Annotated in this window: 54 protein-coding genes; 43 read left to right on the plus strand and 11 right to left on the minus strand. The window is 34.7% G+C overall.

The window, feature by feature from the left end:
- Nucleotides 1-116 precede the first annotated feature (116 nt).
- From Q1A60_RS11055 to Q1A60_RS11070, 4 genes are all read left to right on the plus strand, one after another.
- Nucleotides 117-2972: a glycoside hydrolase family 2 TIM barrel-domain containing protein gene (locus Q1A60_RS11055; protein ID WP_299765555.1), complete on the plus strand. Its 2856-nt coding sequence runs from the start codon at nt 117-119 to the stop codon at nt 2970-2972.
- Nucleotides 2973-3049: 77 nt separating this feature from the next.
- Nucleotides 3050-3208, plus strand: a complete 159-nt coding sequence (locus Q1A60_RS11060) for a hypothetical protein (RefSeq protein WP_300007708.1) — start codon at nt 3050-3052, stop codon at nt 3206-3208.
- 93 nt (nt 3209-3301) lie between these two features.
- The gene (locus Q1A60_RS11065; RefSeq protein ID WP_299765558.1) at nt 3302-3478 is read left to right on the plus strand and encodes a hypothetical protein; all 177 of its coding nucleotides are present in this window, start codon (nt 3302-3304) and stop codon (nt 3476-3478) included.
- A gap of 275 nt (nt 3479-3753) precedes the next feature.
- A complete protein-coding gene (locus Q1A60_RS11070; RefSeq protein ID WP_299765559.1) occupies nt 3754-4389 on the plus strand; it encodes a CPBP family intramembrane glutamic endopeptidase in 636 nt (211 codons plus the stop codon).
- 91 nt (nt 4390-4480) lie between these two features.
- Here Q1A60_RS11070 and Q1A60_RS11075 read toward each other — a convergent pair whose 3' ends face one another.
- The gene (locus Q1A60_RS11075) at nt 4481-5152 is read right to left on the minus strand and encodes a class I SAM-dependent methyltransferase (RefSeq protein ID WP_299765560.1); all 672 of its coding nucleotides are present in this window, start codon (nt 5150-5152) and stop codon (nt 4481-4483) included.
- Nucleotides 5153-5269: 117 nt separating this feature from the next.
- On the opposite strand from Q1A60_RS11075, the gene Q1A60_RS11080 reads away from it, so the two are divergent.
- The 15 genes from Q1A60_RS11080 (at nt 5270) to Q1A60_RS11150 (ending at nt 17781) form a co-directional block, all read left to right on the plus strand.
- Nucleotides 5270-5725, plus strand: a complete 456-nt coding sequence (locus tag Q1A60_RS11080; protein WP_299765561.1) for a GNAT family N-acetyltransferase — start codon at nt 5270-5272, stop codon at nt 5723-5725.
- 44 nt (nt 5726-5769) lie between these two features.
- Entirely contained in the window at nt 5770-6357 is a 588-nt protein-coding gene (locus tag Q1A60_RS11085; protein ID WP_299765562.1) for a Crp/Fnr family transcriptional regulator, read from the plus strand.
- 97 nt (nt 6358-6454) lie between these two features.
- Nucleotides 6455-6808: a nuclear transport factor 2 family protein gene (locus Q1A60_RS11090; RefSeq protein WP_299684390.1), complete on the plus strand. Its 354-nt coding sequence runs from the start codon at nt 6455-6457 to the stop codon at nt 6806-6808.
- A gap of 69 nt (nt 6809-6877) precedes the next feature.
- Nucleotides 6878-7456 carry a YceI family protein gene (locus Q1A60_RS11095; RefSeq protein WP_299765563.1) on the plus strand — a complete coding sequence of 193 codons (579 nt, stop codon included), beginning with the start codon at nt 6878-6880 and terminating at the stop codon, nt 7454-7456.
- An 86-nt stretch (nt 7457-7542) separates the two neighbouring features.
- Complete coding sequence (locus tag Q1A60_RS11100) at nt 7543-8604, plus strand: 1,4-beta-xylanase (protein WP_299765564.1); 1062 nt, start codon at nt 7543-7545, stop codon at nt 8602-8604.
- Between the two features lie 16 nt (nt 8605-8620).
- Nucleotides 8621-9346 carry a hypothetical protein gene (locus tag Q1A60_RS11105; RefSeq protein ID WP_299765566.1) on the plus strand — a complete coding sequence of 242 codons (726 nt, stop codon included), beginning with the start codon at nt 8621-8623 and terminating at the stop codon, nt 9344-9346.
- 122 nt (nt 9347-9468) lie between these two features.
- Nucleotides 9469-9846, plus strand: a complete 378-nt coding sequence (locus Q1A60_RS11110) for an ester cyclase (protein ID WP_299765567.1) — start codon at nt 9469-9471, stop codon at nt 9844-9846.
- Nucleotides 9847-9884: 38 nt separating this feature from the next.
- Nucleotides 9885-10778, plus strand: a complete 894-nt coding sequence (locus tag Q1A60_RS11115; RefSeq protein ID WP_299765568.1) for a TIM barrel protein — start codon at nt 9885-9887, stop codon at nt 10776-10778.
- A gap of 360 nt (nt 10779-11138) precedes the next feature.
- Nucleotides 11139-13577 carry a bifunctional aspartate kinase/homoserine dehydrogenase I gene (gene thrA / locus Q1A60_RS11120; RefSeq protein ID WP_299765569.1) on the plus strand — a complete coding sequence of 813 codons (2439 nt, stop codon included), beginning with the start codon at nt 11139-11141 and terminating at the stop codon, nt 13575-13577.
- Between the two features lie 8 nt (nt 13578-13585).
- The gene (locus Q1A60_RS11125) at nt 13586-14542 is read left to right on the plus strand and encodes a homoserine kinase (RefSeq protein ID WP_299765571.1); all 957 of its coding nucleotides are present in this window, start codon (nt 13586-13588) and stop codon (nt 14540-14542) included.
- 5 nt (nt 14543-14547) lie between these two features.
- Nucleotides 14548-15903, plus strand: a complete 1356-nt coding sequence (gene thrC / locus Q1A60_RS11130) for a threonine synthase (RefSeq protein WP_299765572.1) — start codon at nt 14548-14550, stop codon at nt 15901-15903.
- A gap of 194 nt (nt 15904-16097) precedes the next feature.
- Nucleotides 16098-16427, plus strand: coding sequence for a hypothetical protein (locus tag Q1A60_RS11135; protein ID WP_299765574.1), 330 nt, complete (start codon nt 16098-16100; stop codon nt 16425-16427).
- A gap of 195 nt (nt 16428-16622) precedes the next feature.
- Nucleotides 16623-17060 carry an RDD family protein gene (locus Q1A60_RS11140; RefSeq protein ID WP_299765575.1) on the plus strand — a complete coding sequence of 146 codons (438 nt, stop codon included), beginning with the start codon at nt 16623-16625 and terminating at the stop codon, nt 17058-17060.
- 55 nt (nt 17061-17115) lie between these two features.
- Nucleotides 17116-17352 carry a DUF1059 domain-containing protein gene (locus Q1A60_RS11145; RefSeq protein ID WP_299765576.1) on the plus strand — a complete coding sequence of 79 codons (237 nt, stop codon included), beginning with the start codon at nt 17116-17118 and terminating at the stop codon, nt 17350-17352.
- A gap of 6 nt (nt 17353-17358) precedes the next feature.
- On the plus strand, nt 17359-17781 hold the full coding sequence (locus tag Q1A60_RS11150; protein WP_299765577.1) for a hypothetical protein: 423 nt from the start codon (nt 17359-17361) through the stop codon (nt 17779-17781).
- A 95-nt stretch (nt 17782-17876) separates the two neighbouring features.
- Here the strand turns inward: Q1A60_RS11150 and Q1A60_RS11155 are convergent, their stop codons facing one another.
- Both Q1A60_RS11155 and Q1A60_RS11160 read right to left on the minus strand, forming a co-directional pair.
- On the minus strand, nt 17877-18797 hold the full coding sequence (locus tag Q1A60_RS11155; RefSeq protein WP_299765578.1) for a DUF6624 domain-containing protein: 921 nt from the start codon (nt 18795-18797) through the stop codon (nt 17877-17879).
- Nucleotides 18798-18804: 7 nt separating this feature from the next.
- On the minus strand, nt 18805-19176 hold the full coding sequence (locus Q1A60_RS11160; protein WP_299765579.1) for a hypothetical protein: 372 nt from the start codon (nt 19174-19176) through the stop codon (nt 18805-18807).
- A gap of 259 nt (nt 19177-19435) precedes the next feature.
- On the opposite strand from Q1A60_RS11160, the gene Q1A60_RS11165 reads away from it, so the two are divergent.
- The 8 genes from Q1A60_RS11165 (at nt 19436) to Q1A60_RS11200 (ending at nt 28370) form a co-directional block, all read left to right on the plus strand.
- Nucleotides 19436-20392 (plus strand): ion channel, encoded by a 957-nt coding sequence (locus Q1A60_RS11165; protein WP_299765580.1) that lies wholly within the window; start codon nt 19436-19438, stop codon nt 20390-20392.
- Nucleotides 20393-20405: 13 nt separating this feature from the next.
- A complete protein-coding gene (locus Q1A60_RS11170) occupies nt 20406-20708 on the plus strand; it encodes a peptidyl-tRNA hydrolase (RefSeq protein WP_299765582.1) in 303 nt (100 codons plus the stop codon).
- A 602-nt stretch (nt 20709-21310) separates the two neighbouring features.
- Nucleotides 21311-23143 carry a Xaa-Pro dipeptidyl-peptidase gene (locus tag Q1A60_RS11175; protein WP_299765583.1) on the plus strand — a complete coding sequence of 611 codons (1833 nt, stop codon included), beginning with the start codon at nt 21311-21313 and terminating at the stop codon, nt 23141-23143.
- A 133-nt stretch (nt 23144-23276) separates the two neighbouring features.
- Nucleotides 23277-24800: an alpha/beta hydrolase gene (locus Q1A60_RS11180; RefSeq protein ID WP_299765584.1), complete on the plus strand. Its 1524-nt coding sequence runs from the start codon at nt 23277-23279 to the stop codon at nt 24798-24800.
- A 99-nt stretch (nt 24801-24899) separates the two neighbouring features.
- Nucleotides 24900-25547 (plus strand): DinB family protein, encoded by a 648-nt coding sequence (locus Q1A60_RS11185; RefSeq protein ID WP_299765585.1) that lies wholly within the window; start codon nt 24900-24902, stop codon nt 25545-25547.
- A 75-nt stretch (nt 25548-25622) separates the two neighbouring features.
- The gene (locus tag Q1A60_RS11190) at nt 25623-25961 is read left to right on the plus strand and encodes a nuclear transport factor 2 family protein (RefSeq protein WP_299765586.1); all 339 of its coding nucleotides are present in this window, start codon (nt 25623-25625) and stop codon (nt 25959-25961) included.
- A 110-nt stretch (nt 25962-26071) separates the two neighbouring features.
- A complete protein-coding gene (locus Q1A60_RS11195; protein ID WP_299765587.1) occupies nt 26072-27160 on the plus strand; it encodes a tetratricopeptide repeat protein in 1089 nt (362 codons plus the stop codon).
- 109 nt (nt 27161-27269) lie between these two features.
- A complete protein-coding gene (locus Q1A60_RS11200; RefSeq protein WP_299765589.1) occupies nt 27270-28370 on the plus strand; it encodes a tetratricopeptide repeat protein in 1101 nt (366 codons plus the stop codon).
- On the opposite strand, the gene Q1A60_RS11205 is transcribed toward Q1A60_RS11200, so the two are convergent.
- Both Q1A60_RS11205 and Q1A60_RS11210 read right to left on the minus strand, forming a co-directional pair.
- On the minus strand, nt 28367-29233 hold the full coding sequence (locus Q1A60_RS11205) for a hydroxymethylglutaryl-CoA lyase (RefSeq protein WP_299765591.1): 867 nt from the start codon (nt 29231-29233) through the stop codon (nt 28367-28369). The genes Q1A60_RS11200 and Q1A60_RS11205 overlap by 4 nt on opposite strands.
- 36 nt (nt 29234-29269) lie before the next feature.
- Nucleotides 29270-29881 carry a LysE family translocator gene (locus tag Q1A60_RS11210; protein ID WP_299765593.1) on the minus strand — a complete coding sequence of 204 codons (612 nt, stop codon included), beginning with the start codon at nt 29879-29881 and terminating at the stop codon, nt 29270-29272.
- A 59-nt stretch (nt 29882-29940) separates the two neighbouring features.
- Between Q1A60_RS11210 and Q1A60_RS11215 the strand changes: the two genes are divergently transcribed.
- The gene (locus Q1A60_RS11215; RefSeq protein WP_299765595.1) at nt 29941-30891 is read left to right on the plus strand and encodes a spondin domain-containing protein; all 951 of its coding nucleotides are present in this window, start codon (nt 29941-29943) and stop codon (nt 30889-30891) included.
- Nucleotides 30892-31170: 279 nt separating this feature from the next.
- On the opposite strand, the gene Q1A60_RS11220 is transcribed toward Q1A60_RS11215, so the two are convergent.
- Complete coding sequence (locus Q1A60_RS11220) at nt 31171-32202, minus strand: quinone-dependent dihydroorotate dehydrogenase (protein WP_299765853.1); 1032 nt, start codon at nt 32200-32202, stop codon at nt 31171-31173.
- Between the two features lie 86 nt (nt 32203-32288).
- Here Q1A60_RS11220 and Q1A60_RS11225 point away from each other — a divergent pair, with 86 nt between their 5' ends.
- The 3 genes from Q1A60_RS11225 (at nt 32289) to Q1A60_RS11235 (ending at nt 35566) form a co-directional block, all read left to right on the plus strand.
- Nucleotides 32289-33134: an alpha/beta hydrolase-fold protein gene (locus Q1A60_RS11225; protein ID WP_299765597.1), complete on the plus strand. Its 846-nt coding sequence runs from the start codon at nt 32289-32291 to the stop codon at nt 33132-33134.
- 226 nt (nt 33135-33360) lie between these two features.
- Nucleotides 33361-34605 (plus strand): peptidase T, encoded by a 1245-nt coding sequence (gene pepT / locus Q1A60_RS11230; RefSeq protein ID WP_299765599.1) that lies wholly within the window; start codon nt 33361-33363, stop codon nt 34603-34605.
- A 385-nt stretch (nt 34606-34990) separates the two neighbouring features.
- Nucleotides 34991-35566 (plus strand): DUF3575 domain-containing protein, encoded by a 576-nt coding sequence (locus Q1A60_RS11235; protein WP_299765602.1) that lies wholly within the window; start codon nt 34991-34993, stop codon nt 35564-35566.
- Between the two features lie 62 nt (nt 35567-35628).
- Here Q1A60_RS11235 and Q1A60_RS11240 read toward each other — a convergent pair whose 3' ends face one another.
- Nucleotides 35629-36030 (minus strand): heme-binding protein, encoded by a 402-nt coding sequence (locus tag Q1A60_RS11240; RefSeq protein ID WP_299765604.1) that lies wholly within the window; start codon nt 36028-36030, stop codon nt 35629-35631.
- Between the two features lie 348 nt (nt 36031-36378).
- Here Q1A60_RS11240 and Q1A60_RS11245 point away from each other — a divergent pair, with 348 nt between their 5' ends.
- Nucleotides 36379-37137 (plus strand): Two component regulator three Y domain protein, encoded by a 759-nt coding sequence (locus Q1A60_RS11245; RefSeq protein WP_299765606.1) that lies wholly within the window; start codon nt 36379-36381, stop codon nt 37135-37137.
- A 107-nt stretch (nt 37138-37244) separates the two neighbouring features.
- On the opposite strand, the gene Q1A60_RS11250 is transcribed toward Q1A60_RS11245, so the two are convergent.
- The gene (locus Q1A60_RS11250; protein WP_299765608.1) at nt 37245-37862 is read right to left on the minus strand and encodes an L-threonylcarbamoyladenylate synthase; all 618 of its coding nucleotides are present in this window, start codon (nt 37860-37862) and stop codon (nt 37245-37247) included.
- A gap of 183 nt (nt 37863-38045) precedes the next feature.
- Between Q1A60_RS11250 and Q1A60_RS11255 the strand changes: the two genes are divergently transcribed.
- The gene (locus Q1A60_RS11255) at nt 38046-38951 is read left to right on the plus strand and encodes an alpha/beta hydrolase (RefSeq protein WP_299765610.1); all 906 of its coding nucleotides are present in this window, start codon (nt 38046-38048) and stop codon (nt 38949-38951) included.
- On the opposite strand, the gene Q1A60_RS11260 is transcribed toward Q1A60_RS11255, so the two are convergent.
- Entirely contained in the window at nt 38941-41280 is a 2340-nt protein-coding gene (locus Q1A60_RS11260; protein WP_299765612.1) for a UvrD-helicase domain-containing protein, read from the minus strand. The two genes, Q1A60_RS11255 and Q1A60_RS11260, sit on opposite strands and share 11 nt — an antisense overlap.
- A gap of 360 nt (nt 41281-41640) precedes the next feature.
- On the opposite strand from Q1A60_RS11260, the gene Q1A60_RS11265 reads away from it, so the two are divergent.
- The 10 genes from Q1A60_RS11265 (at nt 41641) to Q1A60_RS11310 (ending at nt 53612) form a co-directional block, all read left to right on the plus strand.
- Complete coding sequence (locus tag Q1A60_RS11265) at nt 41641-42180, plus strand: DsrE family protein (RefSeq protein ID WP_299765614.1); 540 nt, start codon at nt 41641-41643, stop codon at nt 42178-42180.
- Between the two features lie 55 nt (nt 42181-42235).
- Entirely contained in the window at nt 42236-42646 is a 411-nt protein-coding gene (locus Q1A60_RS11270) for a hypothetical protein (RefSeq protein WP_299765617.1), read from the plus strand.
- 70 nt (nt 42647-42716) lie between these two features.
- Entirely contained in the window at nt 42717-43991 is a 1275-nt protein-coding gene (locus Q1A60_RS11275; protein ID WP_299765619.1) for an amidohydrolase, read from the plus strand.
- A gap of 523 nt (nt 43992-44514) precedes the next feature.
- Nucleotides 44515-45057 carry a DUF4287 domain-containing protein gene (locus tag Q1A60_RS11280; protein ID WP_299765621.1) on the plus strand — a complete coding sequence of 181 codons (543 nt, stop codon included), beginning with the start codon at nt 44515-44517 and terminating at the stop codon, nt 45055-45057.
- Between the two features lie 81 nt (nt 45058-45138).
- Nucleotides 45139-46413, plus strand: a complete 1275-nt coding sequence (locus tag Q1A60_RS11285) for an amidohydrolase (RefSeq protein ID WP_299765623.1) — start codon at nt 45139-45141, stop codon at nt 46411-46413.
- A 786-nt stretch (nt 46414-47199) separates the two neighbouring features.
- Nucleotides 47200-47895, plus strand: a complete 696-nt coding sequence (locus tag Q1A60_RS11290) for a hypothetical protein (protein WP_299765625.1) — start codon at nt 47200-47202, stop codon at nt 47893-47895.
- A 48-nt stretch (nt 47896-47943) separates the two neighbouring features.
- Nucleotides 47944-50343, plus strand: coding sequence for a DUF2339 domain-containing protein (locus Q1A60_RS11295; RefSeq protein WP_299765627.1), 2400 nt, complete (start codon nt 47944-47946; stop codon nt 50341-50343).
- Nucleotides 50327-51559 carry a DUF3999 family protein gene (locus tag Q1A60_RS11300; protein WP_299765629.1) on the plus strand — a complete coding sequence of 411 codons (1233 nt, stop codon included), beginning with the start codon at nt 50327-50329 and terminating at the stop codon, nt 51557-51559. The genes Q1A60_RS11295 and Q1A60_RS11300 overlap by 17 nt, the downstream gene beginning before the upstream one ends.
- Entirely contained in the window at nt 51560-51946 is a 387-nt protein-coding gene (locus Q1A60_RS11305; protein ID WP_299765631.1) for a ribosomal protein L7/L12, read from the plus strand.
- Nucleotides 51947-52031: 85 nt separating this feature from the next.
- Complete coding sequence (locus Q1A60_RS11310) at nt 52032-53612, plus strand: FMN-binding glutamate synthase family protein (RefSeq protein ID WP_299765633.1); 1581 nt, start codon at nt 52032-52034, stop codon at nt 53610-53612.
- Between the two features lie 194 nt (nt 53613-53806).
- On the opposite strand, the gene Q1A60_RS11315 is transcribed toward Q1A60_RS11310, so the two are convergent.
- On the minus strand, nt 53807-55621 hold the full coding sequence (locus tag Q1A60_RS11315) for a hypothetical protein (RefSeq protein ID WP_299765635.1): 1815 nt from the start codon (nt 55619-55621) through the stop codon (nt 53807-53809).
- Nucleotides 55622-55885: 264 nt separating this feature from the next.
- Nucleotides 55886-57670, minus strand: coding sequence for a hypothetical protein (locus Q1A60_RS11320; protein ID WP_299765637.1), 1785 nt, complete (start codon nt 57668-57670; stop codon nt 55886-55888).
- Nucleotide 57671: the final 1 nt, after the last annotated feature.

Here is a 57671-nt window from a genome sequence, read left to right on the forward strand (position 1 = left end):
ATATTATAGGCACTTTTCTAGTATACTTATAAATACATTTCTTCTTTTCTTAGGTTGGGCATTTTATTTAGTGTACTTTCAAAATCCTTTAAAAAAAACCATCCTAAAAATCCTTTATGTCAAATTCTATTATACGAGTTCAACCCAAAATAGGTCAGCCACAACTTTTAAATTCTGAAATTATACCTTGGCAACTCGTAAAAGATATCATTACTTCTTCTGAAACAGAAAAAGCAGTAGCAATCAAAAAACAAGGGATTGCATATTCATTACATGGAATTGATTCCGAAAAAAGTATGCCTGCTACTGTCCCTGGCACTGTCTTAAACGCTGTATTAAGGGATAAAAAATGGCTAAAAACCAATATACTAAACCAAGAACAGCTAGTAAAAGAAGGTAAAACTGTACATACTGATTTCTTCGATCCTTTTTTTGACACCAATCAGCAATTTATACCCGATGTATTTGACAAAGGAATTGAATTTTACACCTATTGGTATTACGCAGAATTTTCTTTAAAAAATGTAGCGTCAAATCAACGTCTTTGGTTGAATTTTAGAGGTCTTAATTATACTGCAGATGTATTTGTAAATGGAGTTCAAAAAGGAACCCACTTACAAGGTATGTTTTTACGAAATTCATTTGATATTACTGATTGTCCAAGTAAAGACGGTGTATATAGAATTGCCGTTCGAGTTGAACCACCATCTACGCCTGGAAAACCAACTTTAGCAAATAATGGAGGTGTTCTTAGTGTACCAAATATTGGAGAATGTGTCACCATGCGCCATACGGTAGGTTGGGATTGGACCATTTCTATTCCAGATAGAAGTACAGGAATTTGGGATCAGGTATCACTTACTACCACCAAAACATTAGTGATCAAACATCCTAAAGTAACAACAAAAATTAAAGGAACGACAGCTATAGTCACTATTCAGACACAAGTATATAATCCAACTAACGAGCAACAAACAGGATTTATAAGCTATGAATTGGATGGGAAAACACATCAGAAATCAGTAACGGTTAGTGCTGGAAAAACACTACTAGTTGACTTTCCTCCTCTTGAAATACCCAATGCCCGTTTGTGGTGGCCACATGGAACTGACCCCATAAACCCAGAAAACAAGCCTGAGTTATACGAGCTTAATATATATGCTAGTACAGCAAAAGAAATGAATGATACATCGCTTTCAGATCAACATACCATGAACATCGGAATGCGAGAGTTTTCAAACGAATTGGTCAAAGTTGCAGTTCCAAATGATACAACTGGCGAGAAGACAAGAAATAGTCGTCAGTTTCTTGTAAATGGATTACCTGTCATGATTCGTGGTGGAAATTGGATGGGAATGGATACCTTATTTAGAAATAATGCAACGCGTTATAAAAATGAAGTCCGTATGCACAAAGAAATGAATTTAAACTTAATTCGCGTTTGGGGAGGTGGACATATTGAGCGTCCAGAATTTTATGAAGCTTGTGATGAATTAGGAATTATGGTGATGCAAGAATTCTGGTTTTCTAGTGAATTTATATATGAAGATCCTGAAATACCAGAAAACTATAAAACTACATTTACCCAATGCGCTATAGATACCATACAGATGTTAAGAAATCATACAAGCTTACTGTTTTGGTGTGCCGCTAATGAATCAAAACCTCCTACATCTTTACTTACAGAATTAGAAAGCTATATAGGAGAAAAAGAAGAGGCTTTATATGATACTACCCGACTGTTAGTTCATAATTCTTTAGATATAAATGGAAATGGATACCCTGGTACAGACGGACCATATGGGATTTTAGAACTGAACAATTATTTTAAATGGTTGCCTGACGGATATACCAATTCGTTCAATCCAGAAATAGGGTCTTTAGGAATCCCTACGGTAGAAAGTATTCAAAGAATGATTCGAGCAGAAAATTTAACCTCCGTTCCTGAAGAATATGCAGTCTTTAAGAACACAGGCAAAAACCATCCCATCGTAAATGAAAGTTGGAAACAATTAAAATATAGTCAGTATATGATTGATCATAATGTGCAAAAGCCTAGTGATCAAATCTACACATATGGAACCCCAAAAGATATCGAGGCTTATTGTGAACGCGCACAACTTGCTAATCACCTACATTATAAAGAACTATGGGAAGGTTATTTATTGCATATGAAGGAATGGTATACTGGATTAATTATTTGGAAATCTCAAGGTTGTTGGACAGGTGTAAGAGCGAAGTTATACGATTGGTTTTTAGAACAAAACGGAGGTTTTTGGGGAGTAAAAACCGCTTGCGAACCAATACACGTACAACTAAATCTAGAAAATTATCCTACAGCAACTAGTTATGACGTGCATGTTGTAAACCAAACAATCCATGAGTATAAAAACCTCAATCTTCACTGGGAAATTTATGATGTAAAAGGTAGCATTGCATCAAAAACAATTCCTGTAAAAACGGAAGATGGCACCAATACCGTGTGTAAAACTAGTACTACTAAAATTGCAACTTTAGCCATTAACGATCTACTTACTTCATTAGACCCTGATCTATACTTTGTTATTTTAAAATTAGTAAACGGACAGAAAACAATGTCTCGGAATTTTTATTGGTTGAGTAAAAGTGGAGACTATCAACCGTTGGATTCCTACAGTACAGCATCACTAACTTATACTGCAAAAGGTCAAAAAACAACCCAAGGCAATTATACACTGCAAACAACATTTAAAAACAATAATAATCAACTCTCTTTTTGGAATCGTTTGCAAGTAAGGAAACCAAGTAAAACAGGTGAAGACACAAGGATATTACCTGTGTTTTATGAAAAAAATTATTTCTCATTAGCAAGCCAAGAGCAGCTATCTATCACTATAGAATTCCAGCACGATCGAAAAGAAGGAATCCCTGAACTATGGATCAGAGAATGGAATCAAAAATGGGTGCAAATACCTATCAATTGGGGGAAATAATAATTTCTTAGACAGATAATGATATCCATCTACAGCGTATCAAGATCAAAAAGGTGTACTAACCGGCACTTATAATTTTGATAAAATCGCTCACAAATGGGGGAGAAATGCCTATAAAGAAAAGAGTGCATTATGCACGAGAAAATGCTAAGAAATTTAACGAGAAGTTTGGAGAGGGATTACATGATGGTATAGCAATTGCTTGGCAAAATATGCCATACATTAAAGGAGGTTAGACCTATTGGCAAGCAATAGGAAAATCTGAGTATACTGCAAAACAATATAATGCTATTTCTCAAGGAACGGGTATTTATGATGAAAAGAGCGGAATGCATAGTATCTCATGTTTCTTTATTGTAGGAGATCAAATCTCATCCTTACTAGGTTGGCAAGAAGGTGCTATTGCAGCAGCTATCAAAGTAATAAGTCGTATGGCAAAACCAGATTTGGAAATTACGTCTCTAAAACGTTTACCAGATACACGTTTAATGGTTGAAGGTGTTTAATAGCAAACAGACTATATGTATAGACAAGTAAATAGTAAACTATCTCGGAGCAAGCCCACGAGGTAGTTATACGAAACTGAATTTTAATTTCGAGGCAAGCCTCGGAGTAGTAAACCCTTTGGCAGCACCAATAAAGATGCGGTATAGAAACAATCTACATCGCATCTTTCATCATTTTATTTATCTCTTGAAAATAGTAACATATATCATAAATCAAAGACATATAACACATTATACTGTATAAAGTTATGTATAGTATTAAAATCTAGCGGTCAATGATATCAAGAAAAACATTAGAAATTATAGCAGTCTTTCTAACAGCTATTGGAAAGTTTGCTTTCATGGATTATTTAGAGTGGAGATTTCCCTATGTTACTGGAGCTTCTCTTTTTTGGATACTCTATATCTTATATCGATGGAGAGTCACTCCAGACATTTTTAAAGATTGGGGATTTAGAAAAGACAACTTTAAAGAGGTTTTAAAAATAGTATTGCCGTTTGGAATTATTGGAATACTTGTTATGGTTATTATTGGCAGTATTCAGGGAACCATCAACTTGACATGGCACATCATTCCTATTTTGATAAGCTACCCTATTTGGGGTACAATTCAACAATTTTTACTCATCGCACTTTTAGCAGGTAATTTGAGTGACTTAAAAATCCCTAAGCTTAGTAAACCAATTATCATTTTAATTGCAGCGTTTATGTTTGCTGGAGTACATTATCCATTTTGGTGGCTTATTATAGCTACGTTTATTCTTGCTATATTTTATGGTTATGTGTATTTAAAAAAACGTAATGTATATGTATTAGGGCTTTTCCACGGGTGGTTAGGCGGTATTTTTTACTATACTGTGATGAATACTGATCCCTTTTTAGATACGTTTGGAAAACTTATATATGGTTAAAATGCTGTATTCGCTTTCGCGAAAGCGAACTTGAGAGACCTCTTGCCGGTAGGCAGGTTCACGACCAAAAGGGAGAGCGTAGCGTTAAAGCTTAAAAAAGGGTATATAAATTTGTGACAATAATCCCATTACAATCAGGCAAAACAACAGTGACTAACTCTTTTACATCTTTTACTTTAAAATGAAATGGTGATGCTAGCACATCTACTCCACTTTGCTTTTTTAATCGGGTACCTTGCCCAGAAATAATATCTTTATTTGGAGTAAAATCTCCTTCAGGAAGATGTTCTGTAAAGAGTACATATTTATAAACCTTCAGTTTATCAAGAATACATTGTACCTCAGCATTGGATAGATGTTGTACTACTTGCCGCACAATAGCGCAATCTCCTGCAGGTAAATCATCCTGAGCAATATCCAAACAATGAAATTCTAAATTCGCTGCGCTATACGTTTTTTTATTCCGCGCAATAAGATTGGGTACAATATCTACTGCAATATATTTCTTAGTATAGGGTACTAACTCTTTTCCAATATTAAAATCACCACAGCCTAAATCACATACCGTAAGAGGCCTTTCAAAAGAGGTAAGAAAAGAAATAACGGCGTGTATATAAGGCTGTACAATATCTGGATGATGTGATCCTTCTCCAGAGTAATACGCTACTTCCCCACCCCACAAATTCATATCATAGATTTGTTCCATAGCATCTTTTGTAGGCCATGGTTTCTTTATTTTTCTTTTAGTTTGCTCTTCACTCATATACACCTACAGCCTTTTTCTATTTTTATACCTTTATACACATCTAATCATTCTAAAATAATATATTTATTCTTTTGTATGTGAAGATAGCATCGCATTACATATTCAATATAAAAAATGAATATAGAATTAATTACTAAGGATTGTATTTTTTTAGAAAAAGGCATTGTCTATTTCTGGAAACAATGGGGAAGTAAATCCAACTTTGACTTCTACAAAAACTGTATTGAAAATTCGCTATCTATTGATAATGCATTACCCAAGTTTTATCTTATGATAGAAAATAACACCATCATAGGTTCTTATGCTTTATTAACTAATGACCTCATCAGTAGGCAGGATCTCATGCCTTGGTTTGCATGTTTATATGTAGATAAAAAGTATAGAAATCAAGGAATTGCCAAAAAACTATTAGCACACGGCCTCAATGAATCCTATAAAAAAGGATATGATATGTTATACCTTTGTACTGATCTAATTGATTTTTATGAAAAATACGGGTGGAATTATTTTGACATTGGATACCATCTAAATGGTGATAAAACAAACATCTATTCTAAAGCAACCTCTTAAAATGGTAGTTTACTTTAAAAAACTAATGATCATAAACTAAACCTATGACAAATCCTCAACCAATTTTAGAGTATATCAAAAAGCACGTTGACTTAACTGCTGAGGAAGAGGAGATACTACTTTCAAAAATTACTGATAGAAGGTATCTCAAAAATCAATACATCGTACAACAGGGTGATATTTGTAAGACGATTAATTTTATTATTTCTGGATGTACAAAAATGTTTTATGTGGATGAAGAAGGACAAGAACATATCATTATGTTTTCTGTAGAAGATTGGTGGAGTTCTGATTTAGGAAGTTTTATCACACAAACGCCTGCCGACTTTAATATTCAATGTTTAGAGAATACACAACTTATTCAATTTTCGTATGATCATCTGGAAATATTATATAAAGAAATTCCTAAATTAGAACGTCTTTTCAGAAAAATTACAGAACGTGCTTTTGTGGCTTCACAAAAAAGGGTTGTTAGAAATTTTAGCCTTTCGGCGAAAGAACAATATCTCACTTTTAAGAATACCTACCCTAAAATAGAACAACGGGTTCCTCAATACATGATCGCTTCGTATTTAGGGATTACCAAAGAGTTTTTAAGTAAAATTAAAAGCCAATTGATTCAAGATCAATAAATGTTAATCTAGTTTAACATCATTTCATAATCTACTTCATTTTACACGTTTTGAATGTTTTGGACATTTGTACCATAATCATTTAAAACTAAAAAAGATGAACACATTATTAGAAAAAATCAGCACTATTAACGACATGATCTTAGAAGGAAAAGCTTTAGAAGCTTTTGACCAATTCTACCACGAAGATGTTGTAATGCAAGAAAATGACAATCCTATCATTGAAGGAAAAGCAGCTAACAGACAACGTGAAGAAGATTTCTTTGGAGCTATTACAGAGTTTAGAGGAGCAACGCCTCTAAAAGTTACTATTGGAGAAAATACCACCATGGTAGAATGGCACTTTGATTACACTCATAAAGATTGGGGGGTAAAAAACTATACGCAAGTAGCCGTTCAGGATTGGCAAGATGGAAAAATAATCAAAGAAAAATTCTACTACGGATCATAACACAACGATCCCAAAATACAATATACAATACACAATACACAATACACAATACACTAAAAATAAAACATCATGAAAAATTCAATTAAAAATATAGCAAGCATCGTACTTGTAGCATTGTTTACATTATCATTTACGACACCAGAAGAAACTAAAAAAGAAGTAAAAGCAGCAGAAAGCAGTGTTGTTTGGAAAGGATATAAAGTAACAGGATCGCATGAGGGGACCATTGCTATAAAAAATGGAAGTTTAATATTCAATGATTCCAAATTAACTGGAGGATCATTTATGATAGACATGCGTTCTATTGCTAATACCGATTTGGAAGGGGAATATAAAGGGAAACTAGAAGGTCACTTAAAATCGGATGATTTCTTCGGCGTTGAGAAATTCCCAACAGCATCGTTAGTTTTCACGAAAGTGAACGCTACTGGAAAAAACTCTTATGAAGTGACAGGAAACATCACTATTAAAGGACATACTGAAGTTATCACACTAGACCTATCTGTCTACGGAAATAAAGCTACAGCTTCCTTAAAAATAGATCGCACAAAATTTGATGTACGATACGGATCTACAAGTTTTTTTGACGGACTAAAAGACAAAGCCATCTATGACGAGTTTGACTTAGTCGTTGATTTAGTATTCTAAGGTCACACGATACATAGCAATCTAGCTCATTTTTAAAAAAGCGCACATCCCTAAGATGATGCGCTTTTTTAATATATTTATAACGAATGAATCATATATGTCTATACTCAAGCATTTTCTTTCTCATCTCTGTGATAGGCTATACACAAACACCTGCCAAATTTGAACCTGCAGATGGAAGCTGTTTGGTTTTTATTGGACAAGATCTGGAAGCTACTGGCGGTCTAGACACCTACACAAATGGCTATACCGATTTTTTTGATACTCCAGCAGGAATTACAGTCTATACGAATATCTCCCCTAGCGATGAATCTTTTGGTTATTATAACAGAGGTCTGGATGGTTTACAAACTAAAGCTAACTGGGGTGCTGGAGATTGTTGTGCACAATGCTACTTGGATGATCCTACGTATAAAAATACCATGATTTCTATAGGACTTTCTATTGTAAATCACGAAAAGAAAATTGGCAAAGGACAACATGATGCATATATAAAAGAATTAGGTAACTGGATTAAAGCGAGCAAACGTCCTGTCTTTTTACGAATAGGGTATGAGTTTGATGGGCATGATTGGAATCATTATAACCGAAAGCAGTATCTAAAAGCCTGGCAACGTATTCATACCTTATTTTCAGAAATGAAAGTAACCAATGTTGCTTTTGTTTGGCAATCTAAAGGGACGGGATCTGACCAAGAAACATTAAAAGACTGGTATCCAGGTGATGATCTGGTAGATTGGTGTGCCTACTCCTACTTTGGAAATCCCGATACCGAAATGCTCACGTTTGCTAGAAAACATAACAAACCTGTATTTATTGCAGAAGCCAGTCCTACTCTACAAACAGACAACTTGTTTTTTGACACCGATCTTAAAAAAGACATTATCGCTAAACGAGCGTGGCAACAATGGTTTGTGCCGTTTTTCAAAACCATTAATGATAACAAAGATGTGATTAAAGCCTTTAGTTATATCAATACCAATTGGTCAGAACAAGCCATGTGGAGAATCAATCCGACCTTTCAAAAAGTAGATTCTCGTTTACAGGTAAATCCCTATATTTCTAAAAAGTGGAAAGAAGAAATGGCTAGATCTAGATATTTAAAAGCAAGTGATTCGTTATCCAGAAAATTAAAATCAAATGACTAACAAGATGTTAGCCACTATGAAGAAAATAGTAACACTACTACTGTGTGTAATTACCACAACGATCTATGCACAATCCTTTGAAGGCACATTAACCTATAAAATTGAGTATGAGATTAAAACAGATACTTCATTTCCTGTGTCTAAAGAACAACTCTTAGAAACATTAAAAAAGTCTGAAGATTACTTTGATACACTTGTAGTACATATTAAAAATGGGAACTATGAGAAGGTTATTAATTCAGAAGAGAAAAAGAGAATTGTCTATACTTCTAATCAACAGAAAATTCATACCATCGATGATGGAGTTGATTATGTATTGATTCAAGATGCCAAAAAATATGCAGCAACAAAAATAGAATTTGAAAAACCAACCTTCACTAAAAATGATACAATTACCATGATCGCTGGAAAAGAATGTACATCTATTGTACTAGATTGGGACGGTACAGCACAAGAAACCTATTTCTATAATAACACGTTTCTAAATATTGACCCTGAATTATTTAAGGATCATCAGTTTGAATATTTCTATGATATTTTAAAACATACAAACTCCTACCCTACTCAAATTAATAAATCTTTAAATGGGCTTATGGAAATACGAATGATTTTAGTAGATCATGTTGCTGAAGAAATACCCGATTTATCATTTGCTATTCCTCCATTAGAACCTGCAGAAAAGGAATTCACTGAAATTATTAAAGGAACAACGGGACAAGATGTGATGCGAATTAAAAATTAGTATTTCTTTATTTGTTCTGTTTTTTTGGTTGTATACGCTCCTGCCTGCCGGTAGGCAAGTTCGCGAAAGCGAATACAACATATATCTTTATATTTAATATTAAAAAATAAATAGTACCGCAGATGAACCTCGAACAAAACAAACAAAACGCTATTGCCTTTTATAAAATGGCCTATGAAGGCAAACCAAAAGAAGCGGTAGATCGATATATTGGAAAAGAATACATCCAACACAATCCTGATGTAGCTGATGGTACACAAGGTTTTATAGACTATTTTGAACGCATGCAACAAGAGTATCCTGATAAGTCTATTGCGTTTGTTCGTTGTATCGCAGAAGGTGATCTTGTTGCCTTACATACACACCAAACATGGCCTGACAATGATCAATATGTGACCATGGATTTTTTTCGATTTGATACATACGGAAAAATCTGTGAACACTGGGATGCTATTCAGCAAATCCCTAAACAATCAGCCAATCCAAATACAATGTATTAAAACAATATATTTAATCACATATTCCTATCTTCATACCCATGAACAGAAGAACCTTTATTGAGTCTATGGGAATCCTAGGAGCAGCTTCCCTACTTCCTATCTCTTGTCTAGATATGCAACCCACTTCCAACTACAAATTAGGGTACCAGTTATACTCTATTAGAGATGAAATGGCAAAAGATCCTATCGATACCTTAAAACTTCTTAAGAAGCTAGGGTATCAAGATTTTGAAATCTATGGTTTTGATGCTAAAAAAGGCATGTATTACGGATATACAGCCACAGATTTTAAAATGATCATAGATGATTTAGGACTCACCATATCTAGTGGTCATTATGGGTTTTCAGAATTTCTAAATGCTCCCGAAGATGTTTTAATTCGTTTTGTAGATCAATGTATTCAAGGAGCCAAGACATTAAACAGTGCCTATATCACATGGCCTTGGATTGCTCCAGAGCAACGTACACTAGACAACTTTAAAATCATGTCTAAAAAACTAAACATCATTGGAGAACAAGTAAAAGCGGCAGGTCTTGGATTTGCCTATCATAATCACGGTTATGAATTTGACGATCATAATGGTCAAAATGGCTATGATATTATTCTTTCCGAAACAGATGCCTCTTTAGTGAAGTTACAAATGGATATGTATTGGGTGATGCATTCATCAAAATATACGCCAAAAGAACTCGTTGAAAAACAACCTGGACGATACACCATGTGGCATATTAAAGATATGGATACCAAAACCAGAGACTATACAGAATTAGGAAATGGCTCCATAGATTATACAAAACTCCTTCCCGATCCAGTTGCTTCTGGGTTAGAATATTATTATATAGAACAAGGCGGTAATTTTGCACAAAACTCTATTCAGAGCGCCACCGATAGTGCTACCTATTTTAAAGAACATCTACAGAAGTATTTGTAAACATCATACACCTTAGTAGCCTAACAATATTTTAAAAAGTGTAATAAAACCTGTCTTCATTTACACATCTCATAAAATAAAGAGCTATAATTTTTAATTCCATAAAAATCAGTAGTTACACTTGTGCTATAACCTAAAAAGAGTACTTTTAAACTATTGTACTGTATATGAAGACAACAAATTACATCCTTATTTCTTCGATTACCATTTCTACATTTGGTACAATTACCCCTTTGGGGTTATAGTCATTCATATCATCCATTGCTATATCCGTTTATCGGAATCACACTCATAAAATTAATAATACACTATACTATCAAATAATATTGATACAAAACCACCCATCATGTGGGCATTATCATGAGAATACTCAAATTTGGAGGCACTTCCGTCGGAAGTCCTGAAAACATACAAAAAGTCATTGCCGTTGTAAAAGAACGTGCTCAAAAAGAAAAGGTCGCTGTAGTCGTTTCGGCAGTAGGTGGCATCACCAATAAGTTACTCGAAGCAGGACACCTTGCAGCACAAAATGATACAACCTACACTATATTATTTCAGGAAATAAAAGACACCCATCTTAGCTATACGAAAGTACTAACACAAGATAAAGAAACCTTTGCACATGTAGAGACACTCATGAATGACCTAGAAGCCTTATTAAAAGGTATTTTCTTAATTCATGAATTATCTCCTAAAACCATTGATAAGCTTACGTCTTTTGGTGAACGTACTTCTTCTATGTTGATTACAGCAGCATTTCAAGAACAAAACATCCCTGCTCAGCATAAAGATACCCGTGATCTTATCATTACAGATACAGCACATACAAAAGCGGCTGTTCATTACGAGCAAACACATACTGCTATACAAGCGTATTTTAAAGACTCAAAAGCAACGATTACCATCTTACCCGGTTTTATTGCACGATCAGAAACTGGAGAAACTAGTACTTTAGGGCGTGGCGGATCCGATTTTACAGCAGCGATTATTGCCGCTGCCTTAAACGTAACGGCTGTCGAAATATGGACGGATGTAAGTGGGATGTATAGTGCCAATCCAAAGCTTGTAAAACAAGCGCAACCTATTGCGCATATTTCTTATCATGAAGCTATGGAACTATCACATTTTGGTGCCAAAGTACTCTACCCACCCACTATTGCTCCTGTGATGCAAAAAAATATTCCGCTGTACATCAAAAATACATTTGACCCTGAAGCCGAAGGCACCTGTATTTCTAATGAAACTAATGGAAAAAACAATCCAATAAAAGGGATTAGTCATATCAATGATATTGCTTTACTAACGCTGGAAGGTGCAGGTATGGTAGGTATTTCAGGGACATCAAAACGTCTTTTTGAAACCTTATCAACTGCAGATATCAATGTGATTTTGATCACTCAAGCTTCGAGTGAGCATAGTATTTGTATAGGGGTAGCACAAGAAGATGCACACCAAGCAAAAGTAGCTATAGAAACGACCTTTGCCTATGAGATAGCAATACATAAAATAGATCCTGTGATCGTCGAAGAAGGTCTAGCTATTATTGCGTTGGTAGGTGAAAAGATGAAAAGCCATCAGGGAATCTCTGGTAAAATGTTTCGCACGCTTGGAAAGAACAATGTCAATATCAGAGCGATCGCACAAGGCGCTAGTGAAAAAAATATTTCGGCGGTAATTGCAGACAAAGATGTAAAGAAAGCCCTTAATAGTTTACACGAACGTTTCTTTGAAGATCAACGCCAGCAACTCAACCTATTTATTATGGGGGTAGGAAATGTAGGCGGACGACTCATGGCACAAATCAAGCAACAGCAGCAATATCTTTTAGAGAATCTCAAACTGAATCTCCGTGTGATCGGGATTTCAAATAGCAGAACCATGATTTTCCATGAAGAAGGCATTGACCTTTCTACGTGGGAATCACAACTTGCAGCTGGTGAAAAAGCTGACGGTATACGCTTTCGCGAAAGCGTACAAAACCTCAACATACGCAACTCCGTATTTGTAGATATCACCGCCAATGAAGAAGTTGCCATGAGTTATGCGCATTATCTCCGTAAAAGTATTGCAGTTGTAGCCTGTAATAAAATTGCCTGTGCGAGCGAAATGGAAAACTACCGTTTATTAAAACGTTTAAGTAAAAAATACAATGCCTCATTTATGTTTGAAACCAATGTAGGTGCAGGACTTCCAATTATAGATACGCTTAAAAATCTTATCGCATCAGGTGATCGAATCACTAAGATTCAGGCAGTACTTTCTGGGAGTCTTAATTTTGTATTTAATAATTTTAAGTCGGGCGATAGTTTTCACGATGTCGTACAACAAGCAAAAGCAGAAGGATATACAGAACCCGACCCGCGTATTGATTTAAGTGGTGTCGATGTGGCTCGTAAAATATTAATTCTTGCCCGAGAAGCTGGATTAGAATTGGAGCTTGAAGACATTACTAACACACCTTTCTTAACACAGAATAATCTAGAAAGTACCGATGTTCCTCACTTTTTTGAAACCTTAAAAGAAGATGCATCTCATTTTGAAAAATTAGTAAGCGATGCGACTTCAAAAGGACATCGATTAAAATACGTAGCCCAATTAGAAGGGAATAAGGCGAGTGTAGGCTTGCAGTCGGTTTCGGCAGAAAGTCCGTTCTATCAATTGGAAGGAAAAGATAATATTGTACTTTTCTACACAGAACGATATCCAGATCAGCCATTAATAATTAAAGGTGCTGGAGCTGGCGGTGATGTCACCGCAAGTGGACTTTTCTCTGATATTATAAGATTGAGACAACAATAAGGGTTATTATGAAAGAAAATGAAAAAGAACTCCACCTTCACAGAGATGAAGTTAGGATATTTTGTCCAGCCACCGTCGCAAATGTCAACTGTGGTTTTGACACCTTAGGTTTTGCATTAGAAGGTATTGGAGATGAAATGGTATTTCGTAAAGTAACCACTCCTGGCGTTACGATTACCCTGATTACAGGCGAAGAACTTCCGATGGAAGCACATAATAATGTAGCTGGCGTTGCAGGCAATGCCATGTTGGAAGGTATTGAAGCAGATTTTGGCGTCGAAATAGAAATTCATAAAAAAATACGTTCTGGCAGTGGAATTGGTAGTAGTGCAGCCAGTGCAGCGGGTGCTGTTTATGGTATTAATCAATTACTAGATACTCCATTATCTAACCTAGAGCTGACTCGATATGCCATGAAGGGAGAAGCGCTTGCTAGTGGAAATGAACATGCAGATAATGTAGCACCTTGTATTTATGGCGGTACTACCCTTATTACTGGATATGATCCGTTACGTGTGATTTCGCTCCCTCCTATGGAAACGGTATATGTAGGAATTTTGCATCCGCATATTAAGATTGCTACGAAAGATGCACGAGCCATTCTCCCAAAAGAAGTGCCTTTAAAAGATGCCATTACACAAGCACAACGCCTAGCGGGTTTTGTAGCGAGTTTATACGAATGGGATAAGCAGTTATTTGTGGAAAGCGTTCAAGATGTTTTGGTAGAACCTCATCGCAAACAATTGATTCCGCATTTTGACGCGATTAAAACAGTGTCTAAAGAACATGGATGTATGGCATTTGGAATTTCTGGAAGTGGTCCTAGTCTTTTTGCGTTCGCTTTCGCGAAAGCGAATATAGAAAGCTACCTACATGCGAGTAAAACCTATTATAAACAACAACATTTAAACGTAGATACCTACTCCAGCCAGATAAGTGGCACAGGATGTCAAGTGATACAATAATAACTATGAACTACTACAGTTTAAACAAACAGGCACCTATCGTTACTTTTGACGAAGCCGTGATACGAGGCATTGCACCCGATAAAGGATTGTATTTTCCAGAAGAGATTCCGCGATTACCCGCATCCTTTTGGGATACTATCGAACATTTATCTATAGAAGAAATTGCGTGTATCGCTATGAAACCTTTTGTGGGTGATACCATAGATGATGCTTCTTTACGAGAGATCGTTACAGATGTATTGTCTTTTGATTTCCCTATTGTAGCCATTGAAAACCAAGTGGCTACTTTAGAACTTTTTCACGGTCCGACGATGGCATTTAAAGATGTAGGTGCGCGATTTATGGCACGTTGTCTTGGCCATTTTTTAAAACAACGTAATCAAACAGAAGAGGTTACAGTATTAGTTGCCACAAGTGGAGATACGGGTGGTGCTGTAGCTCGCGGATTTTACAAAGTGCCTGGTATTAAAGTTGTGATTCTTTACCCTTCTGGAAAAGTAAGTGCTATTCAAGAAAAGCAATTAACAACGCTAGGAGAAAATATTACGGCTTTTGAAGTGGAGGGTACTTTTGACGATTGTCAAGCCATGGTAAAGCGTGCGTTTCTCGATCAAGAAATTACAGATCACCGCCAACTCACATCTGCCAATAGTATCAATGTAGCTAGGTGGTTACCACAGTTACTCTATTATCTCTTTGCGTATAAAGAACTCAAAAAGAAAAGGAAACCTTTAGTTTTTTCAGTGCCTAGCGGTAATTTTGGAAATATCTGTGCAGGTATGATGGCTCATCATATGGGAATGCCCGTTCAGCAATTTGTTGCCGCAGTAAATAGCAATACGACGATACCGCGTTTTATGGAATCGGGAGTATATGCGCCTTCAACTACGGTTCCTACGATAAGCAATGCCATGGATGTAAGTGATCCCAGTAATTTTGTACGCGTGTTACAATTATTTGAAAATGATCTGAGTACGCTTTCGCGAAAGCTGACCTCATATTCATACTGTGATAACGTCACGCGAGCTGCTGTACGAGACGTATATGAAAAACATCAATACATATTAGACCCACATGGAGCTGTAGGGTATTTAGGATTAAAAGCCTACTTAAAAGAGCATCCCAAAGCCTTTGGGGTATTTTTAGAAACAGCACATCCTGTAAAGTTTTTACCCGCTATAGAACCTATTGTCGGGAAGTATAAGGAATTACCAGATCAGGTTAAGAATCTTGTCAATAAAGACGGTACAACTATAAGCATTAGTAACTATGAAGAATTGAAAATATTTTTAGTAAAGAAATTAGTAACGTATAAACCTTTTTTAGTACTTATAGTCAAAAGCTATACTATTAAATGACCAAAAAGCAGCGAAAAATACTTTATCCAATTATTTTTTTCCTTGGAAATATATTAATGATATGGCAAATAACTATTTATAGAAAGACTGTTATTGATCTATCTATACTGTTCAAAATTATAATAGTAACTGCAATTATTTTTCATGTAATAGATATAAAAAATTATATAAAAACCTATAATTACGGACTAATCATGTCTCATATCTATGGGGCAATGCATTACTTTTTTGGAGTCGGTTTTATTGTATGTTCATTATTTATGTTTACTAATTATTACATAGGTGATACTACTACTGTAACAGAAACGTATGAGATTGTAGATAGATCCTCTATGCCAGGTAATAAACATAATAGAAGTAAACGACAGCCTCTTATACGTATACGTTATCAGAAAAAAATTAAGGAATTAGTTTTCTCTTATCAATATTACAAAATGATGGAGTTTTATAATACTGTAGAACTAGAAACACGTAAAGGGTATTTAGGATATGATATCATAGAAAATAAGACATTAAAATTATGATACGTTATTTAAACTAAAAATATTAGAAACTATAAACGACTTACAAGCACATTAAAATCAAAAATATGGGGGAATGCCCCTAAAAATCACCAATTATAATGAATTAAAGGGGCATTTGACCCTACAAGATTTGTAACAATTCATTTAATTTTGCCTCTTATATAATGTGAATCCCTAACCAACATACTATATAACATGCATGATAACGTCATAGAATATACCCCTGAGAATGAATTCCAAATTGCTCATAAAAGAACACGTATTATTGCTTTTTTAGTTGATCTTTGCATTTTTTGCTTCATAGGTATCCTGCTTGGATTTTTTTTCGGTGAACCCATAGAAGGAATTGGATTTGAACTTACAGGAATACCTGCATTAGCAATGATGCTTATAGGTTTTTTCCTATGGCCCATTAGTGAAGGAATCTGGGGACAAACCTTAGGAAAACGAATGTTGAATATAAAAGTAGTAACAGATCATTATGAACTTATTGATATAACAGCTTCTATAACACGTTATATTTTGGGATTTATAGATTATATTTTTTTACTAGGAATGATAGTTGCGTCAAGTAATAAAATGAATAAACGTATAGGCGATATGGCAGCTAATACAATTGTTATTCAAATATAAATTATAAAAAATAGCTGCTTTATTTAGTACTGATTAATTATAAATAACCATCCACATGAAAACAATGACTTGCAAACAATTAGGGGGTGCTTGCAGTATGGCTTTTCAAGCCAATACATTTGAAGAGATTGCGGCTATGAGTAAACAACATGGCACAGCCATGTTTGAAGCAGAAGATGAAGCACACCTAAAAGCAATGGATGATATGAAGGCTCTTATGAGTTCTCCAGATGCTATGCAGGCTTGGTTTGAAAGCAAACGCAGAGAATTTGACGCGTTACCAGAAGATTAAATTATTTTGATTAAAAAATATACCTATAAACAACCACTATCTATAGTCTTAATAGGAGTTATTGGTATAGCATGTAGTATACTTTTTGCAAGTATGATAGAGCTTCAAGAACTATGGATATCTATCATTTTTGGAGTTCTTACACTTTTATTTGGAAGTATAGGATGCCTATGCATCTATACATTTTATATAAATTTAGGAACCAGTGATTTACAAATAAGTTCTCATGCTATTGAATTACCTATACCTCGTAAAAAGCACATCAAAATTTCTTTTGAAGACATCGATAAAGTAGAAGTTATTTCTAATCCTCAAGGAAAGTTAATTGAAATTTACACGAAAAATGAGGAGGTCTATTTAATCGATCAAAAATGGATGAAGAAAAAAGATTTTATAGAGGTAAGTAATAGACTTAATGAATGGAAGTAGTAAAAGTTATGTATTACCTACCTCTAATGAGTAAACTATCTTAAGGCAAGCCAGTCTAGGTGTATTACCCCTTTTGGAGATGCCAATAAAATATATTAACGTTTCTTCTGAACTATAGTCCAATCATAGTTAATTTTTCTTTTTAGATATACCGACAAAGATTCTAGTCCTATAGCTTCTCTACGCTGGTCTACATATTCAGGAGCTACAATAGGAAAAGGTTCTAAAGTACGTGTTTCAGTATACCGAAACTGCATTCCGTACAGTTGTGGTTGGTTTTCATTTACTAATATTCGATCATGGATTTTAGCATATTCCATACAACTCCCTTCTCCGTCCAAACAGGATTGCTTGATTTTTTCTAAATATTTTTTCCTAACAGCGTCATCTTCATGATGATTGATGACTAGTAAAGGGGCATCTGCTGCCAATTCTCCTACCGTTGTATATTTTGGCCAACCATAGGCATCTAATAACTGAAGCATGCCCTCATAGTTTTCTTTTACAATTTCTTGCTTATAAGCCCCTATAGGGTAATACCACTGAGGCGCACTTCCTTCTTTCATAAAATGAGATTTTGCTTGGTCTATATAATAATCTAAAGCTTGATCTTTTAGAATAATCTGTAGTAATTGTTTTGAGTATTCTGGTTGTTTTAACACACCGTGATTTTCTTGATATCGCTGTATTTGATCATTCTCTATGCTAGACCAACGAGGATCATCAATTAGCGCATATAAATCGGCATCTGCGAGGGGCCATAATGAAGTATCATGTTCTAGAACTATATCAAGATAATGAAATGCACTATCCTTTTGAAATGTCAAAGCATAGGCGCAGGCTAGGTTATACCCAACTTTCCATTCTTTTGCTGCTTGATAATCTTTTGTATAGGCTTTTATAGCAGCTTCTAGTTTCCCGTCTTTTCGTAAACTATCTCCCTTAGAGGTAGTCGTCTGTGCGTTACTTAGATTGCCAATAGCCATCGCAAGTAATAGTGCATATACTACGTTCATCTTCGTATTATTTAGAGGAGCTTTCATTAAAGGTTCCTTTTAGGGTTTTACAACATATAAAGAGACAAATTCCTAATACAGGTGTAATTAATGCATATGAAACTCCTTGAAAGATTAATCCTGGGGCTATTCCTCCTGTTTTTCCTATAAAATAAAAGCTATGCATGAGTCCTAGCAATAGCGATAATACACTTAGTATAAGAATCCAAAATGCGGCATGGTTAATTTTGGAATTGTGATGTAGAATCTGATGCGTGTCGTCCTGCTGTTGTCTTGCTTTTACTTTCTTAAAAAAGTGAACAATTGCCCATCCGCTAAAAATGAAAAAGGCTATGATAAATTTTAAATCACCACTGGTTATAAATTCTGAAAAAGGCATTCTCATAAAGATTCGTTTTAAAAATTGATGCTTCAAAAATACCTAGGCGTTGTTGTGATTTTATTTTTTTTCGATGGATCTCCAAATTCACAAGGACTTTAACCATTTTTATACTGTGTTGTATACGCTTTCGCGAAAGCGTATAAAAAAAGAGGTCACTAAAAAGTAACCTCTTTATATTTTATGTAAAACGTTGATTGTTTCTGAATGGCAATGTTATATACTTTTTATACCTTCATACTATAAATAAAATCAGCACATGGGTCCTAAAAAGACTACTGAAAAATATACCAAGAAAAAATATAATGATCTTGGACTCGGAGTAAAAGAAACGTCTGGAGTGTATCGTACACTCAATAAAGACGGTACGTTTAATGTTCGGAAAACGAATGTTCCTTTTCTAGAACGGATTAATTTTTTCCATTCTCTTGTATCTATGCCTTGGCCACGGTTTCTGGGCTTGATTCTAATAGGTTATTTTGTAATTAATACCCTATTTGCTTCTATATATATGCTTATAGGTGTCGAGCATCTTACGGGCATGAAAAAAGTAGATGCGCCTATGGAGCAATTTATGGAAGCTTTTTTCTTTAGTGCACAAACCATTACGACATTAGGATATGGACGTGTAGCGCCTGTAGGTCTTATGGCAAATATCGTAGCCGCCACCGAATCTATGTTAGGGTTACTCACATTTGCACTAGCAACAGGAATGCTTTATGGACGTTTCTCAAAAGCAAAAGCGACTGTAAAATATAGTGACCATGGAGTGATTGCTCCGTATAGAGATATTAATGGTTTTATGTTTAGAGTGGTAAATGTAAAAGAGAACCAATTACTAGAAGTCGAAGTAAAAGTATCTCTCTCCTTACGAAGAGAAAATTCCGACCTACGAGATTTCTTTAGTTTAGATTTGGAACGTTCTAAAGTCGTGTTTTTGCCTTCGGTATGGACTGTAGTTCATCCTATAAGCGATAAGAGTCCATTATACAATTTCACACCTGAAGATCTCGAAGAAAAAGATGCTGAGTTTATTGTAACGCTAAAAGCTTTTGATGAATCCTTTTCACAAACTGTTTATTCACGTACGTCTTATAAGCCTGCTGAAATTAAATGGGGACAGAAATTTGTATACCTCGTTACTTATGAAAAAGACAAAATTGCCATTGATGTAGAGCGACTAGATGAAACGTATGATATAGAATTAAACTCCTAAAACTGTTTCATTGATGAAAATGTATATTCTTATTAAAGATGATATCCCGGAAGGCTTTGCTATTCTTGCAGCAGCACATGCTTCCCTAGCTGCATATTTAAAATATAAAGAAGATAAAGATATGCAAGCTTGGGTATCTAGCACTTTTTATAAAGTAGTTTGTAAAGTAAATGATACAGAATTTCAGAAAGCAAAAGAGTTTGAAGGTCATGTAGTTTTAACAGAATCTGCCTTAGATCATAAAGAAGTGGCTATTGCTTTTAAACCTAGAGAAGAATGGCCAAAGCCTTTTAAGTATTATAAGCTTTACAGATAAGTATATGAAATTATTTTCCTCTTTTTTAAAACAAAATGCATTTTTAATAATCCTAAAAACTCTCATAATTATTGTTTTTTTATGTACTATAATTATGGTTGCTAATAGAACAATAGACTATTGTGAAAATGCTATAGGTTTGAAATGCGGATATAAAAATTATGTAGAAATACTAAAAACAACATTTTATTATATACCTATTTTTATAGTATTAATCCCCTTTATAGGTACATTTACGAATAGACCATTGGGTTGGATTTTTATACAATCCTATTTTTACTATCTTCTTATAAATGTATTATTTATCATTAAATATGATGATGAAATTGATTTTCATTCATTGGCTTTTATTTTCACAACAATACTTCTAATAATACATCTCTTTGTGATTATAGGAATGAATATGAAAAAAATCAGATATAATGTATACGGCATTTCCACAAAAAAAATACTTAATTATAATATTTTAGCATTTATATTAGGAAGTATTATTCTGTTGATTCACCTCTTAACTAAGTATAAACTTTATCAATAAAACAAAATTCAAAATCCTCTATAATATCCGTATCTTTCTATCCATCTTTTAATCCTAAACCATTCCTATGAAAAGATATAGTATCTTATCCTTGCTTGCTATCGTAATAGCAGGTTGTGTAGTTTCTTGTAAACAAGAGACAACTCCAAAAACAACTCCTGTATTTCTAGACGGGGAAGCACAAATAGTCTCTGCTTTTGAAGATCCAGATAGCTGGATACGTCATGATCTCTGGGTAGAAACTGATTTTAATACAGATGGGGATGATACAATGGATCGTATGCATGTTTCTGTCACACGACCACCACAAACAGACACTGAAGGCTTAAAACTACCTGTTATTTATGTGAGTAGCCCTTACTTTGCAGGTGTTGCCGCAGATACTCCAAATTGGAATGTTGAGCATGAACTTGGTGAAACGGCAGAAGCGCGTTTACATCCAGAAGCAAAACGTACAGGAGAACGTCCTATTATTTCGAATTCTCATATCAAGACATGGGTTCCTAGAGGGTATATTGTAGTACACTCTTCGTCGCCAGGAACTGGACTTTCACAAGGCGCACCTACTGTAGGAGGCCCAAATGAATCTTTAGCTCCAAAAGCGGTTATTGAATGGCTCACGGGAAAAAGAAAAGGATATACAACACCAGATGGTAAAGAAACGGTAGAAGCCTTCTGGTCTACTGGGAAAGTAGGTATGACAGGAACTTCTTATAATGGAACAATCCCTCTTGCTGCTGCAACCACAGGAGTAGAAGGACTAGAAGCAATTATACCTATTGCTCCAAATACATCCTATTATCATTACTATCGTTCTAACGGATTAGTACGTTCTCCGGGTGGATACTTGGGAGAAGATATTGATGTACTCTATGATTTTATTCACAGTGGAGATGAGTCAAAACGTCCTTACAATAATAAAACAGTACGCGATACCGAGATGATGAATGGTATGGATCGTGCTACCGGAGATTTTAATGATTTTTGGGCAGGTAGAGACTACCTTACTCAAATGAAGCCTATGAAAGCAGCATTATTGATGTCACATGGTTTTAATGATTGGAATGTAATGCCAGAGCATAGCTACCGTATTTATGCACAAGCAAAAGCACAAGGAATTCCTTCTCAAATCTTCTATCACCAAAATGGCCATGGAGGTCCACCACCTCTAAAAATGCGTAACAGATGGTTTACGAGATATTTACATGGTATCGAAAATGGGGTAGAAAAGGATGCCCGTTCTTGGATTGTACGTGAAGATGATAAAAGAGATAATCCTACTTCTTATGAAGATTATCCAAATCCAGCGGCATCACATGTTACCTTATTCCCAAGTAAAGATGATTCGAGAAAAGGACTTTTAAGTACATCTCAAAATGCCAATGAAGTCCCAGCTTCATTTAAAGATGACTATACCATAAAAGGAGCAGATCATGCACAAGCAGAAGATTCAAAGCATCGTTTATTATATGTAACGCCAGAGTTAACTCAAGATGTGCATATTTCTGGAGTACCAAAAGTAACCATACGTATTGCGAGTAGTAAACCAGCTGCTAATCTATCTGTATGGTTGGTATCGTTACCTTGGAATGAAGGTGATAAAATAAAGATTACTGATAACATCATTACACGTGGATGGGCAGATCCTCAGAATCATAGTTCGATACGTCAAGGAGAACCTTTAGTAGCAAAGACTTTTTATGATGTGACCTTTGATCTAATTCCAGATGATCAAGTAATTCCAAAAGGACAACAAATAGGATTGATGGTTTTCTCAAGTGATAATGAGTTTACATTACACCCAAAACCAGGTACAGAACTGACCTTAGATCTTAAAGGAACAACGCTTTCTCTCCCTGTTGTGGGTGGTGAGGACGCTTTCGCGAAAGCAATACAATAAACAATCCCAATATATATATAGTAAAAAGGCACTCATACAGAGTGCCTTTTTTTATAACCCAACCTGATAATACGCTATAACTGTAACAGTTTAATAGGAATCGCATCTTTACTAGTATACATCGTCAATACTTATGAAATCAGCACTACTACTCTTCCTATCGTTTATACTATTACAAACCACACAAAGTCAGACTTCGTTACAAGGTTTACAATTAAAAAATGGGAAGTATACTGTTGGTTTCAAACATTATACAGCTACGGATAGTACCCGTATGTATATTTCAAAACCTGACATTAATGCAAGTGCAACCTTCCGACCTATTCCCATAAGTATCTGGTATCCTTCTGATAGTACTATTGAAAATGAGCAATCATTATCTGTTTTAAATTATATGGAAGTTTTAAAGGAAGAAGAAGAATGGGAACATCTCCCAAACTACTTTCTTTTAGATTGGTTTTATTATAAAAACACTTCTGAAAATCAAGCACATCTAAAAGAAGGCACTACTGCTTTTAAAGACATACCCTATGCAAAGGGTGCATTTCCTGTCATTATATATGCCCCTAGTTTTCAAGCATCTTCTATAGAAAACTTTGCACTTTGTGAGTTATTAGCGAGTCATGGCTATATTGTAATTTCTAGTCCAAGCCGCGGTACTGTATCAAAACAATTTCAAAAACTAGAACGCGGCATCGAAACGCAAGCAAGAGATCTTGAATTTCTGATAAAGGAAATAGCACACTACCCAATATCTGATATGAATCACGTAGGAACGATGGGATTTAGTTTTGGAGGGTTATCCAATGTATTACTACAGATGCGAAATACGGTAATAAAAGCCAACATGAGCCTCGATGGGACAATACGGTATCGTCATGATCTTTTAAAGTCAACACCATTTTATGATATGACGAAAGCGACTATTCCTTTTATGCATCTAGCTCAAAAAGAGATTCCAACAGCTATTATGAAAGAGCAAAATATACCCGATTCTCTGAATACACATTTTACATTTTATGATGAATTAACAGAGAGTGATGCTTATAAAATACGTTTACATCATCTATCACATTCCTATTTTAGTACCTTAGGAGTTCTCTTTCAAGAACGAGATCTGAAACAAGATAAAAGTGATTCTGAAATTATGGCTTCTTATAAAATTGCGACAATCTATAGTTTACAATTTTTTAATGCCTACCTAAAAAACAATAAGACCTCTTTAAAATTTATTACAAATTCAGCTCAAGAAAATCATATTTCGGAAGAACTCATTACCATTGATTCTAAAAAAGCGCAAAAACCATTATATACATTCTTTGATTTTTTAGCTTCAGCAAAACACCAAGAATATAAAAACATGAGTAGTCTTTATAGCAATGTAAAGAATAAACATCCTGAGCTAGAAATTCCAGAAGGTAATTTGAATACACTTGGTCTACAACTTATCTTCGATCGCTCAAAAGCAGCTAAAGGCATTGCTGTTTTTGAGTTTGCGATTACATTATACCCTACATCTGCAAATCTTTATGATAGCCTCGCCGAAGGGTATTTATATTTAGGAGATATAGAAAACGCAAAAAAGAATTTTAAAGAATCATTGATCTTAAATCCTGAAAATCAAAATGCAATCTCAAGACTTCAGCAGCTAGAATAGTAGTGTTTATAGGTAATTAACAAGAATTTATCGCAGCTTTAACGTAATCTTTGGACAAGCTACTTCTATATTGTACACGACTAATTAACATATATCATCATGAATACTATAGTACCAGATTACAGTCGTCGTGACTTTTTAAAGAAATCTTCATTTGCAGCAGCAGGAACATTAAGCCTAGTTTCTATACCTCTTATGGGTGCTTCTTGTACCCCAGTACAAGAAGAACTTAATGTTGTAGGACCTAAAGCTGGATATTCTCCACAAATAGGAACACTCGTTTCTATGATGAATTGGATGCGTAATGTGATTGAAGATCAAGTACGAGGTCTTGAACAAGAGCAACTGGATTTTTTAATAGATGATAAAGCAAACACCATAGGTGCCATGCTTTTACATCTAGCGGCTACAGAACGTTTCTATCAAATACATACTTTAGAAGGTAAAAATTGGGGAGATTGGTCTCGAGAAGATCGTAGTCGCTGGAGTGTTGCCTCTGGATTAGGGGATGAAGCACGTAAAAAAATAAAAGGAAATGATCTTACCTATTATCTCGATGCACTTAACGAAGTACGCTCTCATACACTTAATGAGTTAAAAAATCGGGATGATGATTGGTTACTTAAAATAGATACTAACTGGGCATGGGGTCCAACCAATGCATATTGTAAGTGGTTCCACGTAGTTGAACATGAATCAAATCACAACGGACAGGTTAAATTTATTAAGGCTAGAATACCTTCTTAATATTAAAACATGTTTTTATAAAAGGGATATATCACGTAGCTTTGATATATCCCTTTTATTTTTAATATACCTCATATGTTACCAGAAGAAATAGTTCAGAAACAACTAAATGCATACAACGCTAGAGACATCAATACCTTTGTAGCTTGTCATGCACACAATGCGCAATTATACTCTTTTTCTGAAACGAAAGCTTTTGCTCAAGGACAAGAACAAATAAGAACGATCTACTCAGAAATATTTAAAAACTCTCCACAGCTACATTCAAAACTTATACATCGAATTGTCCTAGGGAATAAAGTCATAGATCACGAAGAAATCACAGGGCGCAAAGGCATTGAAGTTTTGGAATTTATTGCTATTTATGAAGTAGATGATACTTCTATAGTTAAAGCATATTTTATACGGGAATAGTTTTACGTGCTACTACTTAAGTATTCTTTCAAGTAATTTATTAAATGATGATCATTTTGAATATATTTTTAAAACTTTAGTATATTTAGAAATAACTAACTAGACATTCTATGCCAAAAACTACCTTACTACTTCTTGTACTATGGATACAATCATGTTTTGTTTTTGGACAAAATTCAAAAATAGATAGCCTAAAGAATGTAGCTGCTCAAGAAACGAATGTAACAGAAAAGCTTAAAAATTATTTCCTCATTTCTAATGAGTATTACAGAAAGCAATTACGCTATGATAGTGCCTTTGTTTATTTAAAAAAAATAAGAACTATTGCTCATGAAGAAGGAAATAAAGAAGCAGAATTAGTGGCTTTAAACAATCAAGCTCTGATTTATGAGATATTAGGTGATAAAGAAAAAGCCATTTCTTATTTCAACAAAGGCCTTCATGTGTCCAAAGAATTGAGCATGCCTTCGCGAGACGTCTTATTATATAATAATATAGGATTACTTTACAAAGACTTAAAACAATATGAAAAATCGCTTACGTATTTAGACTCTGCATATGTTATTGTAAAAAATGGGGAATCTAGAAGACTTTTTGGAGTAGTAAATACAAGTCTAGGTGAAACAAATTATGCTACTGGAAATTATAAAGAATCTATACATTATTTAAAAATAGGAGTTTCTATACTAGATAGTTTACAACAACCTTCTAGTGAAGCAGATTTTGCGCTCGCAAAATCGTATAGAGCTGAAAAAAAGATAGACTCAGCGATACTACAAGCAGAAAAAGCTTTTAGAGAGGCACAAGAACAAAATGCCCCAAAAAGTGCTTATGAAAGCAGTCTATTACTTTCTTCTATGTATGCAGAGATTGGAGATTCAGAAAAAGAAGCTATTTACCTAAAAGAAACACTTCGTTATAATGACTCTCTCTCAATAAGAACAAACTTAAATGATATTGAATTAAAAGAACTAAAAGAACAACAAAAAGTACAAGCACAACAATTACAATCCTTAAAAAACAAGGACTTATTATATACTATTTTATATATCATTGGTGCTATTGTTTTAATCCTACTCGGTATATTATTATTTAAACAGTTTAAAACTTCTAAACTTACTAAAGATATGCACGAGGCTCATAAAACACTAATTAAAAGTGAATTAGACAAAAGAAAAAACAACACTAAAACCAATTAATTACTTCTCAAACAACCATAATAGTATAGGTTCTATGTTGATTATTTTATTATAATATATAAACTCAAAAACTTTAGTATATTTAAAAGCTATTTCATTGAAATACTAAATGCCAAAAGTCATATTCATATCTCTGCTATTCTGTTTACAAGCTTATTCTTCATTAAGCCAAACTTCATATATAGATAGTTTAAAAATTAAAGCAGCACAAGAAACGGATATACAAACAAAACTTAGACACTACATTGACATTTCTAATGAGTATTTTCAAAAACAATTACATTATGATAGTTCGTTAGTTTATTTAGAAAAAATAAGAACATTAACTAATGAAGAAAAAATAAAAGATACCGATCGAGATATAGAGGCCTATGCTATAAATAATCAAGCGATTATTTATTATACGCTAGGTAATAAAGAAAAAGCTGTTGATTATTTTAATGAAGGGTTATTACTTTCAAAGAAAATGAACAAGCCCCAAAAATTAGCACTCCTATACAATAATATCGGAATGATTCATAAAGAATTAGGAACCTACAAAAAGTCTCTTACATATTTAGATTCTGCGCTTACTATTGTAAAAAAAAATGAATCAAAAAGACTTTTTGGAGTAGTGAATACAAGTCTTGGTGAAACAAATTATGCTATCGGTAATTACAAAGAAGCTATTCATTATTTAAAAAAAGGAATTCAAAGACTCGATAGTTTAAAGCAACCTTCTAGTGAAGCAGATCTTGTACTTGCAAAGTCTTACAAAGCGATAAAAGATACCGATGCTGCTATTGCACAAGCAGAAAAAGCGTTTCAACAAGCACAAAATCAAAGAGCACCTAAAAGTGCCTATGAAAGTAGTATGTTACTCTCTTCTATATATACAGAGATAGGCGACACTGAAAAAGAAACATTCTATTTAAAAAATGCACTTCGTTATAATGACTCACTTTCATTAAGTACAGACCTAAATGATATTGAATTAAAAGAATTAAAAGAACAGCAAAAAACACAAGAGCAACAATTACAATCCTTAAAAGATAAAGACATACTTTATACTATTTTATATGTAGTCGGAGCTATCATACTTGTATTATTAAGCATACTCATATTTAGACAATATAGAAATGCAAAACTCACCAGAGATATTCATAATGTTCAAAGAGACTTGATTCAATCTGAATTAGAACGAAGAGGTAAAGGAACCGATCACAATTAATGATACTTTTCAAATACTTTTAAAGCCTCATTATAACTACTCTCAAAAGACATCGTATTGATATTATCATATGCATTTACAGAAGCAAAATAAGAGATAAGTTTTTCTGTAGGCATATTCCCTGTAAGCTCATCTTTTGCCATAGGACACCCACCAAAACCTTGAATAGCCCCATCAAAACGACGGCATCCAGCATTATAAGCAGCATCTACTTTTTCATGCCAAGAAGTAGGCGTTGTATGTAAATGTGCTCCAAACTCTATGTCTGGATATTTGGGAATCAAATTAGAGAATAAGTAGTTAATATTTTCAGGATTAGAAGTCCCTACAGTATCTGACAAAGAAAGAATCTTCACTCCCATAGTACTTAACTTCTCGGTCCACTCCCCTACAATATCTACATTCCAAGGATCTCCATAGGGATTTCCAAATCCCATAGAAATATACACAACCACTTGCTTATCATGACTATGTGCTAGGTCTAATATTTCTTTAAGAACCTCTACAGATTGTGCAATTGTTTTGTGCGTATTACGCATTTGGAAGTTTTCAGATATCGAAAAAGGATACCCTAAATAATCAACCATGTCATGAGTAACAGCATCGGTTGCACCTCGTACATTGGCTACGATGGTAAGTAACTTACTCTCTGTTTTCGAAAGATCTAAACGGTGTAATACCTCGGCAGAATCTACCATCTGAGGAATCGCTTTAGGCGATACAAAACTCCCCACATCAATGGTATCAAAGCCACAGCGCAATAACGACTGGATATACTGAACTTTAGCATCCGTTGGAATCCAATCTTTAATTCCTTGCATGGCGTCACGAGGACATTCTATGATTTTAACCTTGTTATTCACTATGTAAAAATAAGGCTAATTACGCTTTCGCGAAAGCTAAATTAGAATGAAAACCGCTATCCCAATAAAAACTAGAATCTGTAACCATTTTAAAACAACACCTAGTTGATTACTTTTTTTAAGATACCCAGAAATACTACCTGCTAATACGGCAATACTTCCAAAAATGAAAAAAGAAGCTATCATAAATAAAATACCCAACACATAAAATTGATACACTGTATTGCCCTCTGGCTCCCATAAAAAACCTGGAAAGAAAGCCAGAAAAAAGATCGTAACTTTTGGGTTTAAGATATTCATCACCACCCCTTGTTTAAACAAACTCCAATAACTTTTTTTAGGGGTACCCTCTGTAAGTGATACCTTTGCATCACTTTTGTATACTTTATAAGCGAGATATAAGAGATACAATGCTCCTAATAGTTTGATAATGAAAAAAAGCGTAGGTGATGTTGTAATAATAGCTGAAACACCAAAAGCGACTAAAGTAGTATGTACAATACACCCTGAGATCAAGCCCGCGGTAGTTGCCAGACCAGAAGCGCGACCATTGACAACACTTTGTGTCAGTACATAGATATTATCAGAGCCTGGGGAAAATGCTAATACTGCAGTGGCTCCTAAAAATGCAAGCAGAGATTCAATCATACTGTAAAACTGAGAAAAGTGTATCTTTATTACAAGTTTTTATTTAGAAACTTAGTGTCATGAAAAAAAGAAAAAATCATTTACAATGGTACATTTTAAGGTGTGCACTACTACTTCCTATCTATTTGGTTGCTCAGGAAACTAGAGATCCAGGTAATGGTTTTGCGTTGTTCTCTATTACACTTGAAAGTGTATGGAGTCAAGAAACACATCCTCATCCTACAGGTAGTTTGCCATCAACATCACATTGGTCAGATTTAGTAGGAGTCACGCATACGAATCAAGTTACTTTTTTAGCGATGGACTCTCCTGCTAGTACAGGTGTTCAAAATGTAGCTGAATTAGGAAACAGTACAGCGTTTTTTCAAGAGGTACAACAAGCTATTTCTGAAAACACAGCGTATAACCAACTAGATTTTGGAAATTTAAACACTGCTTCTGGTTTTATTCATGGGCAATTTGAAGCAAGTCCAGAGTTTCCACTTCTTACGATTCTATCTATGATTGCTCCAAGTCCTGACTGGATGATTGCTGCAAATAGTATAGAACTACAAGATGATTATGGGTCATGGAAAGACGAAATCATAATAGATCTCTTTCCGTATGATGCAGGTACTGATAGTGGTATTGATTACACTTCTGAAAACCAAATAACAACTCCTACTGGAGTTATTACTAGTTTACAAGGAATCTCTCCTTTTTCGACACAAAAAATAGGAACACTTACCATCACGCTAGATGGTGTATTAGGAGTTGAAGAAGAAGAAGAAATAACAAATAAGATTTCTATATTTCCAATCCCCTCATCTGGCATTATATCGGTTGTAAATAGGGACACAGCTATACAACAACTTTCTATTTACAATACCTTAGGCAAACTAATTTATAAAACAATAATGACTGGCGAATTGAAAACCGTAGATCTTACACAATTTGGTCCAGGAGTCTATTTTTTGCAGAATACTTCACAGGAAGGAAAACGATTCACACAAAAAATAGTAATTAAATAAAGTATAATAGCACTTACTACACTACCACTGACGTTCTTTCCATACTAGAAAAAGTCCTAGAAGAAATAAAATACCCGCTACACCTACTTTTACAATTTGAGGTATGAATGATGCCAAATCAGGTTTTAAAGAAAATAGCAACACCATTACGGAAGCTAGAAGTACTTTATGAGAATTTCGCATGGTAAATTAGAATAAGATATATTGAATTTGGTTTAGCTATATCATTTAATCGTAAAATAATTCAAACATTACAGACGCATGCTATTTTTAAAAATCTTACGCATCACGTTTTAAAAGTGCCTTATTAATATTCTTAATCAAACTTGGACCTTCATAAATAAACCCTGTATATAATTGAATAAGACTTGCACCTGCATCTAGTTTGTCTAGAGCATCCTGTACCGAATGAATCCCTCCTACGCCTATAATAGGGAATGATTTGTTACTCTTTTCAGAAAGATAGCGTATAACACGTGTAGATTTGTCTGTAATCGGTTTTCCACTTAGACCCCCATTCCCAATTTCGTCGAGACGTTCTTTTGTAGCTTTTAATCCTTCTCTAGAAACAGACGTATTACTTGCAATTACCCCATCTAGGTTTGTCTCTTGAACAAGTGCTACAATCTCATCAAGTTGATTATCATTAAGGTCTGGTGCTATTTTTAAAACAATAGGACGTTGTATATCATATGTCTTATTAGCCTTTTGAACCGCCTGTATCAATTCTACCAGGTAGTCTTTATCATTTAGCTTTGCGTGACTTGACACATTAGGACAACTTACATTCAGTACAAAGTAATCTACATAAGGATGTAGTGCATGAAAACACGTTAAATAATCGGCGGTATAATCTTCAGGTTGAATGCCTGTATTCTTTCCAATATTCCCACCTATAAGAACATTTTTATTCTTTTTAAGACGTTCTACAGCAGCATCTACCCCTCCATTATTAAAGCCCATTCTATTAATAATCGCCTGATCACTTTTTAAACGGAATAATCGTTTTTTAGGATTTCCAATTTGTCCTTTTGGAGTTACTGTACCTATTTCTATAAATCCAAATCCCATATTATCGAGTTCTTGATATAGTTTTGCATCTTTATCAAATCCAGCAGCAAGTCCCACGGGATTTTTAAAGGTCAATCCAAATACCTCACGTTGCAATTTTTTATCATTTACTTGCCATAGGCTTCGAAAGAGTCCTCCAAAACCTAATTTGGTCATATTTCTAATAAGCGAAAAGGTAAAATAGTGGACTTTCTCAGGGTCAAATAAAAAAAGAATAGGTCTGACAAGAAGTTTATACATAATCGTTATAGATCTTGAGTGCAAAAGTAATTGAAAATGGGTAATTTTATGCTTTCGCGAAAGCATAAAAAAAATCAATCGCATTTATGAAGATATACTACACTTTTTTACTGCTTTTTTCTATACTATCCTTACAAGGTATTGCACAACAAAACAGTGCTCCTAAGACTCTAGAAACAACACCTTTTACAATAGGAGAAACCCGTACGTTTTACTCTGAAACGCTTAAAGAAAATAGAACCATAAACGTATACCTACCCCCTTCTTACACTGAAAAAAAAGAAGCTACCTATCCCGTAATTTACCTTTTGGACGGTAGTAAAGATGAAGATTTTATTCATATTGCAGGTATTGTTCAATTTGGAAACTTCCCATGGATTAATATGTTGCCTGAGTCTATTATTATAGGTATTAGTAATATAGATCGGAAACGAGATTTCACCTACCCAACGACCAATAAAAAAGACAAAGAGGACTTTCCTACCACGGGAGGTTCTCAAGCATTTATCTCTTTTTTAGAGCATGAATTACAGCCATACGTAGCAAATACCTATCGTATTTCAGAAGAGCGTATGCTTATTGGACAGTCACTAGGAGGACTTCTTGCCACAGAAATACTTTGGAAAAAACCCACATTATTTTCTAAGTACATCATTGTAAGTCCAAGTCTATGGTGGGATGACAATTCATTACTTCCCAAAGAAAGAGTTGCTATTACAAATCCTACAAATGTATATGTAGCTGTTGGAAAAGAAGGTCCTTATATGGAAAGTGCTGCTTTTAGTTTGATAGGAGTTTTAAAAGAAGATCGAAATATTATTTCTAGTTTTACGTACTTTGATGGACAAAATCATTCGAATATTTTACATAAAGCAGTATATGAAGCGTTTGTGAATTTTTACCCAAAAAAGGAAGAGGCCGTTAAGGAGTAGTTTGTGCTAAGAGTTAAAGAGTAACGATTGGAGATTTTTGATTTTTGGAATTTGAAAATGTAGAGTGACTAAGTGATTTTATGGATTAGAAATTATAAGAAGTATATAGTAATAAAGTAACATGAGATTTCCGCCGAAGTTTATACTGAGCGAAGTCGAAGTACGGAAATGAAAATAACAAAGCGTATGTGGGATGAGATTTCCGCATTCGCTGAAATAAAAGAATATGATTAATAAACAAGCATTAATAGATCGTTTTATAAGTTATGTCACAATAGACACTGAGAGTGACCCTAATAGTGACACCACACCTAGTTCTGAAAAGCAATGGGATTTGGCACGTATCCTTGCAGAGCAACTAGAAGCTATGGGAATGCAAGATGTATCTATAGACGATAATGCCTATGTGATGGCGACACTACCTTCTAATGTATCGCATGAGGTGCCAACTATTGGTTTTATATCACACTTTGATACCACACCTGATTTTACAGGAAAAGATGTGAAGCCTCAGATTATAGAAAATTATGATGGCGGAGATATTGTTCTTAATGAAGCTCAGAATATCATACTATCACCCGATTATTTTGATGATTTAGTACAGTATAAAGGACAAACCATTATTACTACAGATGGCACAACCCTATTAGGCGCTGATGATAAAGCTGGAATTACAGAGATTATGGAAGCCATGCAATACCTTTTAGCACATCCAGAAATCAAGCATGGTCCTATACGTGTAGGTTTTACTCCAGATGAAGAAATAGGTCGCGGGGCTCATAAGTTTGATGTAGAAAAGTTTGGAGCTTCGTGGGCATACACTATGGATGGTAGTCAGATTGGAGAATTAGAGTATGAAAACTTTAACGCCGCTGGTGCTGTAGTGACAATAGAAGGAAAAATTGTACATCCAGGATATGCCAAAGGCAAAATGGTAAACAGTATGTACATCGCAACAGATTACATCAATTCATTACCACGTCTTGAAACTCCCGAGCATACAGAAGGTCGTGAAGGTTTTTTTCACCTATATAGTATTGAAGGCAGTGTAGATAGTACAAAACTAGAATACATCATTCGTGATCATGATAAAGGGCATTTTGAGGCTCGTAAAGAGATAATGTCAAAACTTGCTAGCGAATTAAATACTCAATTAGGTAAAGATCTCGTTTCGGTAGACATAAAAGATCAATATTTCAATATGCGAGAAAAGGTAGAACCTGTAATGCATATTGTAGACATTGCTGAAGAAGCGATGAAAGCTCTAGATATTAAACCATTAATTAAACCTATTCGCGGCGGAACAGATGGATCTCAATTATCCTTTATGGGATTACCATGTCCAAATATATTTGCGGGTGGCCATAACTTCCATGGTCGTTATGAATATGTGCCTGTAGAAAGTATGATGCGTGCTGTAGAAGTGATTGTGAAAATTGCTGAGATAACCGCCCAAAAACAAACAGCTTAATGTAATATTGAAAAGCATAAATAATACAAAAGCCATTGTTTACCTATAAACAATGGCTTTTTATATACTTGCAAAAATTGCTATTTTTTTTCTACAGTTTAGTATTTCCTACTATACGATTAACTACTTCTTTACTATATATTTACTTCATAAATAAAAAACACTTATTTTTATTAAGATTAATTATAAATAAAATAAAACATAAGCAACTGATTATTAATTAAATAATTAAATCATACGTTAATTATACGTTAATTAAAATACTATAGAAGCAACCATTCAGTTATTAATGAATCTATTGAACATAACAATAAACTATATATTAAAGATAGTCAATACGTCATTTACAAATGTATTTTTAAGCACTATCACTAACAACAATCCTATGAAAAAAATAACAGTATTTTTATTTCTTATTTGTACTACGATCACATTTGCTCAAGAAGATACAGATGATCAACCTGTAAACCTTAATGATATTAATAATAAGAAACATGAATTTCGTATAGATGTTTTAGAAAGTCTTCTATTACCTTCTATAGATATTGGTTACGAATATGTTTTAAGCAAGTATTCTGGTTTTGGTGCAAATATTAATATCAATCTTCAAGATGAAGAATTTGATTTTAGACAAAAATTTGCATTTACACCCTATTTTAGACAATACTTTTTTAATAAAAAAGACTACGGAGCTAGAGGTTTTTTTGCTGAAGGTTTATTACAATATGCTACAGGAGATAATGAGAGATTATTTGCTGATGATATCTTTAATAATCAAGAAGAAAGAGGTACATGGAGTAAGTTTGGTGTGGGAGTTGCTATTGGTCAAAAATGGGTCAGTAGAAATGGTTTTGTTATAGAGCTATCAACAGGTGTTGGTAGATACTTTGGAGATGATGATGATGGCTTATCTCCAGAAATATTTTTTAGAGGAGGAGTTTCTTTTGGATATAGATTCTAATTTAAATCACATACATTATAAAAAAAGGCGTTCGTAATAAACGCCTTTTTTGCTTTTTACATTTATAATATACTACCTGCTCCTGCTTCAGCAACAGTATGATCGTTTTCTACAGTACTGCCACTTACACCTATCGCACCAATAATAGTTCCATCTTCATTTTTTATAGGTACACCTCCTGGAAACGTAATGAGTCCATTATTAGAATGTTCTATATGATATAAAGGTTGACCAGGTTGAGATAGCTCTCCTATAATACCCGTATTCATATCAAAGTAACGCGCTGTTTTTGCTTTTTTAATAGAAATATCTAAAGATCCCAACCATGCACCGTCCATACGAGCAAAGGCAACTAGGTTTGCCCCAGCATCAACTACTGCAATATTCATTTTGGTTTCTATTTCTATAGATGTAGCTTTTGCTACTGTAATAATTTTTTCTGCTTGTTCTAGTGTAATATTCATTATATATATGTTTTTAATGTATCAAAATGTAAAGGATTAGATATAGGACGTATGAATTGTAAATACTTACTAGCATAAGGGTAAATAATTATTAAAAAAGATCCTATCCTTTAATGAAGTAACGTTTCAATCTTAATTTATCTAAAAAATGGAAAATTACAGTACTTGGACTATACTAGAATGTATTTCATCGATGAAATACACTCATCTCCGTTTTCAGAGATCGATGAACTACACAAATTACAAGCCAAAGTGTTAAAATTTTGAGTATTTGGTCGAAAAAAAGGGTGCTTTTATCTAGTGTTACGACTATCCTAGTATATTAGTAGCACCCAAATCAACAACAATATGAAAATCTTTACTTCCCTAGCAATGGCTTTAATGGTATCTTTTAGCGCGATCGCTCAGATATCTTCTACTGAAAAACAAGCCTTAATTGATCTTTATACTCAAACAGACGGAAAATCTTGGACGAACTCTTGGGATTTAAAAAAATCTCCAAAAAACTGGAAAGGTGTTATCATTCTTAATGATAAAGTAATTGCATTATCTCTTACAGATAATAACCTAAATGGAACACTTCCTGAAAGTATTGGTGATTTAACAAATTTAAAGGTTTTAAATCTTCATAAAAACAATATTCAAGGAGCGATTCCTCAAACAATCACTTCTATTAAAGGATTGAAAGTATTAAACATGTCTTTCAATAAATTAGAAGGATCACTTCCATCTAATATCACTGATCTTGCTAGTTTAGAATACATAGATTTATTTTTCAATAATTTAAGTGGAGAACTTCCTGAAGATATAGGGACGTTAAAAAACTTAAAAAGAATAAGTTTATATAGTAATAACTTTGAAGGTCAACTTCCAGTATCTATAGAAAACCTTACAAACTTACGTGATCTTCAGATTAGCAGTAATAATTTTGATGGAGAATTACCAATAGGAATCGCATCATTAGAATCTCTTAAGAGACTAAGCATTTTTGACAATAACTTTTCAGGAGATTTTCCTGAAGTAATAAATACACTAGCTCTTCAAGAGCTAGCCTACCAAAATAATAAGTTCAATACAACAACAATGATCGCTGTAAGCGATAAATAAATTACTCGCATACTAGTTAATTACAATTAGTATTTACCCCAAATCTTTTTAGATTTAGTATAAGAGCCTCCTACGGAGGCTTTTTTCTTTAGTGAAAATTTGTGTAATTATATTTCCAGACTCCCTTTCCCTTCTCTAATTAGGATAGGTTCGTCACTAGTAAGATCAATCACTGTCGAAGGAATATTATCTCCATACCCGCCATCTACAATCACATCTACAATATCTCCCCATTTCTCAAAGATAAGTTCTGGATCAGTCATATATTCTATCACCTCATCTTCATCGTAAATGGATGTAGATACAATGGGATTTCCTAAAGCTTCTATAATAGATTGCGTAATTAAGTTATCAGGAACACGTATTCCCACTTCCTTTTTCTTTTTAAACACGGTAGGTAAATTATTATTCCCTGGCAATATAAATGTATAAGGACCTGGCAAGGCTCTTTTAAGTAATTTAAATGTAGTCGTATCGATTTGTTTTACATAATCAGAAAGGTTACTCAAATCTTTACATACAAAAGAGAAGTTAGCTTTTGCAAGCTTCACACCCTTAATCTTAGCGAGTCGTTCTAGGGCTCTATTATTTGTAATATCGCATCCTAAAGCATATACCGTATCACTTGGATAAATAATCAATCCGCCGTCACGAACAATAGAAACGATGCGTTCTATTTCTTTTGGGTTTGGATTCTCTTCGTATATTTTAATAAATGCTGCCATATGTCTCAGTAAGAACACCCTAAAGTTATGTAAAAAACCTATACGCTTTCGCGAAAGCGTATAAAAGATCACCTTCACTTCTATTTTTTATCTTTTTTACAAAAGAGGCATACTAATTGATGCAAAATACAGATCGTATATACGTAATTCATCAATACAAACGTTATAACTAAAAATCAACCCATGAGATATCTGTATCTACTCCTAATTGCTATTAGTTTTTCTATCTCAATTTCAAGTTGTTCTTCATCTGATGATGAAATCACAACAGACGAAACAATTATTGAACAGCCTCCATTAGAAGCTGTTACATTTACTAATGTATCCTATGGTGATGATGCGCAACAAGTATATGATTTGTACTTACCAGAAGGAAGAACGGCTTCAACAACAAAAGTAGTTGTCCTCATACATGGAGGTGGTTGGATCTCTGGAGACAAGAGTGATATGGCAGCTTCGGTTGCTTTTGTACAAGCATTTCATCCAGACCATGCGATTGTAAATGTAAACTATGTACTTGCCGACCTTGCTACAGGAACTGAAGCATTTCCAAATCAATATTTGGATATTCAAGCAGTGATTAATCAAATTACAGCACAAAGTGAAGACTTACACATCCTTCCTGAATTTGGAATGATAGGTGCCAGTGCAGGAGCACATCTAGCGATGATGTATGATTATGTATATGATACCAATGACCAAGTAAAATTTGTTATTAATATTGTAGGGCCGAGTGATTTTACAGATCCGTTTTATTCGGAGGATCCTACTTTCAATATTGCTCTTAACCTTTTTGTAGATGAAAGTCAATTTCCAGAAGGCACCGATTATGCCGTGGCAAATAGTCCTGCATTACAAGTCACAACGAGTAGCAGTCCTACCCTACTCTTTTATGGAAATCAAGATCCATTAGTACCCCTTTCCAACGGAATGCAATTAGATAGTAATCTGAATGCAGCCAATGTACCACATCTATTTACCGTATATGAAGGTGGTCATGGAGATGATTGGAGCGAAGAAAGCACTTTAGATTTAACCTTAAAATCAAGCGATTACATTAATACATATTTACCTATTATTACTCAATAATCTTAAGCTTAGCAAAACGTAATAATAGTTTCTTTAACCCTCCATTTTGAAAATTGATTTCGGCTTTTTGATCTTGACCTTTTCCTTCAAGACCTTCTACGATACCACGTCCAAAACGGATATGTTCTACGATAGTACCTTTTGTTAATGCCCCGACAACACTAGAAATAGGCACATCTGATGTATCTGTAGGTTTTATTTTCCTGAGTTTACGTAATTGATCTCCAGTAGGTGTTCCTACACTTGGAGGTGATCCACTAACGGGCTTTTTTAATCGTAATTTACTCTTATCTACATCCCCAAAAATATCGGTATCCATTAAAGGCTTATAGCGGTAGCTCTGCATAGGGGTTTGATAATCCAAATACTTATCATCAATCTCTTCGATAAAACGACTTGGTTCTGCTTCTACGAGTTTTCCCCATCGGTAACGAGATTCTGTATAGGTAAGATAGGCTTGCTTTTCTGCACGTGTCAAGGCCACATAAAAGAGACGACGTTCCTCTTCTAGTTCGCTACGCGTATTCATACTCATTGCACTTGGGAAAAGATCTTCCTCCATCCCAACGATATATACAAACGGGAATTCCAATCCTTTTGCTAAGTGAATCGTCATCAATGCCACACGATCTTCATCCCCTTTATCATTATCCATATCTGTTGCAAGGGCTACATCTTCTAGAAATTCAGCTAAAGAACCTGTGGTATCTGCCAGTTGTTTTTGCTCTTCTACAAAATCACGCATACCGTTCAAGAGTTCTTCTATATTTTCTATACGTGCAATTCCTTCAGGTGTTCCGTCTTTTTTAAGTTCTTGAACAAGCCCAGTTTTTTTAGTAACGGTTTCTGCAAGCTCAAAAGCATCCCCACTTTCATTCATAATCTGAAAGCTCTTGATCATCGTAACAAAATTGGCGAGCCTTGTTTGCGTCCCTCTATTAATGTTCATAGAAGCACCTAGTTGCTCAATTTTCTCCATTACTTCAAAAATAGAACGTCCATAATGTTTTGCTGCTACGATGAGTTTATCAACTGTTGTGCCTCCAATACCACGCGCAGGATAATTAATCACACGCTTTAGTGCTTCTTCATCTTTAGGATTGATAATCAGTCGTAAATACCCAAGTACATCCTTAATCTCTTTACGCTGATAGAAGGATAAACCTCCATAAATACGATACGGAATATCACGCTTACGCAAGGCATCTTCCATCGCACGAGATTGTGCATTGGTACGATATAAGATCGCAAAATCACCATTCATTAATTGGTGATTCATTCTATTTTCAAAAATACTAGACGCTACATAACGTCCTTCTTCTCCATCGGTTGGGCTTCTGTGTACTACAATTTGTCCACCATCTTCATTAGCCGTCCAAACCGTTTTATCTAGACGGGTTTTATTTTTTTCGATGACAGAATTTGCCGCTTCTACAATATTTTTAGAAGAGCGATAATTCTGCTCCAGACGATACATCGCTACATTATCATAATCTTTCTGGAAGTTCAGAATGTTATTAATATTTGCCCCTCTAAAGGCATAAATACTCTGCGAATCATCACCTACCACACAGATATTCTGAAAACGATCTGAAAGTGCTTTTACAATCAAGTACTGACTATGGTTGGTATCCTGGTACTCATCTACCAGTATATACTGAAACCTATTTTGATACTTGGCAAGTACTTCTGGAAAACGATTTAGAAGTTCGTTGGTACGCAATAACAGATCATCAAAATCCATTGCACCTGCTTTAAAACAACGATCTACATATTCTTTATAAATCTCTCCCATACGTGGGCGTTTTGCCATCGCATCGGCTTCTACAAGATCTGGATCATTAAAATACGCACGTACAGTAATCAAGCTATTTTTAAACGAAGAAATACGATTTTGCACCTGCTTGTACTTATAAATATCTTTATCCAGCTGCATTTCTTTGATAATCCCACTGATGAGGCGTTGAGAATCCTGCGTATCGTAAATCGTAAAGTTAGAAGGGAATCCTAATTTATCGGCTTCAAAACGAAGAATCTTAGCAAAGATGGAGTGAAACGTTCCCATCCATAAATTCTTAGCTTCGCTATTCCCAACAATACCTGCAATACGTTTTTTCATCTCACGCGCTGCCTTATTGGTAAACGTAAGTGACAGTATATTAAAGGCATCAACCCCTTGACTCATCAAATATGCAATACGCATCGTAAGTACACGTGTCTTTCCAGACCCAGCTCCTGCAATCACAATTAGCGCTCCGTCTTTGTGTAACGTTGGCGCTCGTTGGGCATCATTTAAGCCCTCAATATATACTTCTAGTTTAGAATCCATAGCTTCTGCCAAAGTACGATATGAAGCGCTATTTTAAAACCCATACCGTTCGTTTTTATAGCAATTTTTCAACAATGTTTTAATAATAGAGAAGAGATCAGGTTTCAAGTTTCAAGTTTCAAGTTTCAAGTTTCAGGTTTGAAAGTTCAAATAGCGTATTGTTCTATTTTTTAATCGAATTAGAGTAGTACTCTATTTTAAATCACAAACGACGAACGATTAACAATTAACAAATAACCGATAACAGATAACAGATAACCGATAACAGATAACAGATAACAGATAACAAATAACCAATAGCAGATTCCAAATTTCAATTTCAACAAATTATAAAGTATCTTCACGGGGAAGAAATATCCTATGAAGAAATTAGTCGTTATTGTTTGTTTATTCGCTTTCGCGAAAGCGTATACACAGCAACCCACATCACAATCAGGAAATGTCATCCCAGAATTTGGCAGAACCTATGAAGTTCCAAATCCAGATTTTAAAACCAATACTGAATTGGAATTTAAAGCGGTGTTTGATGTCTCCAAAGCACCCGAAGATAAAAGTAAACGCAATCCTTATATCGAAACTATTGCGCGTTTTTTAAACATGCATGAAAAAGCAGGGGTTCCTGTAAAAAATCTACACGTACGTATGGCGATGCACGGACAAGCATCGTATGGATTACTCACAAATGAAGCGTATAAAGAGAAATTTGGCGTAGACAATCCAAATATTGAATTGCTTGAAGCAATTGATAAAGCAGGGGTTGATATCATCTTATGTGGTCAAACAGCTGGTGCTCGTAATATCACCGAAGATCGTAGACTACCACTCACACAAACTGCACTTTCTGCCATGACGATTTTAATACAGTCACAAGGAGAAGGCTATCGGCTGATTGCTTTTTAGAATGCGTGTCTATACTCATATTATAATATACGCTGTAATAGTTTGCTTAGTAACAGTGTCTATTCAAGCACAAGAAACAGATGCAAAACTGTTTACAGTACAATTAGACTCTTCAACTTCTAAAGTTACCTATCATCCAGATTTTATCTTTTGCGAAACGCTATTTGATAGTAGTAAAAAAGTGCAGATACATTACAGCCTATATAAAAAGTCTTTAAAGAAGTTTTATGTAATCGATTCTTGCAAACTTGGGGAATTAGCTGAGTATGATTATGAAATAAGACCAAATAAGAAAGTGTACGGAAGTATGTCTCATTCTATAATACCATGTGTAGCTTATACTAGTGAGGATATGAAAGAAATAACTAGCGAAAAGTATCATTACAAATCGGAAGACATCCAGAAATTCTGCTTAGATTTATTCGATAGAATAGAAATCACTAAAAAAACTATATTTTTAGATTAAATAAACACTCAATAAGATTCTCGATAACATTTATGAGATTCCCATCTTCATGGGAATGAAAACTAAAATTATGAAAAAACTCCTATTACCACTCCTCCTACTCTTTGTAGGAACCACATTTTCGCAAACTAGCTTTGATAAAGATGTTGAAGCTGTAAAAGATAAAGTTATTGAATGGCGTCGTGATTTTCACGAGAATCCAGAGCTTGGAAATCGCGAATTCAAAACTGCCGAGAAAATTGCGAAGCATCTTAAATCACTTGATATCGAAGTACAAACGGGTGTTGCCAAAACGGGTGTTGTGGGTATCCTAAAAGGAAACAACCCTGGAAAAGTAATCGCATTACGCGCAGATATTGATGCGCTTCCTGTAACAGAACGTAATGATTTGGCATTTAAATCGGAAGTAAAAACTACGTTCTTAGGAGCAGAAACGGGCGTGATGCATGCCTGTGGGCACGATACACATACAGCTATTCTTATGGGAGTTGCCGAAGTATTAGCAAAAAACAAAGACAAAATCAACGGAACGGTAAAGTTCATTTTCCAACCGTCAGAAGAAGGACCACCGCCAGGAGAAGAAGGCGGTGCAAAATTGATGGTAAAAGAAGGGGTTCTTGAAAATCCTAAAGTAGATGCCATTTTCGGATTACACATTAATAGCGGAACTCCAGTAAACACCATTCGTTACAAACCTGGAGGAACCATGGCTGCAACAGAACGTTTTGTCGTAAACGTAAAAGGAAAACAAACACATGGGAGTCAGCCGTGGTCTGGTGTGGATCCGATTTATATTTCAGCAAAAATTATAGATGGTTTCCAGAGTATCATTTCGCGAGAAAGCCGATTAACGGATGAGGCTGCAGTGATTACGATTGGAAAAATTACGTCTGGGTTACGTTTTAATATCATTCCTGAAAGTGCAGAGATGATTGGTACCGTACGTACCCTTGATCCTGATATGCGTACAAAAATCATTAAACGTATGGATGAAATGGCGCGTGATATTGCCAAAGCCTATGGTGGTGAAGCGACGATTGATTGGCAAAATATGACCGTAGTTACGTATAATGATCTTGCCTTAACAGATCAAATGCTACCAACACTTCGTAAAGTAGGCGGTACAGAAAACATCAAGTTAACCAAGGCAACAACAGGTGGAGAGGATTTCTCTTTCTTTCAAGAAAAAGTCCCTGGATTCTATTTCTTTTTAGGCGGTATGACGCCAGGAAATACAGAAGCATTTCCTCATCATACCCCAGATTTCTTTATCGACGAATCTGGCTTCCAATTGGGAGTTAAAGCCCTTAGTCAGATGAGTATTGATTATTTGAATGGAAAATGATCCTATGTAATGTATAAATTGGTACGGGTGGTTGTTTTCTGTTTTTTATAAGTTGCGAAGCATAAAAAAGAGAAAACTTTCCGTGTTACTACTATAGTCAGATGTCAATAGACTATCTGAATGGGAAGTGAGAATATGGTGATTTCGATACACTTCGCTCAAAGCGAAGCACTCAATCACCTATAGAAGATACTAATGGTACGGGTGGTTGTTTTCTGTTTTTTATAAGTTGCGAAGCATAAAAAAGAGAAAACTTTCCGTGCTACTCTTATGGTCAGATGCGTATCTGATGAGTTGAATGGGAAGTAAGAATATGGTGATTTCGATACACTTCGCTCAAAACGAAGCACTCAATCACCTATAGTAAGGTACTAATGGAGCGGGTGGCTTTTAAATCATAATCGTATTTTTCAGTACGATTATGATTTAAATTTCACTGCTACTCTTGCTGTCTAATGTCTATTGATTACTTGAATGAAAAATAGAATTTTAATACATTTATAAGACTTCTAAAGACATTCTTATGGACAAAGCACTACAAACCATGATTACTAACATGCCTGAGAAAACAGGAAAATCCTTAGAGCAATGGAAAGCGGTATTGAAAACAAAATCATTTAGTAAGCATTCTGAAGCGGTTAACTTTTTAAAGAAAGAGCATCAAGTAACACACGGTTTTGCTAATACGATTGTTACCTTATCTAAAGAAGAAACTCATACTCCTACAGATCTTGTAGAAGCACAATACAAAGGAAAAGAAAGCTTACTTCCTATCTATGAGCAATTACTCACTGTTGTTAAAAAGTTTGGAGAGGATGTGGTGATCACGCCTAAAAAAACAACCGTAAGTATCATTCGGAAAAAGCAATTTGCATTGATCAAACCTGCTACAAAAACGCGTATTGATCTTGGATTAAAGCTAAAAGAGGTTCCTACAACAGAACGTCTTGAAAACTCGGGACCTTTTGGAACGATGTGTACGCATCGGGTAAAAATCTCTACTACTGATGAAATAGACAACCAACTTATTGACTGGCTGCAGCAAGCCTATCAAAAAGCAGATTAATTAAAGGATATCATATCAATTCCTCCAATTAATTCGTATTTTTCAGTCAAATCAAATTGTTAGATAATTCAAACCATACCTATGAAGTATACAAAAGCACTCCTTGTAAGTGGGATTATTTTGGTGTCCGCTTTCGCGAAAGCGCAATCACTAGAAAAAGAAATTAACGCTGTAGAATCTAAAGTCATTGAGTGGCGTCGTGATTTTCATCAAAATCCTGAATTAGGAAATAGAGAATTCAAAACGGCTGAAAAAATTGCAGCGCATTTAAAATCACTAGGCATCAAAGTACAAACTGGAGTTGCCAAAACTGGGGTTGTCGGGATATTAAAAGGAAAACGTAACGGAAAAGTAGTGGCTTTACGTGCCGATATCGATGCATTACCTGTAGAAGAGCGTGTCGACTTACCGTTTAAATCGACAGCTAAAGGCACATATCGTGGTAATGAAGTTCCTGTGATGCATGCCTGTGGTCATGATACTCATATTGCTATTTTAATGGGCGTAGCTGAAGTGTTAGCAAAAAACAATGACTTCGCAGGAACGGTGAAATTTATCTTCCAACCTGCTGAAGAAGGTGCGCCTCCAGGGGAAGAAGGGGGAGCAGAACTAATGGTAAAAGAAGGAGTTCTCAAAAATCCTGATGTAGATGCCATTTTTGGATTGCATATTGGAGCGGGTCAAGACGTAGGTACCATCGCGTATAAAGCAGGTGGGATTATGGCTGCCTCACAGAGTTTTGAAATTAATGTAAAAGGAAAACAAAGCCACGGATCTACGCCATGGACAAGTATTGATCCTATTATGGCGTCTGTAAAAATAATAGATGGTTTACAAACCATTATTTCCCGTGAGTCACCACTTACACAAGAAGCTGCCGTATTATCGATTGGAAAAATCAATGCAGGTGTGCGTAGTAATATCATTCCAGAAAGTGCACAGATTATTGGAACCCTTCGTACACTAGATTATAATATGCAAGCAATGATTAATAAGCGTATGCAAGAAATGGTACCTGCTATTGCAGCAGCCTATCGTGCAGAAGCAACTATTGATATTGCAAAAGGATATCCTATTACCTATAACCATTTAGATCTTACAGCACAGATGTTACCTTCGATGCAGAAAGCGGCTGGAAAAGACAATGTAAAATTAATCAAAGCGATTACCGGTGCTGAGGACTTTTCATTCTTTCAAAAAGAAGTACCAGGTGTGTATTTCTTCTTAGGAGGAAAAACGCCTGGAGACAAAACAGCAGCACCTCACCATACGCCTGATTTCCACATAGACGAAAGCGGCCTCTTATTAGGTGTTAAAACCTTTGTGCAAATGACTACAGATTATCTTGGAAGTTAAGATGCGGTGAAAGGGTGGTTGTCATTGCTTTTTTGTAAAATGCAGAGCATAAAAAAGGAATGACTTTCCGTTTATATCTTTCGCGCAAATGACTACAGATTATCTTGAAAGTTAATATTTGGTGAAGGGGTAGTTGTCATTGCTTTTTTGTAAAATGCGGAGCACAAAAAAAGAATGACTTTCCGTTTATATCTTTCGCGCAAATGACTACAGATTATCTTGGAAGTTAAGACGCGGTGAAAGGGTGGTTGTCATTGCTTTTTTGTAAAATGCGGAGCATAAAAAAGGAATGACTTTCCGTTTATATCTTTCGCGCAAATGACTACAGATTATCTTGGAAGTTAATATCTGGTGAAGGTGTGGTTGTTTAAGAAATTGCGTAATTTTTCTTTACGTAATTTCTCAAACTTTCCGTTCTTACCTGCCTTGTTCAAGTGATGACGGAATTTCGATATACTTCGCTTTAAGTAAAACAGCTAATTACCTTTAATTAGGTACATCTTAAAAGATGTACATCCTTTTACTTGTTAATAAACCTAAAAAAACTACAGCTTTTCATTAACACTTAATGAGCTTAACAAACTACCTCTATTCCTTCTCCTTTGGGAAAAGGTTAGGATGAGGGGTTTTCACATAAAAACCTCACCTTAATCCTCTCCCAAAGGGAGAGAAAAACGCAACACATTGACTATCTTTTGTTTAGATTACTTTTATAACGTTTATTATATTGAACTCATATTATTTACAGTATATTTAGTCTTTGTATCGTTACATGTAAACTAAAAAATGAGAATAATAAAAAACATTCTTTTTCTTATTTTAATATTCATTATTCCGAGTTGCTACGCACAAAAAGAAATAAAAGGATATTATTATCAAATCGGAAAAAAGAAAGAAGTCAGCGTTTATAAATACGTTGATAAAAACAATTCGAAGAATATTGAATATTGGAAAGTCACTACTGATCCAAAAACAAATACCATTCTAACAGAATCGTATACAACTGATTTTAGACTTTATAATATTTTTGAGGAACAATTAAACACTAAAGGAGCAGAGGTTATTAGGTATGCTGACTTTGAACAAAGTGATGACGGACAAAATATTCGCGTTAATGGAATAATAGTAGATAAAAATGTCTATAAATGGGTAGATCATAATAAATACAAGTACTCCATAAAGTATAAAAGCCCTAGATATGGAAATGGACAAATGATAAAAGAACGTACAAAAAATAAATTTGAAAATATTGAAGTATACGGAACTAAATATGCAACGGTAAAGTTTATGGATGAGTACGAAATCAAATATCTTGAAAATGGTCAAAACTATGATTTCTATCAATTTACGTATTACGCAAAAGGTATTGGAATGGTAAAATACCAGAGATACCATCCTAATGGAACAACCATCGAATTAGAATTAAAGGATATCTTGACTGAAAAAGAGTTTCATGACATAAGTAAAAAAATTAGCAGGTAATAAGCATAAAATACAACCCGAAGTGAGCCCATCATTACACTATACATTATGACAGAAAACCAGCATAAGATCAATCAGCTATTTAGTGCCGTAGAACGACTACTAAAGAAACAAGAATCTATCTCTAGTGATATTACTTTATTACGTAATGAAATACAGAAAATACAAGATGACGAATTAAAAAATGAAGTTAGACAAGAGTTTCGTCAGGAAAAAGAACAACCAATCACCCCTCCTATTCCTGAAACTAGCCCCATTAAAGACCCAGAAGTTATTACACCGCCTTCTGCTACTCCAATTACATCTTTTGAAGAACAAAAAATTAAAGAGGTTGTCACGCCTACCAAAACAACGTCTCGTAAAAAAACACCTAAATCTAAAAACGAATTAGAGAAATTTATAGGGGAGAACTTAATTAATAAGATTGGTATTGCGATTACCGTTATTGGCGTTGCCTTAGGTACAAAGTACTCTATAGAAAATGATTTAGTGAGTCCGCTTACTCGAATTATTTTAGGCTATCTAGCAGGTATAGGTCTTTTAGGGTTTGGTATTAAACTTAAGAAAAAATATGAAAGCTACAGTGCTGTACTGGTAAGTGGTGCTATTGCTATTATGTATTTCATTACATTTTCTGCGTATAACTTTTATGAGCTTATTCCGCAAACCATAGCATTTGGATTGATGGTGATATTTACTATTTTCAGTGTCATTGCTGCCATAAATTACAACAAACAAATCATAGCACATATTGGTTTAGTGGGCGCCTATGCCATTCCGTTTTTATTGAGTGATGGTTCTGGAAGAGTGGCTGTACTTCTTAGTTATATGGCTATTATTAATATTGGGATTCTAATTATTTCTTTTAAGAAATATTGGAAACCTTTATACTATTCTTCCTTCGGACTCACATGGCTTATTTTTCTCATTTGGTTTGCTACAGACTATAGACAGGATGAACACTTTAGCTTAGCACTTATGTTTGTCACTATCTTTTTTGTGACTTTTTATCTTACATTTTTAGCCTATAAGCTTATCAAAAATGAGAAGTTCGGTCTTGAGAATATTGTACTACTACTCCTTAATTCCTTTGTTTTTTATGGTGTGGGATACGCTATTTTGGAAGGCCATGATACAGGGAAAGAGTTAGTAGGTCTATTTACACTTGGTAATGCCGTAATTCACTTTATAGTGAGTGCTATTATCTATCGTAAAAAACTTGCAGATAAGAATCTATTCTATCTTGTAGCTGGTTTAGTGCTTGTATTTATTACTATTACCATCCCTGTACAGTTAGATGGAAATTGGGTGACTTTATTATGGGCTACCGAGGCGGTATTATTATTTTGGATTGGGAGAACAAAACAGATCTCTGTTTATGAAAAGCTATCCTACATTGTGATGGGAATTGCTTTCCTAAGCCTTATTCATGATTGGGGGAATGCATATGATTTCTATGAATATCTGGGAACTAAAATTACACCAATCATTAATATTCACTTTTTAACATCGTTATTAGTTATTGGCGCATTTGGAGTTATTCAATATTTAAACGGTAACAAAAAATATACCCCTGCATTTGGTGCTGAAAATCAGCTTTCAAAAATCATTTCATTCGTAATTCCATCGGTTCTTATTTTACTTAGTTATTTAGCGGTTCGTTTAGAAATTTCTAATTATTGGGATCAATTATTTAGAGATTCTATGATTGCTTCACCTGAAAATAGTACTGGATATTCAGAAGATTACTCAAACTATAGCTTACGCAACTTTGGAATTATTTGGATCATTAATTACTCCTTACTATTTTTTGCTATTCTTGCTTTTCTTAACCTCAAGAAGATTAAAAGTAAACCACTTGCGTATATCAGTCTCGGTCTAATGACGCTAATGCTTTTTGGTTTTCTATTTCGCGGACTTTATGAATTAAGTGAACTTAGAGAGACCTATCTCGATCAGACATTATCAGAATACTATCCAAGAGGATTATTTTATATAGGTATACGCTACGTATCCTTTGTATTTGTAGCGATCACACTTTACGTATGCTATACCATCACACGACAAGAATTTGTACAGAAAAAACTCCATATACCATTTGATATCCTATTACATATATCCATACTTTGGATTGCAAGTAGTGAATTAATCCATTGGATGGATATAGGTGAGTCTGAACAATCGTATAAACTTGGATTAAGTATCCTTTGGGGTATTTATGCTTTATTATTGATTGGATTAGGTATCTGGAAAAAGAAACAATACCTACGTATTATGGGCTTTGTTTTATTTGCTATTACACTCATAAAATTATTTGTATATGATATTGCACATCTCAATACCATTTCAAAAACCATTGTTTTTGTATCCTTAGGGGTGTTGCTACTCATCATTTCATTTTTATATAACAAATACAAAAACAGTATTGCTAATGAAACTGCAGACTAACATCATTATTACGTTACTCCTATTTTCTATTTCATACTCCTATGGACAAATGCAGTCTTATGAGTATAAACGTGAGGTAAAAGGTATTCAGGATCAATGGCATAAAGTCGTACTACCAGAAACCATGTTTGGTACGCTTTCGCGAAAGCTAACTGATATCAGACTCTACGGGATTACTAAGGGTAACGATACCATCGAAGCACCTTACATACTACAAAAATCCAAAGATCATACGGTTACTAAAGATGTTGAATTTACTATTATAAATACCTCTCATAATAATGATGGCTATTTTTACACATTTGAAGTTCTTTCAGAAACAGCTATCAATCAAATAAATTTGGATTTTGGGCAACAAAACTATGACTGGCAGCTTACCTTAGAAGGGAGTCAAAATCAGCAAGAATGGTTTACTATTACTGAAAAATATCGAATCGTTTCGATCAAAAATGAGCTTACAGATTTCACGTTTAATACATTGAGTTTTCCTAGTGCAAAATATACTTATTTCAGACTACGCGTAAGTTCAAAAGTAGCACCTGACTTACAAAAAGTGAGTATTTCACAACAAGATACAGAACAAGGTACTTTAAAAAAATATGGTATTACATCGCAAAAATTACTAGAAAATAAGCAAGCCAAACAAACAGAAATCAGTATCGAATTACAACATGCAGTTCCTATTAGCTACGTAAAAATAACGCCTACTGAATCGTTTGATTATTACAGACCTGTCACCATAAAATATCTAGCAGATAGTGTACACACAGAACAAGGATGGAAATATAGCTATCGCACATTAACCTCTGGGGTGTTAAATTCTAAAGGAAAGAACGAATTTAAAGCAAGTAGTACAACGCTTAAAAAGCTAAAAATACTGGTACACAATCAAGACAATCAACCGCTTGATATTGGTACTATTCAAATAAAAGGATATACCCACGAACTCATTGCTCGTTTTACAGAACCTGCTACCTATTTCTTAACGTATGGAAATAAAAATGCAAGACGTCCTACCTATGATATTCAGAAATTTCAAGAAAACATTCCTACCTCACTGACGGCATTGGTTCTTGATGAGGAGCAAGCTATTCAAAAAGACACCACTCCTTCAACAGCGCCATTGTTTGAAAATGAACTATGGCTTTGGGGAATTATGGGACTCCTTATTCTGATTCTAGGTGGTTTTTCTTTAAAAATGATAAAGCAGAAGTAAATGAGTAACGCCGATATGAGTATATCTATAAATAACATACGTATCAATAAAACCGAAATTCTTTCTCTTATTAATAGTCAGAAGAAATTATCCGCTATAAAACGAGTAAGAGAGCAATTGCACGTCGGTTTAAAGGAAGCTAAAGATATTGTAGATCATCTAGATGAAGATCCTAATTATTATGATGGTAAAAACCATATGATTGATATGATTCCTAGAGAATTATTTAACGATTCTAATAGCATAAAAACTTCTCAAACGGTAAAGAGTCATCAACAAAAAAGAACTCCATTTATAGAAAGAAGAAAAACAGGCTTTAAAACCTACATCATCTTATTTTTAATTGGTTGTATTATCATATTGACTTACTTATACATAACTAAATAGGTAAAATAGATCTATAAGGAATCTTCTCATATTTTTTTGAACTTCTCATAGACCATCGTATTTTTAAGAAAAATTACATTCATATATGGATACTGTTTTAGACTTTTTAGGCAATATTGCATGGTGGGGTTGGATACTTATCATCTTTGCCATTATAGCATTACGTGATATTTTTCAGCGTAGGCATACCATAAGCCATAACTTTCCTATTGTAGGACACATACGCTATATGCTAGAAAGTATAGGGCCAGAAATGCGTCAGTATTTTGTTGCAAACAATAGAGAAGAACTTCCCTTTAATCGTATTGAAAGAGGGTGGATTTACGCTTCCGCGAAAAAAGAAAACAATTACGAAGGCTTCGGAACCGATAGAGATATCTACGCGCATCAGCATATATTTATTAATAATGCGATGATGCCTTATAAAATAGATGACAATCATCCCAATAAGAAAGATAAAACCTTTTTACCGTGCGCAAAGGTAATTGGTACATATCACAAGCGTAAAAGACCGTACCGCCCAGCTTCTATAATCAATGTAAGTGCGATGAGTTTTGGTTCATTGAGTGCAAAAGCTATAGACTCTTTAAATAGGGGTGTAAAAATTGCAGGTGCTTATCATAATACCGGAGAAGGAGGGCTTTCTCCTTATCACAGTAATGGTGGAGATGTGGTATTCCATTTTGGAACAGGATATTTTGGTGTACGCGCAGCAGATGGTGGTTTCTCTATGGAAAAGATGGTACAACTTGTAAAAGACAATCCTTTTATACGTGCCATTGAAGTAAAACTCTCACAAGGAGCAAAACCAGGAAAGGGAGGTGTTTTACCAGGTGCTAAAATCACACCTGAAATTGCAAAAATACGTGGCGTCGAAGTAGGAAAAGATGTACTCTCCCCTCCTACGCACAAAGCCTTTTCTAATGTTCCTGAAATGGTTGATTTTATAGAAGAAATTGCCGAAGCTACAGGGCTGCCTGTAGGTATTAAAGCAGCTATAGGAAAACTAGAGCAATGGGAAGAGCTTGCAGATATCATGGTAGCAACAGGAAAAGGTCCTGATTTCATTACTGTAGATGGTGGTGAAGGGGGTACTGGTGCTGCACCGCCTAGTTTTGCCGATCACGTATCACTTCCTTGGGTCTATGGGTTTAGTGACTTATATCGCTTATTCCAACAAAAAGGACTCTCAGAACAAATTGTATTTATAGGAAGTGGAAAATTAGGATTTCCAGCAAAAGCAGCTATGGCTTTTTCTATGGGTGTAGATTGTATTAATGTAGCGCGTGAAGCCATGATGAGTATCGGATGTATTCAAGCGCAAATATGTCATACCAATCGATGTCCGGCAGGAGTAGCCACACAAAGCAAATGGCTACAAAACGGAATTAATGTACCACTCAAATCGGATAGGCTTGCACAATACTTTAAAACATTTAGAAAAGAATTTATCGAAATTACGCATGCAGCAGGATATGAACATCCTTGTCAGTTTAAGATGAGTGATATTGAGATCAATTTAAATGATAACAAAATCTCATCAGAGTTAGATAAAACTTATTGTTATGATAAAACACCCGTTCCATTTAACGGTATGCAAGAATTATACGACTGTCAGTATTTAGGCGGACAGAACAAAGCAGAAATGGAGAAAGCACACGAATAATGAATAGGCCTCTTTATACGCTCCTATCTACCGGCAGGCAAGTTTGCGAAATCGAGCTTGCGAGATTCACGACCAGAGGGAGAATAAAATGGTAAAGCGTATTTAAGAGATTCATAACTTTAAGGAGAAAGAATAGGTAAAGCATAAAAAACCCACTCAATACGAGTGGGTTTTTACATTTATAATGTTATTCGTTAATCTCTAATGACATGCATTGATCCGCTTATAGGTTGTATCATTGCTGAATTATCAGAATAAGTACCTGAGAAAGTGATGTCAATATAATCGCCTACGGCTCCAAAAGCATTTAATTGAAATGTAATATTGATAGGCGCATTATAGTCTATATCAATTTGAGATAGTACTTCATACATTTCCATTTCAAAAGAACCCGGAGGTGCCTGTTGTCCATTACCCCAAGTATACGTTCCTACCGCAGTATCTGAACTACTTATATAGAAAAATTCATTTCCGTTACTTGCATTCACACTAAAGTTATTCCCGTTATCATAGGTATTTATAGGTGATGTTAAGAAATGCTGCACCCCTTCTGCTTCCCATTCTATGTATTCTGATACCGCATTACAAGAAGTGATCGTTCCTAATGTTGTTGTAGGTGGTGTAAATGTATAATTAATCACACCGCTTGATTGCTGATTTACAATATCTACTGCTTCTAGTGTAAAGACATTACTCGCTGGACAACTAATTAAGTTGATGTCAAACGTTCCAGCGGTTACAGGCTCATAAAATATACTCCCGCCATAATTTAATACTACATATCCATCTGTAATTGGATTATTAGAACAATCATTAAAGTTCCCTATTACTTGTTGTGATGTTGATGATCCAGGATTTACACTAACTGGTCCATACGTAGTTGGTCCGGCAAAAGGTCCTATCACATCTGAAAATATTGGGTTCCCACATAAATCTACGACTTCAATTGTCATGGTTAATCCAGAAGGTACTTTTCCACATACTTGTCCGTTTTGATCTGTCACTCCAGATCTTGGATACGGTGTATTTGGGCTTGTAATGGTTACCGTTGTGTTTGCTAAAGGATTTCCGTTATCATCTAATACCGTTGTACAAAAATCGACTACAGGAAAGGGTGCATCACAATTCCAAAAAGAGAAGTGAGAAACCTGTCCTACATACTCATTACCTTGTAATACAGCTTCACCATCTTCTATCCAGTATCCTAATTCATCATCAAAACTCCATAACGGAATCGTCGTTGGCGCTACACCTTGCAATGCTGGATCTAAAGGAAAACGTAATTCTGCTGGATTATTAGGGTCTATATTCAGTTCGTTTCCACTTGCATCACGTAATTCTACTGAGATCATCCCAAACGTTTCAAGATACACCTCATCACCTGTAATATCTTCTGCATATAACATACCTGGCATCACAGCATCTAAATCGTCTGATGCAGGATCTAAGTAATCAAGAATTACATCTACAGTACCCGAATATGGGTTTCCATTTTCATCAATATAATCTCCAGGCAAAGCGACACTTGTTCCGTTCCCTAATTGTACCGTTTCTGGTGCACCACTGTTTACGGTAGCAGTTACATCTGCACTAAGTAACATTATTTTTACACGGTTGATCCCATCAGTAGGACGCATAGCTCTACCACTCGTCACATATCCTGAAGCTGTTACTCGCAAATAAGCAAACTGTTCATTTACCGATGCGTTCTGTGCAGAAAAAATTCCGTTATCATCTGTAAATACTGTTTGGGCTCCCACCTTTACAAGTGCTCCTTGTATGGCATTATTATTCTCATCTACGACTTGTCCAAAAAAGTCTCGGTTGACGACACTTCCAAAAAACTGATCTAGATTTCCTGTGTTATTTGTATCGTTATCATCATCTACAATCACAGTATCATCAGGAATGTCTGAATTATCATCTGTAAAATTATCATCACGTTCACAAGAAGTAAAAATGAATGTGAAGGCAATTACTATCATGGTTAAAATTCTAAGCGTTTTCATAATTAAAAGTTTTGTTGTTACATCCTCATATCAACAGCCTTGAAATTTTGTTACCCCTACAATTAATTTTTTTTCAAAATAATATTAGAATGAAAAAATATTCTCCCATAATTTATGTTCCTAAATACGCTATCGCGAAATCAAGCCTGCGAGATTCACGACCAATAGGGAGAGCCTAGTGTTAAAGTATATAAAACAAAAACACCACTTGTATAAAGTGGCGTTTCTATTAAGTCAATTTATTTTAAATATGTACTTATTTTATTAATTATCTCTAATTACCTGCACTTCTCCAACAACAGATTTTAATTCTCCATCAGTATTTATATATTCTCCACTAAATTGAAGATCTATATATTCACCTACCTCTCCAAACGCTGTCAATTCAAAAACAAGTGTATTAGGCTCTGAAAGATTAACTTCTAAATTTTCTAAATAGACTTCCATAGGACCTAAATTACCTAAAAAAGAAAAAGTATATGTACCTAATTCTTGACCTGAACTAATAAAATAAAAATCATTATGTCCCGTAATTGAACCAAATATATTATAACCTCCACTAGTTTGATCTATACTTGCATCAATATTAAAAGGTATATATATAAGCTCTTCACCAGAAATGGTATAGGAAATAAACTCTTGAGATGGAGTACATGCTTGTACAGTTCCTATATCGGTTATGGGTAATGTAATAGTTTCACTTAGTACTCCAGAAGATGATAATGCATCTACATCTATGATCTCGTATGAAAAAATGTTCAAAAAAGAGCAATTAAGAATTACTTCCTGAATCATTCCATTACTAATAGGTATATATTGGGTTTCGTCTTCTAAATACATTTTCATATATCCATTTGTAACAAGTTCTTGATTACAATTTAGCACAGTGCCTGCTAATGAAAAAATATTATTATCATCTACTTCTAGGGGTATCATAACATCAATAGTAGTGTCTTGATTAAAAGGACCTATGCTATTTTCATAAATGATATTTTCGCAATGATCTTTTACAGAGAGATCAAGTGAAAATCCTGCTGGTACTTTACCACATACTTCACCATTTTCATCTGTAACTCCCTGTCTTGTTTCTGAACTATTAGATGATGATAAAATAACAGTAATATTAGTTATTGGGTTTCCATTTTCATTAGTTAAGCGTATACAAAAATCAACCACACGAAAAGGAGCATCACAATTCCAAAAAGAAAAATGAGTCACCTGAGCTATATACGAAGCTCCATTAAATACAGCATTTCCCTCTTCTATCCAATAGCCAGCGTCTTCGTCAAAACTCCAAAGCGGAATAATACCTGGCGCTGAATTACGAATACTAGGAGGAACAGGGAACGTAATTTCAGCTGGACTATTAGGATCGATATTGAGTTTCTCTCCGCCGCCACGTAACTCTACAGAAATCATTCCATACGTTTCAAGAGCTGCTTCATCTCCTTGTACATCTTGACCATATAACATTCCTGGCATCATCGCATTAATATCAGGATCTAAAGGGTCTAAGTAATTTGCAATGACCTTCACCTCACCTGTATACGGGTTTCCATTAGCATCTATATAAGCACCACTAAATAATATTGATGCTCCATTAGGTAAAGTTACTTGTGCTTCTTCTCCACTTTGAATAGTTATGTTAGAAAAATCACTAAACAACATAATCTTTACACGATTTACACCTTCCGATGGGCGTAAAGATCGTCCACTCGTTACATATCCTAAAGCACTTGCTTTTAAATAACTAAACTTCTCATGTGTCGGTACATCTCGTAATGAAAAGATCCCATTACTATCGGTTCGTACTTGTTGATCTCCTATTTCTATTAATGCACCAATAATTGGATGATGATCTGTATCTACCACTTCACCAAAAAAACTCCGTGTGACTTCTTGTCCAAAAAACTGATCTAGATCTGCCGTTGTATTAAATACACTATCTGGTAAAGGACCATTTTGAGGAACTGTGTCGTCAAGTTCACAACTAAAGCTGATAAGACTTAAAATGATAATAAAAAAATATGATTTATAAAGTGTTTGCATA

The sequence above is a fragment of the uncultured Dokdonia sp. genome, assembly GCF_947492535.1.
Classification (GTDB): Bacteria; Bacteroidota; Bacteroidia; order Flavobacteriales; family Flavobacteriaceae; genus Dokdonia.

What these genes read in the sequence shown, in the direction of transcription:
- Q1A60_RS11210 (WP_299765593.1), bottom strand. Translation starts at nt 29,881, where the DNA reads ATGATTGAATCTCTGCTTGCATTTTTAGGAGCCACTGCAGTATTAGCA.
- Q1A60_RS11280 (WP_299765621.1), top strand. Translation starts at nt 44,515, where the DNA reads ATGGACAAAGCACTACAAACCATGATTACTAACATGCCTGAGAAAACA.
- Q1A60_RS11250 (WP_299765608.1), bottom strand. Translation starts at nt 37,862, where the DNA reads ATGGCAGCATTTATTAAAATATACGAAGAGAATCCAAACCCAAAAGAA.
- Q1A60_RS11215 (WP_299765595.1), top strand. Translation starts at nt 29,941, where the DNA reads ATGAAAAAAAGAAAAAATCATTTACAATGGTACATTTTAAGGTGTGCA.
- Q1A60_RS11090 (WP_299684390.1), top strand. Translation starts at nt 6,455, where the DNA reads ATGAACACATTATTAGAAAAAATCAGCACTATTAACGACATGATCTTA.
- Q1A60_RS11125 (WP_299765571.1), top strand. Translation starts at nt 13,586, where the DNA reads ATGAAAGAAAATGAAAAAGAACTCCACCTTCACAGAGATGAAGTTAGG.
- Q1A60_RS11110 (WP_299765567.1), top strand. Translation starts at nt 9,469, where the DNA reads ATGAACCTCGAACAAAACAAACAAAACGCTATTGCCTTTTATAAAATG.
- Q1A60_RS11185 (WP_299765585.1), top strand. Translation starts at nt 24,900, where the DNA reads ATGAATACTATAGTACCAGATTACAGTCGTCGTGACTTTTTAAAGAAA.
- Q1A60_RS11245 (WP_299765606.1), top strand. Translation starts at nt 36,379, where the DNA reads ATGAAAATCTTTACTTCCCTAGCAATGGCTTTAATGGTATCTTTTAGC.
- Q1A60_RS11170 (WP_299765582.1), top strand. Translation starts at nt 20,406, where the DNA reads ATGAAAATGTATATTCTTATTAAAGATGATATCCCGGAAGGCTTTGCT.
- Q1A60_RS11055 (WP_299765555.1), top strand. Translation starts at nt 117, where the DNA reads ATGTCAAATTCTATTATACGAGTTCAACCCAAAATAGGTCAGCCACAA.
- Q1A60_RS11320 (WP_299765637.1), bottom strand. Translation starts at nt 57,670, where the DNA reads ATGCAAACACTTTATAAATCATATTTTTTTATTATCATTTTAAGTCTT.
- Q1A60_RS11225 (WP_299765597.1), top strand. Translation starts at nt 32,289, where the DNA reads ATGAAGATATACTACACTTTTTTACTGCTTTTTTCTATACTATCCTTA.
- Q1A60_RS11135 (WP_299765574.1), top strand. Translation starts at nt 16,098, where the DNA reads ATGTCTCATATCTATGGGGCAATGCATTACTTTTTTGGAGTCGGTTTT.
- Q1A60_RS11200 (WP_299765589.1), top strand. Translation starts at nt 27,270, where the DNA reads ATGCCAAAAGTCATATTCATATCTCTGCTATTCTGTTTACAAGCTTAT.
- Q1A60_RS11285 (WP_299765623.1), top strand. Translation starts at nt 45,139, where the DNA reads ATGAAGTATACAAAAGCACTCCTTGTAAGTGGGATTATTTTGGTGTCC.
- Q1A60_RS11255 (WP_299765610.1), top strand. Translation starts at nt 38,046, where the DNA reads ATGAGATATCTGTATCTACTCCTAATTGCTATTAGTTTTTCTATCTCA.
- Q1A60_RS11115 (WP_299765568.1), top strand. Translation starts at nt 9,885, where the DNA reads ATGAACAGAAGAACCTTTATTGAGTCTATGGGAATCCTAGGAGCAGCT.
- Q1A60_RS11080 (WP_299765561.1), top strand. Translation starts at nt 5,270, where the DNA reads ATGAATATAGAATTAATTACTAAGGATTGTATTTTTTTAGAAAAAGGC.
- Q1A60_RS11275 (WP_299765619.1), top strand. Translation starts at nt 42,717, where the DNA reads ATGAAAAAACTCCTATTACCACTCCTCCTACTCTTTGTAGGAACCACA.
- Q1A60_RS11070 (WP_299765559.1), top strand. Translation starts at nt 3,754, where the DNA reads ATGATATCAAGAAAAACATTAGAAATTATAGCAGTCTTTCTAACAGCT.
- Q1A60_RS11310 (WP_299765633.1), top strand. Translation starts at nt 52,032, where the DNA reads ATGGATACTGTTTTAGACTTTTTAGGCAATATTGCATGGTGGGGTTGG.
- Q1A60_RS11105 (WP_299765566.1), top strand. Translation starts at nt 8,621, where the DNA reads ATGAAGAAAATAGTAACACTACTACTGTGTGTAATTACCACAACGATC.
- thrC (WP_299765572.1), top strand. Translation starts at nt 14,548, where the DNA reads ATGAACTACTACAGTTTAAACAAACAGGCACCTATCGTTACTTTTGAC.
- Q1A60_RS11260 (WP_299765612.1), bottom strand. Translation starts at nt 41,280, where the DNA reads ATGGATTCTAAACTAGAAGTATATATTGAGGGCTTAAATGATGCCCAA.
- Q1A60_RS11065 (WP_299765558.1), top strand. Translation starts at nt 3,302, where the DNA reads ATGCATAGTATCTCATGTTTCTTTATTGTAGGAGATCAAATCTCATCC.
- Q1A60_RS11265 (WP_299765614.1), top strand. Translation starts at nt 41,641, where the DNA reads ATGAAGAAATTAGTCGTTATTGTTTGTTTATTCGCTTTCGCGAAAGCG.
- Q1A60_RS11155 (WP_299765578.1), bottom strand. Translation starts at nt 18,797, where the DNA reads ATGAACGTAGTATATGCACTATTACTTGCGATGGCTATTGGCAATCTA.
- Q1A60_RS11160 (WP_299765579.1), bottom strand. Translation starts at nt 19,176, where the DNA reads ATGCCTTTTTCAGAATTTATAACCAGTGGTGATTTAAAATTTATCATA.
- pepT (WP_299765599.1), top strand. Translation starts at nt 33,361, where the DNA reads ATGATTAATAAACAAGCATTAATAGATCGTTTTATAAGTTATGTCACA.
- Q1A60_RS11165 (WP_299765580.1), top strand. Translation starts at nt 19,436, where the DNA reads ATGGGTCCTAAAAAGACTACTGAAAAATATACCAAGAAAAAATATAAT.
- Q1A60_RS11175 (WP_299765583.1), top strand. Translation starts at nt 21,311, where the DNA reads ATGAAAAGATATAGTATCTTATCCTTGCTTGCTATCGTAATAGCAGGT.
- thrA (WP_299765569.1), top strand. Translation starts at nt 11,139, where the DNA reads ATGAGAATACTCAAATTTGGAGGCACTTCCGTCGGAAGTCCTGAAAAC.
- Q1A60_RS11295 (WP_299765627.1), top strand. Translation starts at nt 47,944, where the DNA reads ATGACAGAAAACCAGCATAAGATCAATCAGCTATTTAGTGCCGTAGAA.
- Q1A60_RS11145 (WP_299765576.1), top strand. Translation starts at nt 17,116, where the DNA reads ATGAAAACAATGACTTGCAAACAATTAGGGGGTGCTTGCAGTATGGCT.
- Q1A60_RS11235 (WP_299765602.1), top strand. Translation starts at nt 34,991, where the DNA reads ATGAAAAAAATAACAGTATTTTTATTTCTTATTTGTACTACGATCACA.
- Q1A60_RS11305 (WP_299765631.1), top strand. Translation starts at nt 51,560, where the DNA reads ATGAGTAACGCCGATATGAGTATATCTATAAATAACATACGTATCAAT.
- Q1A60_RS11300 (WP_299765629.1), top strand. Translation starts at nt 50,327, where the DNA reads ATGAAACTGCAGACTAACATCATTATTACGTTACTCCTATTTTCTATT.
- Q1A60_RS11315 (WP_299765635.1), bottom strand. Translation starts at nt 55,621, where the DNA reads ATGAAAACGCTTAGAATTTTAACCATGATAGTAATTGCCTTCACATTC.
- Q1A60_RS11190 (WP_299765586.1), top strand. Translation starts at nt 25,623, where the DNA reads ATGTTACCAGAAGAAATAGTTCAGAAACAACTAAATGCATACAACGCT.
- Q1A60_RS11220 (WP_299765853.1), bottom strand. Translation starts at nt 32,202, where the DNA reads ATGTATAAACTTCTTGTCAGACCTATTCTTTTTTTATTTGACCCTGAG.
- Q1A60_RS11195 (WP_299765587.1), top strand. Translation starts at nt 26,072, where the DNA reads ATGCCAAAAACTACCTTACTACTTCTTGTACTATGGATACAATCATGT.
- Q1A60_RS11240 (WP_299765604.1), bottom strand. Translation starts at nt 36,030, where the DNA reads ATGAATATTACACTAGAACAAGCAGAAAAAATTATTACAGTAGCAAAA.
- Q1A60_RS11140 (WP_299765575.1), top strand. Translation starts at nt 16,623, where the DNA reads ATGCATGATAACGTCATAGAATATACCCCTGAGAATGAATTCCAAATT.
- Q1A60_RS11075 (WP_299765560.1), bottom strand. Translation starts at nt 5,152, where the DNA reads ATGAGTGAAGAGCAAACTAAAAGAAAAATAAAGAAACCATGGCCTACA.
- Q1A60_RS11095 (WP_299765563.1), top strand. Translation starts at nt 6,878, where the DNA reads ATGAAAAATTCAATTAAAAATATAGCAAGCATCGTACTTGTAGCATTG.
- Q1A60_RS11290 (WP_299765625.1), top strand. Translation starts at nt 47,200, where the DNA reads ATGAGAATAATAAAAAACATTCTTTTTCTTATTTTAATATTCATTATT.
- Q1A60_RS11100 (WP_299765564.1), top strand. Translation starts at nt 7,543, where the DNA reads ATGAATCATATATGTCTATACTCAAGCATTTTCTTTCTCATCTCTGTG.
- Q1A60_RS11180 (WP_299765584.1), top strand. Translation starts at nt 23,277, where the DNA reads ATGAAATCAGCACTACTACTCTTCCTATCGTTTATACTATTACAAACC.
- Q1A60_RS11085 (WP_299765562.1), top strand. Translation starts at nt 5,770, where the DNA reads ATGACAAATCCTCAACCAATTTTAGAGTATATCAAAAAGCACGTTGAC.